34 protein-coding genes and 2 tRNA genes (1 of these 36 running past the window's edge) are annotated in these 48052 nt (G+C 62.5%); 17 read left to right on the top strand and 19 right to left on the bottom strand.

Annotated features, from left to right (window positions below; genetic code table 11):
* Window positions 1-357: 357 nt before the first annotated feature.
* Window positions 358-531 carry a hypothetical protein gene (locus tag KIH76_RS08385; protein ID WP_163230901.1) on the top strand — a complete coding sequence of 58 codons (174 nt, stop codon included), beginning with the start codon at window positions 358-360 and terminating at the stop codon, window positions 529-531.
* Window positions 532-589: 58 nt separating this feature from the next.
* Here KIH76_RS08385 and KIH76_RS08380 read toward each other — a convergent pair whose 3' ends face one another.
* On the bottom strand, window positions 590-2215 hold the full coding sequence (locus tag KIH76_RS08380; RefSeq protein ID WP_214374875.1) for an MFS transporter: 1626 nt from the start codon (window positions 2213-2215) through the stop codon (window positions 590-592).
* Window positions 2216-2642: 427 nt separating this feature from the next.
* Here KIH76_RS08380 and KIH76_RS08375 point away from each other — a divergent pair, with 427 nt between their 5' ends.
* The 3 genes from KIH76_RS08375 (at window position 2643) to KIH76_RS08370 (ending at window position 9870) form a co-directional block, all read left to right on the top strand.
* Window positions 2643-7625, top strand: coding sequence for an Ig-like domain-containing protein (locus tag KIH76_RS08375; protein ID WP_214374874.1), 4983 nt, complete (start codon window positions 2643-2645; stop codon window positions 7623-7625).
* Between the two features lie 428 nt (window positions 7626-8053).
* Complete coding sequence (locus KIH76_RS11690; protein ID WP_274608031.1) at window positions 8054-8179, top strand: hypothetical protein; 126 nt, start codon at window positions 8054-8056, stop codon at window positions 8177-8179.
* 428 nt (window positions 8180-8607) lie between these two features.
* On the top strand, window positions 8608-9870 hold the full coding sequence (locus tag KIH76_RS08370) for an OFA family MFS transporter (RefSeq protein WP_214374873.1): 1263 nt from the start codon (window positions 8608-8610) through the stop codon (window positions 9868-9870).
* Between the two features lie 199 nt (window positions 9871-10069).
* Here KIH76_RS08370 and KIH76_RS08365 read toward each other — a convergent pair whose 3' ends face one another.
* Both KIH76_RS08365 and ahpC read right to left on the bottom strand, forming a co-directional pair.
* On the bottom strand, window positions 10070-11968 hold the full coding sequence (locus tag KIH76_RS08365; RefSeq protein ID WP_219070296.1) for an FAD-dependent oxidoreductase: 1899 nt from the start codon (window positions 11966-11968) through the stop codon (window positions 10070-10072).
* Between the two features lie 392 nt (window positions 11969-12360).
* Entirely contained in the window at window positions 12361-12924 is a 564-nt protein-coding gene (gene ahpC / locus KIH76_RS08360) for an alkyl hydroperoxide reductase subunit C (RefSeq protein ID WP_214374871.1), read from the bottom strand.
* 287 nt (window positions 12925-13211) lie between these two features.
* Here ahpC and KIH76_RS08355 point away from each other — a divergent pair, with 287 nt between their 5' ends.
* The 3 genes from KIH76_RS08355 (at window position 13212) to KIH76_RS08345 (ending at window position 16183) form a co-directional block, all read left to right on the top strand.
* Window positions 13212-13841, top strand: a complete 630-nt coding sequence (locus tag KIH76_RS08355; protein WP_214374892.1) for a carbonic anhydrase — start codon at window positions 13212-13214, stop codon at window positions 13839-13841.
* Between the two features lie 180 nt (window positions 13842-14021).
* Entirely contained in the window at window positions 14022-15323 is a 1302-nt protein-coding gene (locus KIH76_RS08350; protein ID WP_214374870.1) for a hemolysin family protein, read from the top strand.
* A gap of 380 nt (window positions 15324-15703) precedes the next feature.
* The gene (locus KIH76_RS08345) at window positions 15704-16183 is read left to right on the top strand and encodes a Dps family protein (protein ID WP_214374869.1); all 480 of its coding nucleotides are present in this window, start codon (window positions 15704-15706) and stop codon (window positions 16181-16183) included.
* A 450-nt stretch (window positions 16184-16633) separates the two neighbouring features.
* Here KIH76_RS08345 and KIH76_RS08340 read toward each other — a convergent pair whose 3' ends face one another.
* The 3 genes from KIH76_RS08340 to KIH76_RS08330 all read right to left on the bottom strand — a co-directional run bounded on the left by KIH76_RS08340 (window position 16634) and on the right by KIH76_RS08330 (window position 21016).
* Window positions 16634-17257 carry a M48 family metallopeptidase gene (locus KIH76_RS08340; RefSeq protein WP_236036925.1) on the bottom strand — a complete coding sequence of 208 codons (624 nt, stop codon included), beginning with the start codon at window positions 17255-17257 and terminating at the stop codon, window positions 16634-16636.
* A gap of 266 nt (window positions 17258-17523) precedes the next feature.
* Window positions 17524-18366: an acyltransferase domain-containing protein gene (locus tag KIH76_RS08335; RefSeq protein WP_219070294.1), complete on the bottom strand. Its 843-nt coding sequence runs from the start codon at window positions 18364-18366 to the stop codon at window positions 17524-17526.
* Window positions 18367-18634: 268 nt separating this feature from the next.
* Window positions 18635-21016, bottom strand: coding sequence for a beta-N-acetylhexosaminidase (locus KIH76_RS08330; protein ID WP_219070292.1), 2382 nt, complete (start codon window positions 21014-21016; stop codon window positions 18635-18637).
* 386 nt (window positions 21017-21402) lie between these two features.
* Here KIH76_RS08330 and KIH76_RS08325 point away from each other — a divergent pair.
* The 3 genes from KIH76_RS08325 to KIH76_RS08315 all read left to right on the top strand — a co-directional run bounded on the left by KIH76_RS08325 (window position 21403) and on the right by KIH76_RS08315 (window position 23353).
* A tRNA-Ile gene (locus KIH76_RS08325) sits at window positions 21403-21476 on the top strand.
* Between the two features lie 53 nt (window positions 21477-21529).
* A tRNA-Ala gene (locus tag KIH76_RS08320) sits at window positions 21530-21602 on the top strand.
* A 797-nt stretch (window positions 21603-22399) separates the two neighbouring features.
* Entirely contained in the window at window positions 22400-23353 is a 954-nt protein-coding gene (locus KIH76_RS08315) for an aldo/keto reductase (RefSeq protein ID WP_219070290.1), read from the top strand.
* 248 nt (window positions 23354-23601) lie between these two features.
* Here the strand turns inward: KIH76_RS08315 and mscL are convergent, their stop codons facing one another.
* Both mscL and KIH76_RS08305 read right to left on the bottom strand, forming a co-directional pair.
* A complete protein-coding gene (gene mscL, locus KIH76_RS08310) occupies window positions 23602-24048 on the bottom strand; it encodes a large conductance mechanosensitive channel protein MscL (RefSeq protein ID WP_219070288.1) in 447 nt (148 codons plus the stop codon).
* 86 nt (window positions 24049-24134) lie between these two features.
* Entirely contained in the window at window positions 24135-24431 is a 297-nt protein-coding gene (locus KIH76_RS08305; protein ID WP_219070287.1) for a hypothetical protein, read from the bottom strand.
* A gap of 336 nt (window positions 24432-24767) precedes the next feature.
* Here KIH76_RS08305 and gdhA point away from each other — a divergent pair, with 336 nt between their 5' ends.
* A complete protein-coding gene (gene gdhA / locus KIH76_RS08300) occupies window positions 24768-26114 on the top strand; it encodes an NADP-specific glutamate dehydrogenase (protein ID WP_219070285.1) in 1347 nt (448 codons plus the stop codon).
* A 208-nt stretch (window positions 26115-26322) separates the two neighbouring features.
* On the opposite strand, the gene KIH76_RS08295 is transcribed toward gdhA, so the two are convergent.
* Complete coding sequence (locus KIH76_RS08295) at window positions 26323-27669, bottom strand: ABC transporter substrate-binding protein (RefSeq protein WP_219070318.1); 1347 nt, start codon at window positions 27667-27669, stop codon at window positions 26323-26325.
* A 111-nt stretch (window positions 27670-27780) separates the two neighbouring features.
* Complete coding sequence (locus tag KIH76_RS08290; RefSeq protein WP_219070283.1) at window positions 27781-29136, bottom strand: ABC transporter substrate-binding protein; 1356 nt, start codon at window positions 29134-29136, stop codon at window positions 27781-27783.
* 218 nt (window positions 29137-29354) lie between these two features.
* On the opposite strand from KIH76_RS08290, the gene KIH76_RS08285 reads away from it, so the two are divergent.
* Both KIH76_RS08285 and KIH76_RS08280 read left to right on the top strand, forming a co-directional pair.
* Entirely contained in the window at window positions 29355-30401 is a 1047-nt protein-coding gene (locus KIH76_RS08285; protein ID WP_236036924.1) for a LacI family DNA-binding transcriptional regulator, read from the top strand.
* A 158-nt stretch (window positions 30402-30559) separates the two neighbouring features.
* The gene (locus KIH76_RS08280; RefSeq protein ID WP_219070281.1) at window positions 30560-31543 is read left to right on the top strand and encodes a family 43 glycosylhydrolase; all 984 of its coding nucleotides are present in this window, start codon (window positions 30560-30562) and stop codon (window positions 31541-31543) included.
* A gap of 224 nt (window positions 31544-31767) precedes the next feature.
* Here the strand turns inward: KIH76_RS08280 and KIH76_RS08275 are convergent, their stop codons facing one another.
* Complete coding sequence (locus tag KIH76_RS08275; protein WP_219070279.1) at window positions 31768-32760, bottom strand: carbohydrate ABC transporter permease; 993 nt, start codon at window positions 32758-32760, stop codon at window positions 31768-31770.
* 43 nt (window positions 32761-32803) lie between these two features.
* Window positions 32804-33754 (bottom strand): carbohydrate ABC transporter permease, encoded by a 951-nt coding sequence (locus KIH76_RS08270; protein ID WP_236036923.1) that lies wholly within the window; start codon window positions 33752-33754, stop codon window positions 32804-32806.
* Window positions 33755-34265: 511 nt separating this feature from the next.
* Between KIH76_RS08270 and KIH76_RS08265 the strand changes: the two genes are divergently transcribed.
* The gene (locus tag KIH76_RS08265; protein WP_219070277.1) at window positions 34266-35639 is read left to right on the top strand and encodes an ATP-binding protein; all 1374 of its coding nucleotides are present in this window, start codon (window positions 34266-34268) and stop codon (window positions 35637-35639) included.
* Window positions 35640-35713: 74 nt separating this feature from the next.
* Here the strand turns inward: KIH76_RS08265 and KIH76_RS08260 are convergent, their stop codons facing one another.
* The 7 genes from KIH76_RS08260 to dnaA all read right to left on the bottom strand — a co-directional run bounded on the left by KIH76_RS08260 (window position 35714) and on the right by dnaA (window position 47165).
* Window positions 35714-36286 (bottom strand): DUF3566 domain-containing protein, encoded by a 573-nt coding sequence (locus KIH76_RS08260; RefSeq protein ID WP_219070275.1) that lies wholly within the window; start codon window positions 36284-36286, stop codon window positions 35714-35716.
* A 56-nt stretch (window positions 36287-36342) separates the two neighbouring features.
* Entirely contained in the window at window positions 36343-39003 is a 2661-nt protein-coding gene (gene gyrA, locus KIH76_RS08255) for a DNA gyrase subunit A (protein WP_219070273.1), read from the bottom strand.
* 163 nt (window positions 39004-39166) lie between these two features.
* Window positions 39167-41245, bottom strand: a complete 2079-nt coding sequence (gene gyrB / locus KIH76_RS08250; RefSeq protein ID WP_219070313.1) for a DNA topoisomerase (ATP-hydrolyzing) subunit B — start codon at window positions 41243-41245, stop codon at window positions 39167-39169.
* Window positions 41246-41491: 246 nt separating this feature from the next.
* Window positions 41492-41992 (bottom strand): DciA family protein, encoded by a 501-nt coding sequence (locus KIH76_RS08245; RefSeq protein ID WP_219070271.1) that lies wholly within the window; start codon window positions 41990-41992, stop codon window positions 41492-41494.
* Complete coding sequence (recF, locus tag KIH76_RS08240; RefSeq protein ID WP_219070269.1) at window positions 41989-43215, bottom strand: DNA replication/repair protein RecF; 1227 nt, start codon at window positions 43213-43215, stop codon at window positions 41989-41991. Before recF ends, KIH76_RS08245 begins: the two co-directional genes overlap by 4 nt.
* A 143-nt stretch (window positions 43216-43358) precedes the next feature.
* Entirely contained in the window at window positions 43359-44480 is a 1122-nt protein-coding gene (dnaN, locus tag KIH76_RS08235; RefSeq protein WP_214374472.1) for a DNA polymerase III subunit beta, read from the bottom strand.
* A 1095-nt stretch (window positions 44481-45575) separates the two neighbouring features.
* Entirely contained in the window at window positions 45576-47165 is a 1590-nt protein-coding gene (gene dnaA, locus KIH76_RS08230) for a chromosomal replication initiator protein DnaA (protein ID WP_219070266.1), read from the bottom strand.
* Between the two features lie 311 nt (window positions 47166-47476).
* Between dnaA and rpmH the strand changes: the two genes are divergently transcribed.
* The 3 genes in view from rpmH to yidD are tightly spaced (at most 26 nt apart) and all read left to right on the top strand, a layout consistent with a single transcriptional unit that may run on beyond the window.
* Window positions 47477-47611, top strand: a complete 135-nt coding sequence (gene rpmH, locus KIH76_RS08225; protein ID WP_163232700.1) for a 50S ribosomal protein L34 — start codon at window positions 47477-47479, stop codon at window positions 47609-47611.
* Between the two features lie 26 nt (window positions 47612-47637).
* On the top strand, window positions 47638-48018 hold the full coding sequence (gene rnpA, locus KIH76_RS08220) for a ribonuclease P protein component (protein WP_219070264.1): 381 nt from the start codon (window positions 47638-47640) through the stop codon (window positions 48016-48018).
* 4 nt (window positions 48019-48022) lie between these two features.
* Window positions 48023-48052, top strand: partial view of a membrane protein insertion efficiency factor YidD gene (gene yidD, locus KIH76_RS08215; protein WP_219070310.1) — the 5' portion only. Its footprint extends 294 nt past the window's final position; only the first 30 of its 324 coding nucleotides appear in the window; its start codon is at window positions 48023-48025; its stop codon lies beyond the right edge, outside the window.

Raw genomic sequence — 48052 nt, 5'->3', positions numbered from 1 at the left:
AATACCAGCTCAAACCCCCGCTGACCGCCACGCAAGCCAACCGCCTGCACGACGGCAACGGCACGACCGGCAAACAGGCACGCGTCGCCACGGCCGGCAACCGCAAACGAGCCATCCGACGAGGCACGCGCTAACACGCCACGTCCGCTCCCACGCGTAGGTTTTCAAACAACACCACGCATGGTGCGAGCGTCAGCGTCGCCACTCAACCCATCAAACAACCAAACACGGTGACCGACCGCAACCGCACATTCCAGTATTCTGAGACACATCTCTTCGACTCCGTTGGTACCGGACGAGAGGAGAACGGTGCACACCGAAAACCATCAAAAATCAATAGTGATAAGGAGGAATCCCATGGGTTCCAAAGAACGCAAGCCGAATAACGGCAATTCCGAAATGTTCCCCGTCATTGCGGCGGCATCGTCTGTCGCCTTGGCCGGTCAAATATCGCCGACGCTGGCATGGGTCACGTACGTGGCCGTTCTGGTATACGCTGCGGTAACTGATCGAAGCAACAAGCGGAAGTAGCCGTCACGGTTTCTTTACGTTCCCCAGCCTCCGCTGGGGAACGTTCCTTATCCACGTCTCACCCGCGCCGGGCGACGTTGATCACGTTGTTGTGGCCCCAGCACCGCTCGTACGGCATGCCGGTCAGGCTTTCGACCAGTGCGCGCGTCTCGTCCGTCACGTCGGCCATGGATCCGCCCTCGCGCAACCGCGCGATCTCGGCCAGCAGCAGCTCATGATTCTCCCGGTTGAGCCTCAGCCGGTACGTGAACACGATGCCGACGATGCAGATCACGATCGGCACGAACGAGAACAGGCACGCGAGCGCGAACACGGTCTGCGGCGGCTGCGACTGCGCGCCCTCCACGAATCCGGTCGCCTCCAGCACGAGTCCGATCACGATCGTCTCGGCGGAGGAGAAGATGTCGTCGATGGTCGAGTTGATGGCCGCGTACTGCCCCTCGCGCCGCTTGGACGTGATGATCTCGTCCACGTCGGGAATGAACGTGTACGTGTACTGCGTAGCGTTCACCACGCCGGTGATGCCGAAGTTCATGAACAGGCCGAGGCCGATGTACAGCACGGCGCGCGTGCCGGTCGGCAGACTCCCGGCGTTCATCGCGAGCGCGAACATCGCGAGGAACACGAAGATCACCTCGATGCCGCCGAGACGGTACGCCCGCGGGCCGCCGATGCGCGCGGTGACCCACATGAAGAATCCGACGCACGCGATGCCGAACAGCAGGTTCACGCCGGTGGCGAGCGAGACGGTCTGCGGGTCGAGCAGCAGCACGAAGATCACGAAGTACGTGTTGAGCGTGCCGCGCACGGTGCGGAACATCTCCTCGGACAGGTACAGGCCGAGATAGTTGCGGAATTCCTTGACCTTGAGCACGGACAGGAAGTTCCAGACGACCGAGACGAGCCGCTGGCCGAAGCCGAGTCTGCCGTTTGCAGCAACGTTGTCGCCGCTGCCAGCGTTCGCAGCCGGATCGACATCCGCATCGGACACGTTGGTCGATTCGTCGAACGGCCGCTCCTGGATCGACAGGAACCCGAGCAGCAGCACGGCAGTGCCGATGATGCCGTACAGCAGGGCCATGTTGAAGTACGATTCCCAGTTGTCCTTGCCCCAGATGGTGAACAGGTAGACGTTGAGCACGGACAGGAACGTGCCGCCGATCGCGCCGGCGATCTGGTTGACGCCGACGAGCTGTGCGCGCTGGGTCGGGTTCTCGGTCATTTCGCTCGGCAGGCCGTACTGCACGGTGGTGATGCCGGCGAAGAACGCCCAGTACAGCAGGTTCGCGAAGAAGTAGACCGCGATCGGCAGGTTGGGGATCCACAGCAGCAGGTAGAAGACGAAGTTCGCGGGGATCGCGAAGATCAGGATGGACCGGCGGCGGCCGAACCTGCGGCCGAGCGCGTTGCGGTACATGCGGTCGGAGATGTATCCCCAGACCGGCCCGATGACGGACGCGACGATCTTGCCGGTGGCGATGAGCACGGCGGTGACGGCCATCGGCACGTTCAGGAACGTGGTGAAGTAGAACATCTGCCACGTGACGATCATGGTCTGCATGACGTACGACAGCGAGAACGTGGAGTAGCCGAGCTTGGCCTTCCACGACAGCGGTTTGATGGTGGCCTCGGCGGCCGATTGGCGGCCGTGCGGCGCGCGCGACCCTGACGATTGCATAGACATCGTCGTCCTATCCTTCCTGCTTCCGTGCGTCCGACTGCGGCACTCCTTGTCGCGACCTCGCGACACGCCGTCGACGCACATTCGTTTGACCTGGTTCAAAACTATATCATCGTTAAGATTTTCGCGCCATCAGCGGCGTTTTGACAACCCATTAAATCAACATTTTTCAACAATCTCATCGTTGAGATGATATGCTGGTTCATGTCACAACAAAGTAGTCAACCGACTCCCGTTCCCGTCCGTCTCCATGTCATCTCGACCGAGGCGAAGCCGAGCGGAGAGATCTTTCCGATGCCAGGCCATTGAAAGATCTCTCCGCTCGCTATCGCTCGGTCGAGATGACATGAGGCGACGAAGGGGAGGGAGCCGACACCACACGCAATGCTGCACCAAAGCTCGCTCATCACAAGTCAATGGAGGTCTTACGATGACGACAGACACCAACCCGACCGACGCGTTCTCTCAGCGCGCCAATGATTTCAACCACGGATGGCGCTTCTTCCGCGGCACGCCGAACGGCGCGGAGAAGCCGGCCTACGACGACGCCGACTGGCGCCCCGTCACCCTGCCGCACGACTACGGCGTGGAAGGCAAGTTCTCGCGCAACGCCCGCGCCACCGTCGGCTACCTCAAGGTCGGCGAAGGCTGGTACCGCAAGACCTTCGTCGCCCCGACCGCACTGGAAGGCAAGCGCGTCACCCTCGACTTCGACGGCGTGATGGACCGTGCCGAGATCTGGCTCAACGGCGTCAAGATCGCCGAACACCACTACGGCTACACCGCCTTCAGCATCGACCTGACCGGCAAGCTCAAGCTCGGCGAGAAGAACGTCATCACCGTGCGCTCCAACAACGAGGAGCCGAGCTCGCGCTGGTACGCCGGCGCCGGCATCTACCGCGACGTGACGCTCACCGTCACCGAGCCGGTCCACGTCGCCCGCTTCGGCACGCAGGTCACCACGCCGACGCTCGAGGCCGACGTCAAGCAGGGCGTCGCGAACGTGCACGTCGCCACGATCGTCGCCAACGAAACTGCCGAGGACCAGCCGATCGTCCTGCTGACGGAAGTCGTGGACGCCGACGGCACCGTCGTCGCGTCCGTCTCCGACCATGTCACCGTCCCCGCAAACACGCCGGACACCACGCACGCCGCCGCCCACTACGACGACGCGGACGCCGCCAACCGCTACGAGCAGACCGTCGCCGTGCCGAACCCGCGCCTGTGGAGCACGTCCGACCCGTACCGCTACACGCTGCGCACCACCGTACTGTCCGGCGAAAGCGGCGAGGCCATCGACGAGACCGAATCGAAGATCGGCCTGCGCTGGATCACGCTCGACCCGGCGTCTGGCCTGTACCTCAACGGCGTGAACATGCGCGCGCTCGGCATGTGCATGCACCACGATCTCGGCGCGCTGGGCGCGGCCACCTACCGCCGCGCCGTCGTGCGCCAGCTCGAAATCCTCAAGGACGCGGGCGTCAACGCGATCCGCACCAGCCACAACCCGTGCTCCAAGGTGTGGGCCGAGGAGTGCAGCCGCATGGGCTTCCTGCTGCTCGAAGAGCTCACCGACATGTGGACTGCGCCGAAGAACCGCAACGACTACTCCAACTACTTCGCCCAGGACTACCCGGAGGATCTCGCCACGATGATCCTGCGCGACCGCAACGAGCCGTGCGTGTTCATGTGGGGCATGGGCAACGAGGTCGCCTGGCAGGAGGCCGAAATCCCGATCGCCGCCGACCTGACCCGTCGCTGCCACCTGCTCGACCCGACCCGCCCGAACTCCGTCAACGACGCATCCTACCTGTCCAAGGGCATCGACGGCATCGGCAACAAGATCCACGAGCAGATGGACGTGCGCGGCTACTCCTACATCAACCGCGACCAGATGGAAAAGGTGCACGAGAAGCACCCGAACGACGTGATCCTCAACTCCGAATCCGGCAACTGCACGCCGTGCCGCGGCTTCTACGTGCACCCGACGATCCTCACGGACGAATGGCAGCTGCGCGGCCGCGACTATCCTTTCGCCAAGGGCCGCCGGCCGTGGACGGAGAACACGTACGAGATCTCCGACTACAACGTCACCACGAACCGCGGCTACCCGCTCGACATCGCGTTCGACCGTCTCGTGAACCTGCCGTTCAACGTCGGCGAGTTCGCGTGGACCGGCTTCGACTACATCGGCGAGCCGGCGCCGTACATCTCGAACTTCTACTGGAACAAGCCGGAGATGCCGGAGTCCGACGGCACCGTGCTCGCGCCGTTGCGCTCCTACTACGGCATGGTCGACACGGCCGGCTTCCCGAAGAACCCGTGGTGGCTGTACAAGGCGCTGTGGACCGACCCGGAGGATGCGCCGATGGTGCATCTGCTGCCGCACTGGAACTGGGACGAGGGCGAGTCGGTGGCCGTGTGGGCCTACACGAACGCCGCGAGCGCGGAGCTGTTCGTCAACGGCCGTTCGCTCGGCAAGCGCGAGTTCGAGTCGCACGAGGCGACGTTCCACCTGAGCAACAAGTACGCCGACAAGCCGTTCGAGTACCGCTACCAGAAGAACGGCAACGAGCCGAAGCAGCTGACCCTGCAGTGGGAGGTGCCGTTCGAGCCGGGTACGGTCGAGGTCGTCGCGTACGACAAGTCCGGCAAGGTCGTCGCGCGTGATTCGATCACGACCGCGGGCGCGCCGGCTGGGATCAAACTGATTCCGGACCGTCATGTGATCGACGGCGACGGTCACGACCTGAGCTTCGTCGAGGCCGACGTGATCGATGACGCCGGCGTGATCGTGCCGCGCGCGAACAACGAGATCGTGTTTCACGTGGAACACGGGCGTCTGCTGGGCACCGACAACGGCTATCAGGCGAACACCGAGCCGCTGCAGTCGCCGGTGCACTCCGCGTACTCTGGCAAGGTGCTGGCGATCGTCGCGTCCGACGGCTCCGGCAAGCCGATCCGCGTGACCGCGACGGCCAAGGGCCTGCGTTCCGACTCCGTCGAGGTGTTCCTGACCGAGTCCGTGGCCGGGGGAGTGTCCGCACCCGAGGCGTCCCAAAGCGCCGGACTACCCCTCAGTCCGACTTCGTCGGCCAGCTCCCCTGACAAGGGGAGCCGAGGAGATAAGGTCCTCGCCGTGCGCGACGCCGCGGTGCGCGTGCGTGCCGGTGAGACGCCGGCGCTGCCGCAGACCGTGACCGCGCTGCTCGCGGACAACTCCCGCGCCGAAGTCCCGGTCGTCTGGGCCGCCGCCGACCTGCTTGACCAGACCGCCGCAGCCAAGTCCGGCGCGCAGTCCTTCGTCGTCAACGGCGAGGCAGCCGGTCTGCCGGTACACGCGACCGTCACCGTCGCGCATCCGCTCGCCGCACGTCCGGTCACGCTGGCCGCCGCGGCCGGCACCGATCCGGCGCTCCCGGCCCGCGCGATGGTCGTCTTCGACGACGGCAGCGAAACCGACGCTCCGGTCGCGTGGCCCGTCGCAACCAGCGCCTCCGGCGACACCGCAACGTTCAGCGGCACCGTCGAAGGCTACGATCTGCCGGTCACCGCAACCGTGCGCACGCTGACCGCATCCGACGACACCGCGCACGACACGACCGATCTCGCGTCGATCACCGTGGACGGCAAGCCGCTCGCCGACTTCGCCGCCGGCACGCACCGCTACACGCTGCATCGCGCGTACATCGATCCCGCGCCGGTCATCGAGGCCACCGCGGCCGACAACGCGACCGCGGTCGTCGTGCCGCCGCTGCACTATCCATACGGCTCGTACGTCGTGCGCGTCACGTCCGAGGACGGCGAGCAGCACGGCTCATACGCGCTCGATCTCGACGTGCCGCCGGCACCGGTCGCCGAAGTGACGATCGTACCGCCGACGCACACGCTGGCCGAGGACGAGACGGCTGCGCTGTCGGTCCGCGCGACCGACGAGGTCGGACGTCCGATCGAACTGGCGATGAACGACGATGCGACGGTCACGTTCGCATCCAGCGACGAGTCGGTTGCCGGCGTTGCACACGATGGCACCGTCGAGGCGCGACTGAGCGGCACGGCAAACGTTACTGCAACCGTCACGTACGGCGGCGTGATCAAGACCAGCGCCCCGGCGATCGTCACCGTCACGGCCGGCAGCGAACCGAAGACCCCGGTCAAGACGACCGTTGCCAACGTGCGCACCGTCGCCGGCACCACGCCGGAACTGCCCGCCACCGCGATCGTCTCGTTCGGCCACGGCGTCGACGCGCCGCTGCCGATCGCTTGGGAACCGGTGTCCGACGCGGTTTTCGCCACCGCCGGTACGGTCACGCTGCGCGGCAAGATCGCACGTTTCGATCGTGACGTGACGACCAGCGTGCAGGTGGTCGAGGTCGCCGCAGTGCAAACGGTGTCGCTCGCGACGATCACCGGCATCGAGCCGCTCATCCAGGAGAACGTGCCCGAGGTCACCGTCTACTGGTCCGACGGCGCGAAGGAACAGCGCCCGGTCACGTGGGATGTTCCGGAAGCGGCCACGTACCGTCATCCGGGCACGTTCTCGCTGCTCGGTACGGTCGAGGGCATCGAGGAGCAGGCCGTTGCACACGTTCGCGTGACCGACGACCACGTGCAGAACCGCGATCTGTTCTCGTACCGCAACGACGTGTACCCGCAGGTGCGCGCCTCCTACACCAACCCCGATCCGAAGGCGCAGGAGGACAGCTCGCTGCTCATGGACGGCATCGTCTCGTACACGCCGCGCGTGGGCTACAACCTGAAGAACCGCTGGTCCACCACCGGCGACCCGTCACGCACCGCATGGCTCGAGTACCGCTTCGGCTACGGCGAGGAGACGCCGTTCATCCTCGGCGCGTTCACCGTGTACTACTGCCTGGACGGCGAGAACGTGGCGCTGCCGGAGCACGTCGGCGTCGAATATCTCGACGCGAACGGCGACTGGCAGCCGGTGCGTAACCTGACCGTCACGCCGCATCCGGTCGAGCAGACCAACGACGCCGCGTGGGTGTACGCGACCGTCGGCGACAAGCCGGGTTCGTCGATGTCGTCGAAGGGCGACGAGACGACCTACTCGTTCGACATGGTGCGCACGTCACGCATTCGCATCACGTTCGAGTCGGCCGAAGACGCGGTCGTGGCGATCACCGAGGTGCGTGGCGACGCGCAGATTCCGGCGCTCAACTCCGATGCGACGATCGCGGGCCTGACCGTGGACGGCGAGGCGCTGGCCGGATTCGATCCGGCTGCCGAAACCGTGCACGTCGCGGCCGGTCATGAGTCGAGCCTCGCGGTGTTGCCCGCCGGCAACAACGCGGCCGTGACCGTCGTGCCCGGCGACGCCGAAACGCAGGTGGTCGTCACCTCCGAGGACGGCACCGCCACCCGCACCTACCACGTCGTCTTCGACAAGTAGGACACGCCCCACCCGCGTCATTCCGACCGAACGGAGATCCCCACATACATATCATTCCGACCAAACGAAGATCTCCATACCCCATGTCATTTCGACCGAGCGAAGCGAGCGGAGAAATCCTTCGACGCACCGACATCATCGCAAGATTTCTCGACTCGGCTTCGCCGCGCTCGAAATGACAGCATGAACCCACCACAAATCGAGGTGATGCCTATACGACCATACTGATGTTGTGCTGATCCGGCCGTCTCTTGTTTCCATCCTGCTTCAGACGGCCTCGCAAAGCCTCCGCCCAACCCCGCGGAGGCTTTGCCATATCCAGCCATATGTCAGTCAACCGTCATCGTCCCGTAACCCGACCGCAATTATCTCAACGATGAGATACGCTATGCTGGATGTCAGCCAAGCAGGGGAGGAGGTGACGCACGATGGATATGCTCAAGTACGTGAAGCGCGGACTGGTCATGACCGGATTCGCCAACATGAAGCACATGAACGACGACATGGCCAAGACCATGATCACGATCGCCCGCGAATACGATCAGGACAGGTAACCCAACCATCAACGAAGCTGATTATCCAGGACAATGGCGTCCGTTTTTTTCATCGCGTTTATGCACATTCCGTACACCGCACCGCCGCTCTGTTCGCGCGATCGCGACATAGACTCGCACATAGCGACGATTGCCGTTCAGCACACAACCAATGTGAACTATCTCACGCACACTTGCGGCGCAGGGCGCGTGTCGTACAACAAGAACGGCGGTATAGTGCTGATTGTCGGCGTCGACAGGGGACAGCAACGCCGATAAACGCACACCAAGGATGTTCGGTCAGGGCACGCCGGCCGCGCGAGATGATCGCGCGACGCGAGCGGCACGGACCGCCAAGCACATTCGCGGCGACGTGCGCGGCAGGCAGTCTCTTGCGGCACCGGCTGATATGACACCACTATCGCCAGCCACGAAAGGACCCAGCCCGCATGGCACGTCTCGCCACGAACCGTTGGATCAGCGCCATCCTTCCCGCACTGCTGATCCATATCCCGATCGGCACCGTCTACTGTTGGAGCGTGTTCAAGCAGCTGATCGCCGACCAGCTCAACGCCAGCCCGTCCTCGGTGGAATGGGCGTTCTCGCTCGCCATCTTCTTCCTCGGCATGTCCGCCGCGTTCGCCGGGCCGATGGTGGAGAAGAACATCAAACGGTCCGCGCTCGTGTCGATGATCTGCTTCGTGGTCGGGTTCGCCGGCACGGGCGTGAGCATCGCGCTGCACTTCCTGCCGGGCGTGTTCATCTGCTACGGCGCGATCATGGGCGTCGGATTGGGCGTCGGCTATCTGACGCCGGTCAAGAACCTCATGCTGTGGTTCGCGGACAACAAGGGGCTCGCGACCGGCATCGCGGTGGCCGGATTCGGCTTGGCCAAGGCCATCGCCAGTCCGGTGATGGAAGGGCTGATCGGCACGGTCGGATTGGTCGCCATGTTCTACGTGCTCGCCGCGATCTACGCGGTGATGATGTTCGTCGGATTCCTGCTGATCCGCCGGCCGGCCGGCTGGGTCTACGATCCGGCCGTCTCGCACGTCAGCCGCCGCGAGATTCTCAAGAAACCCGTGTTCTGGGGCATCTGGATCGCATTCTATCTCAACATCACCTGCGGTCTGGCCCTCATCAGCCAGGAGAAGGACATCCTGCACGACGTTCTGCAGTCGTTCCCGCAGTACGTGGGGCTGAACCAGAGCGAGCTGGCCGCTGCGATCGCGGGCGTCATCGGACTCGTGCTCGCGGTCGACGCCGTGTTCAACGCGGCCGGCCGCATCGGCTTCTCCACGATCTCCGACCATCTCACGCGTCGCGAAAGCGTGTATCAGATCATCTTCGTCATGTCGATCGCGGTATGCGTGCTGCAGGTGGCGCTCAACAGCATCGATAACGCCCTGCTGTGGGCGGTGCTGGCCATGCTGTTCCTTGTCAATGCGGGCTACGGCGGCGGCTTCTCCACGCTGCCGGTGCTGCTCGACCAGCATTTCGGCACGAAAACCGTGTCGACCACGCACGGCCTGACGCTGAGCGCGTGGGCGTTCGCGGGGCTGAGCGGTAACCAGCTCGCGTCGTTCGTGGTCACGCATGCGCCCGATCAGGCGCACCGGTACGCCGCACTGATTCCCGTGATCACGGCGCTGTATGTGGTGGCGCTGGCGAGCGTGACGCTGGTCAAGAAGCGGGCCGGGCGGCAGCGCTGAGTGGGTGGCCCCGGTTTCCGGGATCGGGCGCCAACATCCCGGGAACCGGCAATCGCACATTATGCAACAACCGCACAAACGCAATTGGCGGAATGGCGCGGATTACGCCTGAAAAACGCACATGGCCGGTTCCCGGGATTATTGAGAGAAAATCCCGGGAACCGGCCACATTCATATATCCAATCAGGGCCGTTCAGACTCACGCCCCGATCAGGCTCAGCATCTGCGGCACGCTCTTCTTGCCGAACTCGACCTTCTGCTCGCCGCCCTGATTGATGACGATGCACGGCACACTCATCGCGCCGTACTGGTCCTTGAGCTCGGGGAAGTGCGAGATGTCGTACGCCTCCGCCCGCACGGCCGGGTTGAGCGAGGCGATGCGCTGCGAGGCGAGCACCGTCTCCGGGCACATCGTACAGGTGAGCGACACGAGGATCATGATGTCGGTCGGGCTGGCCGCCGTCGCACGCTCGCGCAGGTCGTCGTCCAACGGCTGGCCCGGGCCGGCGGCGTTGTACAGTCCCAGCACGAACGAGTTGAACTCGTGACCGCTCGGCACGCCGTGGAACGCAAGTCCGGTTGCCGTCAGTCGGCCGGCGGACTCGTCCCACACGCACAACCGCACGGCAGGACGCGCGACTGGCAGCAGTCCGGCCGGATCGAACTCGGCGCGACCGTTGTCATCCAGCGAACCGTAGACTGGCAGTTCGGTGCCGTCCGGCAGTGCGATCGTCGCGGGCTCACCGACGACCAGTTCGGTCGGCGCGTTCTCGCCGTCAACAGCCGAGACCAAGCCGGCCGCATCGATCACGACCGAGTTCAGCTTGCCGCCGGACAGTGCGACCATCTCTCCGATGAATCCTTGCAATTCCGCGGACAGCGGGGTGTCGTCCAATTCCAGCGCGAGTGTGACCGGCCGGGTCATACGGCCGAAGACGACGTCGAGCTGCTGCTTGATCGCGGCGGAGAACAGTTCGCCGGGTTTCTTCGCGGTCTGTGCGGCGGCCGCGGCGGCATCCGCGCTGCGCTTGACCGGCGCGGGGGCGGGCGTGGTGCCAGCGTTCGCAGCGGTGTTCGCGTTTGCGGCTGCACTTGCTTCGGCCTGTTCGTACGCGGACGCGGTCGGCCGCGGCGGCACGAGTCCAGTCTTCTCGCTCATCGACTTCGCGTACCGTTCGAGTTCGACGGCCGCGATCGCACCGTCGGCGGTCGCCGTGACGACCTGACGCAGGTTCTTGACGCGCAGATCACCGGCCGCGTACACGCCCGGCACCGACGTCTCGAGATAGCCGTGCGTGACCACGTATCCGTGATCGTCAAGTTCGACGATGCCGCGCACAAGATCGGTCGCGGGCACGTATCCGGCGAACACGAACACGCCGAACGTGCCGTCATCAGCCGGTTTCCATGTCTCGCTCTCGCCGGTGGAAACGTTGCGGATCGTCGCCTCGCGCAGGCCGCCCTGACCGGCCGTCACGCCGTCGAGCACCGTGTTGTAGCGCACCTCGATCTTCGGATTGCGCTTCGTCTCCGCCGCGACGGACGCGTCGCAGGTGAAGTCCGGCTCGCGCACGAGCACGGTGACTTTGGAAGCGTACTTGGTGAGGAACACGGATTCCTCGGCCGCCGCGAATCCGCCGCCGATGACCAGGACCTCGCGGCCGGTGAAGAACTCGCCGTCGCAGGTGGCACAGTAGGCCACACCGCGTCCCGCGTATTCGGCCTCACCCTCGAAGCCAAGCTTGCGCGGGGATGCGCCGGTGGCGAGCACGATGCCGAAGGTGCGCAGGTCACCGCGCGAGGTGTGCACGGTCTTGATGTCGCCGTCGACGTCGAGCCCGGTGGCTTCCGCGGACAGGAATTCCGCGCCGAAGTCCTTGGCCTGCTGGCGCATGGTCTGCGTGAGCGCGCGGCCGGTGGTGCGGCCGACGCCCGGGTAGTTCACGACTTCGTTGGTGATGGTGATCTGTCCGCCGAAATCGTCCTTCTCAAGCACGAGCACGCGGTAGCGAGCGCGCGCGAGGTACAGGCCCGCGGTGAGGCCCGCCGGCCCGCCGCCGATCACCACCACGTCGTAGAGATTGCTGGTATCAGTCATGAAAAAAGCTCCTTACATATAACTTGGCCCCCTCGGCTGAGGGACATTGCCGTTAAGCAAACAGCAGAGTTGTTTGTAGGCAATGTGCGAACCGACAGGGAGCCAATATAAAACAGCAGACAGGCTGTCCTTACTTGCAGGACGCGGTCAACAAAAGCTGACTGGGGGTGTCATAAATACGCCTTGGCCCCCTCGGCTGAGGGGGCTGTCAGCGAAGCTGACTGGGGGAGCGTACACCCCTTACGTTCCATAGCTACAAAGACCGTAACCGTGTACGCTCCCTCAGTCACGGCCTATCGGCCGCGACAGCTCCCTCAGCCGAGGGAGCCGAGGCTCCGCCAGCATCACTCGCATCGAGTCCATGCAGGAAGAGCCGCATCAATCACACAAGATCAGAGCAGGCCGACCAGATCGAGGCTCGGCTCGATGGTGTCCTCACCCGGCTGCCACTTGGCCGGGCAGACCTGATCGCCGTGCTCGTACACGAACTGCGAGGCCTGCACGCGGCGCAGCAGCTCGTCCGCATTACGGCCGACGTTGGAGGAGATGACCTCGTACGCCACGACCTTGCCTTCGGGATTCACGATGAAGTCGCCGCGCTCGGCCATGCCGTCGGCCTCGTTGTAGGTGTCGAGGTCGCGCGCGAGCAGTGCGGTCGGATCGGCCAGCATCGGGTACTGGATCTTCGCGATCTTCTCGTTCGCGTCGTGCCACGCCTTGTGCACGAAGTGTGTGTCGGTCGAGACGGAGTAGATCTCGCAGCCGATCTTCTTGAAGTCCTCGTACTTCGCGGCGAGGTCCTCAAGCTCGGTCGGGCACACGAACGTGAAGTCGGCCGGGTAGAAGAAGAACACGGACCAGTGGCCGAGCACATCAGCCTTGGTCACCTCGTGGAATTCGTTGTTCTGGAAGGCCTGCACCTTGAAATCGGTGAGCTCGTGCTGCAGCAGGGTCATCGTCGTTCCTTTCGTGAAAAATCTCGGCTCGGGACATGCGTTTCCCGCGCACCGTCTTCTATGGTATCCCGGCCGTCCGCGCCGCGCCGAACCCTGCGCTGGCAGCGCACATGAGAATAATCACACCGCGGCTCGGCATGCGCTTGCCTTACTATGGACTCGTTTGGACCACGTCGAAGAGGAGCATCATGGCAGCAGACCAGTTCGAACAGGACCGTGACGACATCAACCCGGACGCCGGCGACGACGCGCAGCGCGAGTCGACCGCGAACTCAACGTGGAGCCGTATGCTGGCCGGCAACCGGCGGTTCGCGGAAGGCAAGCCGGAGCATCCGTGGCAGGACACGACCACGCGCGAGTCGCTGATCGACCGGCAGAATCCGGATGCGGCCGTGCTCGCATGCTCGGATTCGCGGGTGCCTCCGGAGATCGTGTTCGATGCCGGACTAGGTGACCTGTTCACCGTGCGCACAGCCGGGCAGGTGCTCGACGATGCGGTGATCGCGTCACTTGAATACGCTGTCAGCAAGCTGCACGTCAGCCTGCTGGTGATCCTCGGCCACGAGGGTTGCGGTGCGATCGACCTGGCCGCGCGCGAACTGGACAAGATGATCGCGGCGACGACGCACGATCCGGCCAGCTCGCTGGAGGCCGCTGCGGCGATCGACGATTTGGACGAGCAGATCGCGCAGGCCGAGTCGATCATGCTGCGCACGGTCGGCATGTCGGTGTGGCAGGCGCGGCAGGCCGAACTGGATGCGCACGAGGATTTCGAACGCGTGCACGTGGCACACACGATCGAGGAGCTCGTCACGCGTTCCGAGGTGATTCAGGACGCGCTCGCGCACGACAAGCTCATGATCGTCGGCGCGCGCTACCAGCTCACCACGGGCAAGGTCGAGGTGCTCAGCTTCTGATCTCGCATCAATCGCGTCATTTCGACCGAGCGAAAGCGAGCGGAGAAATCTTTCAGAATCATCGCACGGCAAGAGATTTCTCCACTCACTGCGTTCGGTCGAAATGACACATATCATTGCACCTCATCATCAGTCATCAATCATCCCCGATTGACGTGCCACACCTCTAGAGTGGAGGGCATGTCACTTGGTATGAACATCCTCCTGATCTTCGTCTTCCTGCTGCTCGGTTCCGTGTTCTCCGGCACCGAACTCGCGCTCGTTTCGCTGCGCGGCTCGCAGATCGACCAGATGGAACAGGAGGATGCCCGCGGCGCCCGCGTGGCGAAGATCGCCCGCGACCCGAACACGTTCCTGTCCACCGTGCAGATCGGCGTGACGCTGTGCGGCTTCCTGTCCGCATCGTTCGGCGAATCGTCGATCTCCCCATACATCGTGCCCGTCGTCGAGAGCTGGGGCGTGCCCGCGCACATCGCCGCGCCGCTGACCACCATCAGTCTCACGCTCATCATCTCGTACTGCTCGATCGTCATCTCGGAAATGGTCCCGAAGCGCATCGCCATGCAGCGCACCGAGCAGATCGCGCGCGCCGTCGTGCCCGCGATCGATATCTTTGCAACCGTATGCCGTCCGATCATCTGGTTGATCGGCAAGAACACGAACGGCATCGTCCGTCTGCTCGGCTTCGATCCGAACGAAACGGAAAGCGAGGTCTCCGACGACGAGTTGCGCGTGCTGGTCAATACGAACACGTCGCTGAGCAAGGACGAGCGCACGATCCTGGACGATGTGTTCGACGCGTCCGAGACGATCGTGGCCGAGGTCATGCGCCCGCGCGCGGACGTCGTGTTTTTGGACGGCTCGCAGTCGATCGCTGATGCCGCTGCATACGTTCGCGAGATGCCGTACTCGCGTTACCCGGTCACCGGCAAGGATTTCGACGACGTGATCGGTTTCGTGCACGTGCGTGACCTGCTCGACGTGCGCGATCCGAACGCGAAGACCGTGGCCGATGTGACGCGCGAGGGGATCTCGCTGCCGGGCACGTCGAAGCTGCTGCCGAGCCTGTCGCTGCTGCGCAAACGCGGCATTCATCTGGCCGTGGTGATCGACGAATACGGCGGCACCGACGGCATCGTCACGCTCGAGGACATGACCGAGGAGCTGGTGGGCGACATCCGCGACGAATACGATCTGCCGGAAGAGGCGGGCAAGACCGGGAAGAACGGGCGCAGCGCGTTCGTGAACGGCGTGGCGACGATCGACGGCGGCATGACGATCGAGGACTTCGACGACCTGACCGGCATCGAGCTGGAGGATGGCCCGTACGAGACGGTGGCCGGGTACTTCCTTGCGCACACCGGCAAGATGGGCGAGGAGGGCGACGTGCTGCATTCCGATGATGGCTACGACATGGTCGTCACCAAGGTCGACGGACGCCGCATCGAAACGCTCGAGGTGCGCAAGGCTGCCGAGGCGTGAAGCGGACAGTCCAGTGGACTGTCCGTAGCCAAGGCCTGAGCGAAACGATAGTTGAGCGAGGGCAGCACTGAGTCTCGCCAACGGCGAGTCCATAATTGCCGATACCCGATCACGCACCGGTCGCATAATCACGCGGAGCGTGACCGGGAGCGCCCCCACTCCAGCGCTCCCATCGCAAAAACCTTGATATTTCAACGTTTTGCGATACCGCCATCACAGGTACGGCGCTCCCGGTCACGCTCCCGCGACGCCAAGGGAATGGGCAGCGGGCCGGCAGTGTGAGGTAGGCCACTGCCGGCCCGCGCACGGCGTGTGATTGCGGCGCGTAGAGTGGACATACATGGTTCCCACAAGGAGCCGCTGATCGAAAGGAGCGAGCTATGACGCTTGCATTCGTTGTTCCCGGACTCGACGAGGCCACGTCCGAAAAGGCCATCGCCATCCTGCAGAACCGCCTCAGCCAGGAGCAGGAGGCCGCGCTGGTGCTCAAGCACGCGCACTGGAACGTGACCGGACCGAACTTCATCGCCGTGCACGAGATGCTCGACCCGGAGGTCGAATCCGTGCTGGCTCAGGCCGACGAGACGGCCGAGCGCATCGCCACGCTGGGCGGCACCCCGGACGGCCGTGCGGATGCGATCGTGCGCAACCGCACGTGGAAGCCGTTCGACACGGAAGGCCGCGCCGGCACCACTGCGTACCTCGAGGCGCTGATCGAATACTACGATGCGTTCATCGCGGAGGATCGCCGCGCGGTGGCAGAGCTGGACGAGCTCGACTTCGTCAGCTCCAACATCATCCAGGATCATGTGCAGCAGCTTGAGAAGTTTCACTGGTTCATGCGTTCGCACCTTGCGTGAGCGGATGCTCCGGATTATCCCGCAGCAACGGCCGTAACCGAGTCCCGGTCCAGATGATCGGGCACGGTTACGGCCGTTGTTCATATCAAGGAACAATCCCGTCCAGCTCCTGGTGCCTAGGTTCTCCCCGGGTATATGGCCGCAACCATTCCGGTCATGGTCACAAACGACGTGGCCGGCTGTGGCCGGCTAGGTTCCCGGGCATACGGCCGCAAAGACAGTCCAAACCGGCAGTATGCCCGGGAACATAACCGTCAATACTCCAACCTCCCGGGCATACGGCCGAAACAACATACCCAAACGGCCGTATGCCCGGGAACACCACCTCTCATCCGGCTTCCTCCCGGGCATACGGTCGGAAAGACGGCCTGAACCGGCCGTATGCCCGGGAGACGATGTGCGGGTCGTGAGCCACAGCCAAGAGAGGTCGGCGCATGGCGCGGTATGGGCTCACGGCCGCTGCATCACCGGATGACGATCAAGTTCGCGCTTGAGCTGCCGCCAGTTCGGCTGGTACAGGTCCATGCGCCGCTGGAACTCGGAGCCGTGGCCTCGCGTATTCCACAGATGCGTCATCTCATGCACGAGCACGGATTCAAGAAATTTCGGGTCCAACAGCCCCAGTTGCAGGTTCAGCCGGATTCTCCCGGTTTTGGGCGTGCAGGACCCCCAGCGCGAAGTCATGATGCGCAACGAAATATGCGAAGGCGCACGCCCGATGATCGGCTCCCATTTCGCCAGCAATCCTGGAAGCGCCGCTTTGATCGCCTCTTCCGCCTGCCGTGCAAGATCATCCGTCCACACTGCGTCGGCCGCACCCGCAGATTGTTGCCGCTCGCGCAACTCACTCAACCGAGCCTGCGCTCGTGCGATCCACTCGCGCCTCCCGCGCACGAAATCAACGATCTGCCGCTCACTCATGCGCAACGGGGCGGAAACCTCCACGCCACCATCCGCCGGCCGCACGCGCAGATACATATTCTTGATCGCCTTACGCGTCACCGTCACGGCCATCCCGTCAATGGTCATGATCTGGGGCGGGCGCGGCGAAGCGGTTGAACGGCGAACAGGCATACGACCCATTGTCACGGCGTCGCGGACAGCCCTGCCGACGGCATGTTGATCCCCTTTTTGCAAACCTTGAGGCAGATTCTCACCGTCGCAGAGGTCTTTTCGCAAAGTCTGAGGCAACCGCACATGAAGAACCCCGAGATAGGGGGTGCTTAACGGTCAAGAAAAGCCTCTTCCTCGACAAGTATCATCCGACGGCTGCCTCAGACTTTGCGAAAAGACCTCTGCAGCGCACGGATCTGCCTCAGAGTTGAGAGAAAGCCACAGTCTCAGCGCAACCGGCCAATGCCGATGCCGACCTTGCCGCCGCCGAGCAAGAACTGCTTCATGTTGCGCTGCAGCGACGTGTTCTCCGGCAGTTCCTCAACCGGCGCAGCACACCGCTGAAACACCCATTCACGCCAATCCTGCGCTTCAAGATCGGTCGCCAGAATCTCGAACCGACGCTGGAATGCGAGGATGTGCGAGTTCTCCGGCAACAGCTGTTCCAAAACGGGGGAGAGCAGCCACGATTCGCACATGTACGGCAGCCGCGCCCAATTGGGGAAGAACCGCGCGAAGAACGACCGCGAACGCGCGATCGACATGTCGCAATGATCAGGGTCGAGCCGTGCATCGGAGGGGATATGCATGTTGATGATGCGCGGGGTGCCCGCTACGGACGGCACATCCTTCGTGTCATACGCCAGTTCAAATTCGAGATCGCCGAGGCGGAACAGGCGCGCGCTCAGCTGGCGGTACGTCCAGAAGTCACGGTCGAAGCCGTACGTGCCGTAGCTGACGCGATGCTCGTTGATGAACCGCGTAAAGCAGGCCATCGTATTGTCGAAGACATTGTCGGGGATACCGAGACGGCAGTATTCCGGGAACGTGTATTCACCGGCCGCGTAGAGCATCCAATACAGCATGCGCCATCCGTTCGGATCATCGCCGAGCACGGATTTCAGCGTGTTCCATGATTCGACCCGTCGCTCGGGGTTGGCAAGGCCTCGCACCGCGTCCATGCCTTCCGTAGACAGTGATTCGCCGTCTGCTTCCAGCTCGCGCAGCACATTCCGAACCTCTTCGGGCAAGTCGATACGTTCCATCATCTCTTCGACAGGAACGGTCATGGTTATGCCAGTATTTCCGATGCAGTTACGCATCCCATTCATTACATCTCTCTTCCTCATGGGATTTGCGCGACCGACTTTACCAGCGGCGCGAGGAATGCGCGAGACACCGACCGAAACGCAGACAGAACCCATGGATGCGGGCACTCGCCCACGGCGCGGCCCCTCTCGCCCATGATGCGGCAGTCATCCGGGACAACGAACCCCGTATCCCTAGAGACCGCATCATGAGCGAGTCACACATGATGCACGCGCGTCAGGCACCGGATTACGCACGCAGCAGATCGGCGCAGCGCCAGACCACGTCGGCAATGCGTCGGAGTTCCGATTCGGCGCTGACCGCGCGCCATGCATCCGCATATGCCTCGAACCAACGTTCCAGACCACGCGCCACAGCCTGGCATGCGGCGTGCAGGTCCGCTTGGTCTGCCACGCATGCCCATGAACCGGTTCCGGGCAACCGCACGTCGTCCGCCGCGATCACACCGAAACGGAGCGCAAGACACAGTCCAAGCTCGTTGAACAGCCGCTGACCCTCGCATGCAATGCGCACAGCCCGCAACGTCCGACCACGCGAACCGGCCGCACTGGCAGTGCCCGCCGCGCCGCGCACGCCCGAACCGGCAGTCTCGCCTGCTAGAACCGCACCCATCCGCGCTTCCGCCGCATGCAGCGCCGCGTTCGCCGCGCAGGTACGGCGAATTCCGCCATCGGCGCCGTCCTGCGCCGCATCGACCAGCCACGCGAGCAACTGCCGCCGCGCCTCACCCACAGTCGCGCTCGCGTGAATCCGATCCGCGGCCTCGGTATCCGAACCTGTCCAAATCGAGTCGCGCACGTCCTCGTTCAGCGAGCCGTCGCCAAGGTCGAGTTCCACATACCGCACGACGTTCATCCAACTGAACGTCACCTGCCGTGAAGCGTCGCGCAGCGCGGCGACGAATGTGCCGCTACGGTCGCCGTACTCGACGATCGAGATGCGCCGGGCGAGTTCGACGTGCGCGGATTCGCCGGTGTCCCGCGCGACGCACCGGTCGTCGTCGATGCACGCGTCGCAGGACAGATCGCCGCTGTCGTACTCGTCGTCGTCCAACGCGAGTCCGGAGTTGTCGGAATCACGATCGGCGCAACCACAGCCGTCACAGCCGTTGTCCACCGCCCAGTCGGGGTTCCACGCGCACTGCGCGCCGTAGATCATGCCGGGGATCGCCATGCGCGGGTCGTTGACGTGCCCGAAGTCGCCCCAGTCGGTCACGAGGAAGCCGGCCGCGCCGTATCGCAGGCCGTACCGCGCGAGCCGCGCGATGTTGTTCCACGACCAGTCGAGCCGCGGCAACAGCGCGTTCCAGCACCACACGGCCGGGCACACGTACTGCGCGGCGCCCGACTGCGCTACGAGTCTCACTTTGTCGTCGTTGATGTCGGGCGCGTACAGCCAGTTGAGCAGGGTCACGTCGTGCGGCAGCCGGTCGAGGATTTCGGGATGTTCGATCGCGATGTCGCCCCAGAACAGCGGTTCGCGGCCTTGCTTGGACAGGTGATTGCACAGGCACGTCACGTAGTCGGCGTACATGGCTGCGACGCCGCGACGGTCGGCTTCCGGCTTGGAACGGCCTTTGCCGAGGTCGAAGGTTTCGTCGCCACAGATGTTGAATTTGCGGGTGCGGAACAGGCCGAGATAGTCGTCGATGAGTTTGTACGAGAACGCGAGCGCGTCCGGTTCGGTGATGTTGAGCGTGTGGTGTTCCATGCGTTCGATGAGGCTGAACGGGCGGTCTGCCTGGTCGGGGAATTCGCCGAGCCGGCGCAGTTCGCGCGTGCGCAGGGCGGTGTAGTGGTGGCCGAAGGTGGAGACGGAGGGAACAAGTTCGATGCCGCGGGCCGCGCAGTAGTCGTCGAAGGCGATGATGTCGGCGGGCTTGAGCGGGCTGGCGCCGCGCCAGGTTTCGCTCAGTCCGTCGAATGCGAACGTATGCTCGATGTAGAGCTGGAGTTGGTTGTATTTGTACAGGCAGAGTTTGTCCGCCCACGTTTTCAGCCAGTCGAGCGTAGGGACGCGGCCGCGCGTCGTGTCGAGATAGTAGCCGCGCACTGCATACGCTGGCTGGTCTGCGATCGTAATCACCGGCAGTGCGGGCGCGCATTGACGGATGATCTGGCGCAGTGTCTGTACGCCGTCGCGCAGGCCGGCCGCACCGCCGCCGATAACCGTGATGCCGTCCGGCGCGATCGTGAGCCGGTATGCGGTTGGTACGAGCGGAGACGACGTGACGGCTGCGGGACAACCGTTTCGTTCCGAGACATCGTTCGACGGGCGGGCGCTGTCGGCATGATCCGCCGTGCCAACGATCGCATCGTCCGACGCTTGTCCGATCGCGGCACCGTCGGCCGTGTTGCCGTGGTCGATCGACAGCGTGATGAACGACTGCCAACGATCGCTGTTCGCCACGTCCCAGCGCAGTCCGGTCGCAGCTTCGATGTCGTCGGCAAGCTGGTTGGCAAGTACGCAGGCAGCATCGGCGTCTGCGGCGATCTCGACGATCCGGTCGACGTACGGCAACATCGCGTACGCGTCCGGTTCGATCGATATATCCCGCGGTTGCGGGATCAGTTCGAAGTTTTTGGATACTCCCTCGACGGAATACTGCATGACGTTCCTTTCTGCCATCCGCCGCATCGAAGCCGCACACAAACGGACACCACGTCATGCCCGTTGCCGCGTCACGGTTCGCAGGCCCGGCGAAAGGCCTTGTTTGACAAGGTACCAGTCTAATGGCTGGTCGGGCTGAACGGGACGAGAAGGAAATAGATCCGCCGCGAGATTTCCGCAGCGGCCGCGTTACGGCAGTCGAGCGCTCGCGCGCTTCTCCAAATTCGGAGTCACGGGTATGGAGCAACGCATCCACTGCGACGACAGGGAATCCGGGTACAACGAACCGCATCACTCCACGCGACACGCCGATGACACGCCACAGCTTGACGTTCGAACGGACTCTGGTATTCTAGTCGATTGTGCGCTTTTGAAGCGTATGGATCGGGCCCGTAGCTCAGGTGGTTAGAGCGCATCCCTGATAAGGATGAGGTCGGAGGTTCAAGTCCTCCCGGGCCCACAGGAAAAATGAAGCGGCCATGTGCCGCTCTTTTTTTCTAACCACCCACATTTGGGGCATTGGCGCAGCTGGTAGCGCATCTGCTTTGCAAGCAGAGGGTCGCCGGTTCGAACCCGGCATGCTCCACTTACAAAACCCTTGGAATTTCAACGATTCCGAGGGTTTTTCTGTTTTCATTTCTTGCTTATTTTCTGAGGGTTTTTGCGTTCTGCGGCAATTCACTCCCGGGCTTACGGCCGGTTCCGCCCCTCCAAACGGCCGTAAGCCCGGGAATCCCCCGAAAGGCAACGTTCCCGGGCATACGGCCGGATCGGGGCGCAAAAACGGGCGTAAGCCCGGGAAGGAAAGGAGAAGGAGCACAGGAAGAACCGCGAGAGAAGTCGTGGATAACTGCCGCCCCACCACACACGCAACCCGCCCACGCACACAGCCCGCCACATACAGTCACCACACACCACACGTCACACACCCCACACCCCACACCACACACAACCGTCGCACGACTCCCACGCAATTCACAGAGTCCTCGCACGCAGCGCCATGAGTCGGGTGGTTATATGTAATCAACGGCCGAAAGGCCGCACAACATAACTGAAAAACCTTTTTCCTTCTTCTCCTTTCTCTCTCTGGAAGCCCGGCCCAACCGCCGGGCTTTTTGGGTTACGAACAGTTCGGCGGAACGGGGCTCGAGAGCGGAACGCCATGGTCGTCGGTCGCCCTATTACCCCTAAAAACAGCCAATTTGCGTTCAAGCGCGGTTGAAGCAGTAGGGTTGAACGATTGCGGTACCAGCGGTACCAGTGCGGTTGATGACTGCCGGATACCGTCGGATACCGCAGCGCAGCAGATACCGATCGACGATACCGGCCGACAGATATCGATCGGCAAATATCGATCGACAACATCAGCACAGGGGAGTGGCTATGAAAACTCAGGAAATCGGACAGTCCGGCATGATCGCATCGCGCGTCGCGCTCGGCGTGATGCGCATGGACGCACTGGATCGCGACGCTGCGGCGAAAACGGTCGCCACGGCGGCCGAGTCCGGCATCGACTATTTCGACACTGCTGACATCTACGGATTCCACGCGCACGAACTGCACGCCAGCTCGCGCATATTCGGTCAGGCGTGGCAGGACGCCGGCCTCGACCGCGGCAAGATCTTCATCCAGACCAAGTTCGGCATCGACTACCGTTTCGATGACGGCGGCGCGCGCGGCTACGACTTCACCGCCAAGCATCTGCTCGACTCGCTCGACGCGGAACTCGAGGCCCTCAACACCGATTACGTCGACGCCGTGCTGCTGCACCGCATCGACACGCTGTTCGAGCTGGACGAGGTGGCCGAGGCGTTCGACAAGCTCGAGTCGAGTGGCAAGGTACGTCACTTCGGCGTGAGCAACATGGGACCGTGGCAGATCGAACTGCTGCAGAGCGGACTCAAGCAGAAGCTGGAGATCGACCAGCTGCAGTTCGGCCTAATGCACACGCAGCCGCTCGACGCGGAGATCCACTTCAACGTGAACGACGACGAGGCGGCCGATCGCACGGGCGGCATCCTGCCGTACTCGCGACTCAAGCACATGACGATCCAGGCGTGGTGCCCGTTCCAGTCCGACACCGAGTTCGGCCCGTTCGTCGGCAACGCGCACTTCCCGGAACTCAACGCCGAACTCGACAAGCTGGCCGCGAAGTACGATTCGACACCGAACGGCATCGCGGTGGCGTGGATGCTGCGTCATCCGGCCGGCATCCAGCCGCTGCTCGGTTCGATGAACACCGAGCGCATCGCGCAGATGGCCGCTGGCGCCGACATCGATCTCAGCCGCGAGGATTGGTGGGACCTCTACCGCTCCGCCGGCAACAAGCTGATCTGACAGCGGACGTCACCTCGGAAAATGCTCCGCCCGTGTCATTTCGACCGAGCGCCGCAACATCCCTGTCATTTCGACCGAGCGCAGCGAGCGGAGAAATCCTCTACTGCCAAAGACTCCGAAAGATTTCTCGACCCGGCTTCGCCTCGCTCGAAATGACAAAGTGGTGCGGCCCGCATCACCCGACATGACAGGGGTGATCTGTTTGCACCCAACATGACGGAGATAGATCGCGCCGTTATCGCCGGCCGTCATGCGTTGCGCTTGGAGAGTTCGTCGCGGATCTCCTTGAGCAACGCGACGGTCTGTTCCTCGGGTGTCGGTTCCGGCTCGGGCTGTTCGGCGGCTGCGGCCGCGGCATCGGCGGCTTCCTTGAGCTTGGCCTTGACCAGCAGCGCCTCCGACATGTCGCGGAACTTGTTGATCGGCACGAGGATGAAGAAATACACGGCCACCGCGATGATGAAGAAATTGAGGATTGCTCCGAGCACCGCGCCGATCGACACGGTCGCGCCGTTGAACGTGAACGCCAGCAGACCGTCCATGTTCGGTTTGCCGAAGATCATCGCGATGAGCGGATTGATCAGACTGTTGACGATCGCGTTGACCACTGACGTCACCGCGCTGCCCATCACGACACCGACCGCCATGTCGATCATGTTGCCGCGGGAAATGAACTTCTTGAATCCGTCGATCATCGAACAATGCCTCCCTGCGTCATGCCGCAATCGTTCCGATATGAATAATCGCAAGCCTAACGCAAGGAGGCATCAACTCTGTCGTATCACGCAGCCGCAGGAGTTTCTCCAGCCGCTTCGCCGGACTCGGCCGCGCGCTTGGCCGCGACTTCCTTCCAGCGGGCGATGCACCGTTCGATGCGCTTGTATCCGATGATTTCCGGGCCGAGTCCGGCCTCACGGAACATCTTCACCGGGGATTCGCCGCGCGCATACCGCTCCATGCAGTCACGCTGGAAATCCTCGGCGTATTCGATACGGTTCGCCGTCGCCGATCGCACGGCCGGCAATCCGATCAGGTATGCCACCCGATCGGCATCAAACACCACTTTCTTGCTGACCATCGTTACGCCTCATCCACCATTTCCACACTCGTCCATCACGAGTAGCTTACTTTTGCAATTGCACGCCAAGGTTACGCGAACCTTCGCATATACGCTACAAGGCAAGCCCCCCCCCGCGATAAATTTTCACTCTAATTCTACTCAAAGAATGGTAAAAAACGGCCGAAAATCAAGGGAAAAACACCTTATTTATCGTTCAATAAATTACTTGCAGCAAATGTTGCAAACGTCCAACAATACGAGACGCAAGCCAAATCTTGGAAAAATCCTTGTGTACACCTGCGCCCGAACCATACAATGAAGCCGTCTTACTGATGACTGAACCAAGGGAGATCCATGTTCACCAACGATTACATCAAGCGCGTCTATGCCCAGGTCGAGCAGCGCGACGGCGACCAGCCCGAGTTCCTGCAGGCGGTGCGCGAAGTGTTCGAAACCCTCGAACCCGTGATCGAAAAGCACCCCGAGTATGAGAAGGCGGGCGTGCTCGAGCGCATCGTCGAGCCGGAACGTGTGGTCAAGTTCCGCGTTGCGTGGACCGACGACGAGGGCAAGGTGCAGGTCAACCGCGGCTACCGTGTGCAGTTCAACTCCGCGATCGGCCCGTACAAGGGCGGTCTGCGCTTCCACCCGACCGTCAACGAGGGCGTCATCAAGTTCCTCGGCTTCGAGCAGATCCTCAAGAACTCGCTGACCACGCTGCCGATGGGCGGCGGCAAGGGCGGCTCCGACTTCGACCCGAAGGGCAAGTCCGACGCCGAGGTCATGCGCTTCTGTCAGGCGTTCATGACCGAGCTGTGCCGTCACATCGGCCAGTTCACCGACGTTCCGGCCGGCGACATCAACGTGGGCGGCCGCGAGATCGGCTACCTGTTCGGCCAGTACAAGCGCATCCGCGACGAGTACTCCGGCGTGCTCACCGGCAAGGGCCTCGAGTTCGGCGGCTCGCTCGCCCGCACCGAGGCGACCGGCTACGGCGTCTGCTACTACACCGCCGAGGCGCTGCGCGTGCTGAAGAACGACTCGTTCGAAGGCAAGACCGTCGTGATCTCCGGTTCCGGCAATGTGGCGATCTACGCCGCGCAGAAGGCCGAGCAGCTGGGTGCGAAGGTTGTCACCGTGTCCGATTCCAACGGCTACGTCTACGACCCGAACGGCATCGACGTGGCCGTCGTCAAGCAGATCAAGGAGGTCGAGCGCGGCCGCATCAAGGAGTACGCCGAGCGCGTGCCGTCCGCCGAGTACCACGAGGGTTGCTCGGGCGTGTGGACCGTGCCGTGCGACATCGCGCTGCCGTGTGCCACGCAGAACGAGATCAACGAGGAGTCCGCGAAGGCGCTCGTTGCCAACGGTTGCAAGGTTGTGTGCGAGGGCGCAAACATGCCGTCCACCCCGGAGGCCATCGCCGTGTACCAGAACGCCGGTCTGCTGTACGGCCCGGCCAAGGCCGCGAACGCGGGCGGCGTGGCCGTCTCCGGCCTCGAGATGAGCCAGAACAGTTACCGTCTGAGCTGGACCTTCGAGGAGGTCGACGCCAAGCTCAAGAACATCATGGAGACCATCGTGGCCGAGTCGCTCAAGGCCGCGAAGGAGTACGGCCACGAGGGCGACCTGATGCTGGGCGCGAACGCCGCCGGCTTCGTCAAGGTCGCCAACGCGATGGTCGCCCAGGGCATCCTGTAAGCCGTCGTCTCGGTCACTGCAAACAAACGGCCGCAGCGAGTCCGCATATTCCATCCGGACTCGCTGCGGCCGTTGTGTATGCCCCGTTCGCTCCCCGAAGGAGAAGCGTTCGTACGACACAGGCCGGAGCATCCTGAAATGTAGGATGCTCCGGCCTGTGAGAACAGTCCAGCAGATGATGTGATGCTAGACTGCCGTTGCCTGCTTATTACTTCTCGACCGTGAAGCCCTGACCCTCAGCGTAGTCGATGAGCGACTTCTGGAAGTCTTCCATCGACTTGGAGAGCTTCTCCTCCTTGCGGTACGCCTTGCCGGCGTAGTCGCCGAAGGTGTTCTGCACCTGGCTCCAGAAGGGCAGGAACTCGAAGTCGCCGACTTCCTGCTCGGCCGCCTGGGCGAGCACCTCGGTGTACTTCTGGCCACCGAAGTACTTGTTCAGATCATCGGTGCCGTTGAGGTAGTAGTCGGACTTGAAGGATTCGGAGTCGGCCGGGAAGGCGCCGGAGGAGACGCGGTTCTTGATGCCTTCCTTGCTGTGGCAGACGTACTCCATGAACTTGAAGGCCGCGTCGGCGTTCTTGGTGCCCTTGATGAGGGTCAGCGAGGAGCCGCCGTTGAAGGAGTTGACGTTCTCGCCCTCGTTCCACTGCGGCACGGTGGCCACGCGGAAGTTGCCGGACGCCTGAGCGGCGCCGGAGAGCAGGTTGCCCGGCATCCACGCGCCGGTGACGAGCGAGGCGATGGTGCCGTCGCCGAGGCCCTTGTTCCATTCGTCGGACCAGCTGGTGACCTTGGTGTTGATGAGGTCCTCGTCGATCATGCGCTGCCAGTATTCGACGGCCTTCTTGGTGCCTTCGTCGTTGACGAGGTCGATGGAGACCTTGTCGCCGTCGACCTTGAACGGGGCGCCACCGGCCTGCGCGATGAGCGACATGAACACGGTGGACTGGTTGTTGTCGCCGGCGTCGGAGGTGATGTAGTAGTCGTCGCCGAGGGCGCGGATCTTCTTGGCGTCCTGGTAATACTCCTCCCACGTCTTCGGGGCCTCGGTGATGCCGGCCTTGTCGAAGACGGCCTTGTTGTAGAACAGCGCGTTCGGGCCGGAATCGACCGGCAGGCCGTAGACCTTGCCGTTGACCTGCACGCCCTTCCAGATGCCGGCGGGGTAGTCGGCGTCGAAGCCGGAGGTCTTGTCGGTGAGGTCCTCGAGAGCGTCGGACAGCGCGAACTGGGCGATGGAGTGGTATTCCATCAGGGAGATGTCCGGGGCGCCCTTGCCGGCGGCGATCGCGTTGTTCAACGCGACCTGGGTCTGGGCGGAGGTGCCGACGTTGGTGACCTTGATGGTGACGTTCGGGTTCTCCTCCATGTACTTCTTCGCGGCGTCCTCGATGGTGGTATCCCAGCTCCACACGGTGATGGTGGACTTGCCGTCGGCGGAAGTGCCGGAATTGTCAGACTTTGCGCCGGTGTCGCCCGAGCCGCAGGCCGCCACGGATACCATCATGGCTGCAGCGCCGAGCACCGCCACGGACTTCTTGATCGAAAACGTCATCATATGCTCCTTTGATTGTTGACAGACGTTCTGTTGATTACGTTGATTACTGGTTATGTCTGGTTGTATTGGTCGCGTCGATTACCGGATGGACACCGGCTTGCGCGACGATCACTTGACTTCGAAGCCCTGGCCCTCGGCGTAGGACTTCAGGTCCTGCTGCCATGCGGCCACGCCGTCGGACAGCTTCTGGTCGCCGGTGTACGACTTGCCGACGAAGTCGCCGAACTTGCCGCGGGCGTAGACCTCGAACGGCAGGAACTGGTAGTCGGTGGACACGTTCTCAGCCGCCTGCGCGAGGACCTCGTTGTACTTCTGGCCACCGAAGTAGTCGACGTCCTCGCCGTCGGCGTTCTTCACGGTGGTGGCATTGATGAAGCTGTCGGATTTCAGCGACTCGGTGTCGGCCGGGAATGCGCCGCCGGCCACACGGGTGGCCACACCGTCGCCGTGGTTCGCGTATTCGATGAACTTGAGGGCCGCGTCCTGCTTCTTGGAGGAGGCGAGGACAGCAAGCGAGGAACCGCCGTTCTCGGAGTTGGTGGCCGAACCGTCGGCGGTCGGGGTCGGGGCGACGCGCCACTTGCCGGCGCCGCCGGGGGCGGAGTTGGCCAGGTTGGCCGGCATCCAGGCGCCGGTGATCAGCGAGGCGATCGTGCCGTCGGCCATGCCCTTGAACCAGTCCTCGGACCAGCCGGCGGTCTTAGTGTCGAGCAGGCCCTCGTCGAGCAGCTTCTGCCAGAATTCGTTGAATTCCTTGACCTTCTCGTCGCCGGTGAGGTTGATGGTGACGGTCTTGCCGTCCGCGGAGGTTTCGAACGGTTTCGCGCCGGCCAGCCACGTCATCGAATCGTAGAAGCCGGCGTCGCCGGTGTCGGATGTGATGTAGTAGTTATCGCCGAGCGCGTGGATCTTCTTGGCGTCCTGGTAGAACTCGTCCCACGTCTTCGGGGCCTCGGTGATGCCGGCCTTGTCGAAGACCTCCTTGTTGTAGAAGAAGGCCATCGGACCTGAGTCCATCGGCAGCGCATAGACCTTGCCGCCCCACTGCACGGAGGACCAGGTGCCCGGCGTGTAGAAGCTGTCGTAGCCGGAGGTCTTGTCGGTGATGTCCTGCAGGGCACCGTCGATCGCGTAGTTCGGCAGGGCGTAGTATTCGATCTGGGCCACGTCCGGCGCGCCGTTGCCGGCGTTGAGCGCGTTGGTCAGCGCGGTGTAGGTCTTGTTTCCCTGACCGGAGTTGACGAGCTTGACCTTGATATCGGGGTTGGCTTTTTCGAAGTCCTTGACCACCTGGGTCAGGGTCGTCTCCCACGCCCACACGGTGATTTCGGTGGTGCCGCCCGTGGAGATGTCGCCGCCGCCCTGCTGCGCGTTGTTGGTGGAGTTGCCACCGCATGCCGCGACGCTGACCAGCATGGCCGCGGCACCCGCAACGGCGATTATCTTGTTTATCGAGCCGTTCATGTTATCCGCCTCTCCTCTTCGAGGTTTGTATCACACAACACACTGTGTGACCGGTTACATGAAAATACTATACACTGATATGTGACCGGTTACAAATCGTGTGTCGCCGATCATCGCGATCACGGATCAGACAAGTCGCGAGGAACGCGCATGGCCGCGTGATCCGCAAGCCGGAACGGTAGTGAACGACACTGCGTGAAACACAAGGGAGCGGGGAGATGTCAGAACCGAATACCATGGTGTTCATGACCACGGCGCATAAGAAAGTGACCATCCGAGACGTAGCACGCTACGCGGAGGTGTCCTACGGAACGGTATCCCGCTACCTCAACGGCAACGACCACGTCTCCAGGGACGCCGCGGAGCGCATCGCCAACGCCATCGAAACCCTGCAGTATGTGCCAAACAACGCCGCCCGGTCACTCGCGCAGCAGCGCACACAGACCGTCTGCCTGATCCTGCAGGTCGAATCCGCCGCAACGATCATGCAGGCCAGCGTCGCCGAGGCCATGGCCGCTGCAAACCAGACACTGGGAGATGCCGGCTACCAGATGGTCACCGTCATCGCCAACTCCGACGAGGCCGTCCATCGCATCACCAAGCTCATCAAAAGCGACTACGCCGACGGCTACCTACTGTTTTCACTGAGCGAGGACGACTCGCTGGCCTTGGCATGCAAGGAGATCAAGCGGCCGGTCGTGCGCTCGGAAGCCAGCAACCGCGGCGATCTGCCCTATCCGGCGGTTGATTTCGCCAACGCGGAAGGCCAGCGCGACATCACCCGGTTCCTGCTCAACAAAGGTCGCTCGCGCCTTGCCTACGTGTGCGGACCCGGATATTCGACGTCCGCCATCAACCGCATGAACGGCTTCCGTGAGGCCATGGGCAAGTTCTACGACGATTCGCACGTGTACTACGCCGACGATTGGGAGATCGGCAGCGGTGAGATGGCCGCGGTGGCGTTCCAGCCGTTCCTCGACCAGATCGACGGTATCGTATGCGCGAATGACAATATCGCCATCGGAGTGATCAACCAGCTCGACCGCTTCGGCTACCGGGTCCCGGACGACATCGCCGTCACCGGATTCGACGATTCGCCGTTCGCGCAGATGGCCAACCCGAAGCTCACCACCATGCGGCAGGACTCGTATCTGCACGGCGAGACCGTGGCGAAGCTGCTGCTGAGCATCATGCGCGGCGAGCCGGTAGAGCAGCATTTCGTGAAGTTGCTGCCCACCACGATCATCGAGCGGCAGTCAGCGTAAACGACACGCAGCGAGACGGCGAGGCATCAGACGCAACACCAAAGATGCAGACAATGGCGTGACCGGTTACATATATTGATATACTAACATATGTAACCGGTCACACAATGAGGATGCGGCCGGCGAATCATATTTCACCCCACAGGGAAGGATCTCTCATGCCAACCAGATTCGGCTCATTCCTGCCGACCGACACCGCCGGCAGCGTCGCCCAACTCCACGGCATCGGTGTGCAACGCTTCGGCGACACGTGGTGCGCGTACGGCGAGAACAAGGCCAACGGCAACCTGTTCCAAGGCGTCTGCTGCTACACCACCCAGGATTTCGTCCACTGGATGAGCCACGGCATCGTGTTCGAAGTGCAGGAAGACGGCTCCGCGCTGGCGGCCGATCGCATCGGAGAACGCCCGAAGGTGCTGCATTGCCCGACGACCGGCAAATACGTCATGTACATCCACGCCGAAACGCCGGACTACATGTACGCGCATATCGGCGTCGCCGTCGCGGACAACCCGCTCGGACCGTTCACGTTCCAGACCACCATCACATGGCGCGGCTACCTCAGCCGCGACATCGGCGTGTTCCAGGACGATGACGGCAGCGGCTACATCATGAGCGAGGACCGCGATCACGGCACGCATATCTACCGTCTGTCCGACGACTACCTGACCATCGTCGAAGACGTCGCCTGCGAGCGCGCCAACGACTATCCGTACGGACTGGAGTCGCCGACGATCGTCAAGAAAGACGGCCTGTACTACTGGTTCGGCTCGAAGCTGACCGGCTGGTTCACCAACGACAACATGTACTCGACCGCACCCGACCTGCACGGCCCGTGGAGCGAGTGGCGCACGTTCGCACCGTTGGGCACGCAGACGTTCGACTCGCAGGTCGACATCGTGATCCCGCTCGACGACGACCAGTACCACAGCGACCGGTTCCTGTTCATCGGCGACCGTTGGTACAAGAACGATCTCGGCAATTCGCCGATCGTGCAGCTGCCGATCACCATCGCGGACGGAACGGCGAGCATGGTCTGGGACGAGTCCTACGAGGGGTCCACGCATCGCGAGGTCCCCGACGATCATGAACCGATCACCGACCCGAACGCGTACATCTCGGCGCAGGACATGGACGACTGAGCGCCGGACACATTCCGCCGGTTATGGTGAAGCCCGCGATCCTAGACAAGATCACGGGCTTCACCATAACCGGCGTTGTTGAGTGACGGCCGTTTCTGACGCAAAAAACGACCGTAACTCAACGGTATCGGAGACCTCACGTTGAGTTACGGTCGTTTCAGGCATGGTTCCCGACCGTAACTCAACAACAGACAACCGCCGATGCTGAGTTACGGCCGGACTCGCTACTCCTTGACGGCGCCGGCGGCGAGGCCGGACTGCCAGTACTTCTGCAGACACAGGAACGCGATCACCAGCGGGATGATTGTGATCAGCGAACCTGTGATCACCAGATTCTGGATCGCGGTGCCGCCGGCGGTGGACGCCTGATCCTTCCACTGGTTCAGACCGATCGTCAGCGGATACCAGCTGTCTTCCTTCAACATGATCAACGGCAGGAAGTAGTTGTTCCACGTCGCCACGATCGTAAACAGGGCGGTGGTGACGATGCCCGGAGCGAGCAGCGGCAGGCTGATCGTCCAGAACGTACGCCATTCGCTCGCGCCGTCCACGCGGGCCGCCTCGAGCAGCTCAGTAGGCACTGCCTGCTCGGAGAAAATCCACATCAGATACAGACCGAACGGGGAGATCAGCGACGGGATGATCATGGCCCACGGGGTGTTCGTCAGGTTCAGCTTCGCGAACAGCAGGAACTGCGGCACGGCCAGCGCGATGCCCGGCACCGAGATCGCTCCAATGATCACCGCAAACACGGCCTTGCGGCCCGGGAAGCGGAACTTCGCCAACGCATAGCCGCCCATGATCGCCAGCAGCGTCGCACCGCCCGCGCCAACCACCACATACAGCAGCGTGTTCAGCAGCCAACGGCCGAAGATGCCGTCCTGGTAGGTGAACACGGTCACGATGTTGTCCCACAGGGCGAACGTATGGCCGAAACCGAGACCGAACGTCGACGTGAAGTCCGCCTGCGTCTTCGTTGCGTTGATGACCAGATACACGAACGGGAACAGGCAGTACACCGCAAACACCGCGCAGATCACCGTCAACGTCACGGACCGGCGCGGGTTGTTCACGTTCGCGAAGCCGGACTTCTCTGCGCGCTTGCGTTCCGCCGCCTCGTCCTTGGCGATGCGCTTCTGGCGCTCCTTTTCGGCGCGTTTCGCGGCTTTCTCCTGCTCGCGCAACGACTGCGCCGTCATGGTTGCACTGCTCATCATCCACGCTCCTTCAACGAAACCTGCATTGCCGTCATCATCGACATCACTTCATCTGCTCCTTCATGCTCTTGAGCTGCACCGCATACGCGATCGCCATCGTGATCACGGCCATCGTGATCGCCAGCGCGGCCGCATAGTTCGACTGGTTACCGGTGAAGCTCAGGTTGTACGCGTACATGTTCGGCGTATAGTACGTCGTGATCGCGTTGCCCGGCACCATGTTCTGCAGGATGCTCGGTTCGTTGAACAGCTGGAACGAGCCGATGATCGAGAAGATCACCGTGATCGCGAGGCTGCCGCGCAGTTCGGGCAGCTTGATCGACCTGACGATCTGCCATTCGCTCGCGCCGTCGATCGAGGCGGCCTCGTACAGGCTGTGTGGGATGGTCGACAGCGAGCTGTAGAAGATCAGCATGTTGTAGCCGGTGAACTCCCACGTGTTGATGTTGCCGATCGCGGCCAGCAGGACGGACGGCTTGAGGACGTCGATGTTCGTGCCGAAGAAGTCGTTGAACGAGCCGACGAGACCGTATTTCGCACCGTAGACGAAGCCCCAGATCATGGTCGAGACGACGGCGGGCACCGCGTACGGCAGGAACGTGGAGATGCGGAAGAACTTCGTGCCATGCAACTTCATGCTGTCGATCGCGAGCGCCATCGCGGCGGCGAGGAACAGCATGATCGGCACCTGCACGACCGTGAACAACGCCACACGGCCGACCGACTGCCAGAAGTTCTGATCACCGAACAGACGCGTGTAGTTCGCAAGGCCCACGAACACGGTGCCGCCGATCATCTTCTTCTGGAAGAAGCTGATGTAGATCGCGTACACGATCGGGACGATGAACACGAAGACGAACACCACGGCGAACGGCCACATGAACTTCCAGCCACGCCAGTCTGCCTTGTGCTTGTTGACTCTTGCCGTTGACGTATGCGCCGTAGCCGTACTCGCCGCTTGCGCGGCAACGGCCTGCACCTGAGCTGAAGCCATCTTACGACTCCTCTCCTTTGAAAGAGCTCTATCGCTAATCTCTGCCGGCCACTCTCACCACAGTGTTGTAACCGGTCACATGAAGTACTATACACCATCGTGTGACCGGTTACAAAATCAAATCGGCGCGTTATGTGACAGAAAGAAACATTTTCCACTCAAAAGACACCATAAACATGTCGATATGTATCATCCTTAGCATCCATCGACCAACGGCAAACCCCAACACTCCATTCATCTGTTAATCTGCAATCCCGCCGTCCCTGACACGATACGCGCGACATCCACCCTGACCAACCCTAACTGGATACACGTCACGACATCACGACTCAACTCGAGTCGCCTCCAAACGAATAACGACCGTGGCGAGCTCCGATAGCGCGACCGAGACTCAGTCACGTCCGTTCTTTTGGAATCCCAAAATTATACACAAAATAATATGTTTTCCTGTATTATATGTACATAAAAATATGTTATTTTATGTACACAAGGACGTAGGGAGACAACCGGCATGACATACATGCGACGCAAGTTAGCTGACGACATCCGCCGGTGGAAGGATGTCGGCGACACGAAACCCCTGCTCATCCGAGGAGCGCGTCGCATCGGCAAGACGTTTCTGATCGAGCAGATCGCACACGACCTGTTCGACGACGACATGGTCAAACTGGATTTTCAGACCGATCTGGCCACCATCGAAAAGATCTTCGACGTTCCGACCAACGACACGGAAGCCATCATCAACCGCATTCGGGAATATACCGGCAAACCATGCGAGCCGCAGTCCACGCTGCTGTTCTTCGACGAAATACAGCTCAGCGACAAGGCATTGAATTCATTGCGATTCTTCTCCGGAACCCAGTGGCGGGTCATCGCAACCGGCAGCCTACTCGGAGTCACCGTGAAGAAACGACGGCTGCCATTCCCGTCGGGCGTACGCCAGCTTGACATGTTCCCGATGGATTTCGAGGAATTCCTCTGGGCCGTGGACGAGCAGCCACTCGCCAAGTCGATCAGGGATCATGCCGCCGACCCACGCTCGTTCATGCTGCACGATAGGGCGCTCGACTGGTATCACCGGTATCTCGTCATCGGCGGCATGCCCAAGGCCGTGGACGCATACCGCACTACGCGATCGTTTGCATCGGTCATGCAGGAACAGCACGAGATCAACGACACGTACGTCAACGACATGACTGATCCGGACAACGGCATCAGCGGCATCTCCGCGAAACGCATCTGGGACAGTCTGCAGAAGCAGCTCCTGCGATCGTCCACGAAAAAATTCAAATACGCCGACGTCATCCGCGGAGGACGTCGCGAACGTTTGCTGGAACCATTGGAATGGCTGGAAGCCGCCGGCATCGTCAGTCGGAACGACATGACCAAGGACAGCGAAGCGCCGTTGACCCCGTACTGCGACGAGGAAGGCAGTTTCTTCAAGATCTACGTGGCCGATACCGGCATCATGTTCTCCAAGTTCGGCATCGATGCGGAACTGTTGCTGCGTCCCGACGTCGCACAGATCCTGTCATCCGACTTCCGCGGCGCACTGGCCGAAAACTATGCCATGCAATCGCTGAAGGCCGCGGGATTGCATACGTTCTACTGGACGCCCGCCGGCAACGGCCAGGGGGAACTGGACTTCGTATTCCAGAACCGGCAAGCGCAGGTCATTCCGGTGGAGATCAAATCCGCCCGCAACGTCACGGCCAAAAACCTGCGCAGATTCGTGGAGGAAGGACATTCCCCGCGCGCATACCGGCTGTCCGAACGCGACTTCGGCATAGATACCGTGGCCGGCACCGATGTGCCGCTCATCAGTCTGCCGTTGTACGCCGCGTTCGCGCTCGATCAAGAGGCAGGGGAGCGAAACGACAGGTAATACAGAAAGTGGCTCCCCGCGGAGAGTGCGGGGAGCCACTTGCATACGGTTGCGAAACGGTCGATCGAAGTCGGTCAGTCGTCGCCGAGGGTGACGTGGACGCCGCCGACGAGCGCGGTGACCACGTTGTACAGCAGCGTGAGGATGGTCACGAGCAGCGTGAAGATCACGACCTCGACGATCGCGAAGATCGTCGTGGCGCTCAGCACCGTGGGCAGACTGATGATGCTGGCCAGATCGAAGCTGCCGGTGTCCAGACCGGTGGACTTGACGATCGTGGTGATCTTCTCGAACACGCCGGCCGCGTTGAGCAGCAGCCACACGATCAGCACGGAGACGATCTGGATGATGCCGCCCGCGATGCCCAGCAGGAACGACACCTTGGCCGCCGACCACGCGCTGATGTGCGTGATCGACAGGTTCATGCGGCGGGCACGCGGCGTACCGCGACGCTTCTTCTTCGGACGATCCGCAGGCGGCACCGAGGCGGGCGCGTGCGCGTTGCCGCCGCTTTCGCCGACCACGGAACGGGCCACACGGCCGATATGCGCGGACTGGGCGGGCGCGGCCGATTCCTCGGCCTGATCGGCTGCGAAGCTGACGGGCTGGCCCATGTTCTCGCCGTCGTCCTCAAAGTTCTCGCTCATCGTTGCTCCTTGTCTGAGCCGTTATCTTATGCGAGACTACCAGTCTCAGCAGACGGTTACTGCTCGTTGGCTTCGGCCGGAGCGGCGGTTTCCGCGGACTCGGCCGGAGCGGTCACGGCGGACTCAACCGCGGAATCATCCGCGTCGTCGTCCTTCTCCTCGTTGCGCGCGATGGAGATGATCTCGTCGCCCTTGTCCGGCTTGGCCAGCGTCACGCCCTGCGTATTGCGGCCGGTGCGCTTGACCTCGGCCACGTCGGAGCGGATCACCTTGCCGGACTTCATGATCGCGAGCACCTGATCGTCCTCGGCCACGATCACCGCGCCGACGAGTGAACCGCGTCCCTCCGCAAGCTGCAGCGCCTTCACGCCGAAGCCGTTGCGGCCCTGCAGTCGGTACTCGGAGATCGCCGTGCGCTTGGCGAAGCCCTCGTTCGTCACCACGAGCAGATCCTGATCGGAGTCGTCCGGCACGACGTCCATCGCGAGCAGGCTGTCGCCGTCGCGGAACTTCATGCCCTGCACGCCGGCGGTCTGGCGGCCCATCGGACGCAGCTGATCGTCGTCGGCCGCGAACTTCAGGCTCATGCCGAGTCGCGACACCAGAATGATGTCGTCCTCGGCGTTGCACAGCGCGGCACCGACCAGCTCGTCGGCCGTCTCGCCGTTCTCGTCCTCGATCAGACGCACGGCGATCAGGCCGCCCTGTCGCGGCGAATCGTACTCGGCGAGCGCGGTCTTCTTGACCTTGCCGGAACGGGTCGCGAGCACCAGGTACTTGGCGACCTCGTAGTTCGGGATCGACAGCACTGTCTGGATCGTCTCGTCGGGGCCGAACTGCAGCAGGTTCGCCACGTGCTGGCCCTTGGAGTCGCGCGAGCCTTCGGGCAGCTCGTACGCCTTGATGCGGTACACGCGGCCCTTGTTCGTGAAGAACAGCAGCCAGTTGTGCGTGGACGTGAGGAAGAAGTGGTCCACCACGTCGTCCTCGCGCAGCTTGGCGCCCTTGATGCCCTTGCCGCCGCGGTGCTGTGCGCGGTATTCGTCGGCCTTGGTGCGCTTGATGAAGCCGGAGTGCGTGACCGTTACGACCACGTTCTCCTCGGCGATCAGGTCTTCGACGTTCATCTCGCCGGAGTACGGCAGGATCTTGGTGCGGCGTTCGTCGCCGTACTTGGCGACGATTTCGTCGAGTTCGTCGCCGACGATCTTGCGCTGGCGTTCCGGCTTGGCGAGGATGTCGTTGTAGTCGGCGATCTTGCGCTGCAGTTCCTCGTGCTCGTCGATGATCTTCTGGCGCTCCATGTTGGCGAGGCGCACGAGCTGCATCGACAGGATCGCGTCGGCCTGGACCTGGTCGATGTCGAGGAACTCCATGAGCTTCGGTCGGGCGTCGTCGCGGCCCTGGCTGGAGCGAATCAGCCTGATGACCTCGTCGATCGCGTCCATCGCCTTGAGCAGGCCCTGCAGGATGTGGTCGCGTTCCTCGGCCTCGCGCTTGAGGTAGCGGGTACGGCGTTCGATGACTTCGAGCTGGTGGTTCACCCAGTGGCGGATGAACGCGTCGAGCGACAGCGTGCGCGGCACTCCGTCGACCAGCGCGAGCATGTTCGCGCCGAATGTCTGCTGCAGCTGCGAGTGCTTGTACAGGTTGTTGAGCACGACCTTCGGCACGGCGTCGCGCTTGAGCACGAGCACGAGGCGCTGGCCGGTGCGGCCGGACGTCTCGTCGCGCATGTCGGCGATGCCCTGGATCTTGCCGTCGCGCACGCCTTCGCGGATGGATGCGGCCAGGCGGTCCGGGTTGACCTGATACGGCAGCTCGGTGACCACGAGGCACATGCGGCCCTTGATCTCCTCGGTGTTGACGACCGCGCGCATGGTGATCAGGCCTCGTCCGGTACGGTACGCCTGTTCGATGCCCTTGTGTCCGAGGATGGTCGCGCCGGTCGGGAAATCGGGTCCCTTGATGATGCCGATGAGGGCGTCGAGCAGCTCCTCGCGGGAGGCTTCGGGATGGTCGAGTGTCCAGTGGACGGCGGTGGCCAGCTCGCGCATGTTGTGCGGCGGGATGTTGGTCGCCATGCCGACGGCGATGCCGGACGAACCGTTCGCGAGCAGGTTCGGGAAGCGTGCGGGCAGCACGGTCGGCTCCTGCGTACGGCCGTCGTAGTTCGGCACGAAGTCGACGGTGTCCTTGTCGATGTCGCGCACCATCTCCATCGCGAGCGGCATCATGCGGCACTCGGTGTAACGCATGGCGGCGGGCGGATCGTCACCGGCCGAACCGAAGTTGCCCTGGCCGTCGACGAGCGTGTAGCGCATCGACCACGGCTGAGCCATACGCACGAGGGTGTCGTAGATCGCCGCGTCGCCGTGCGGGTGGTAGTTGCCCATCACGTCCGCGACCGGGCGGGCGCACTTGGAGTAGCCGCGGTCCGGACGGTAGCCGCCGTCGTACATCGCGTACACGATGCGGCGATGGACCGGCTTCATGCCGTCGCGCACGTCCGGCAGGGCGCGTTCGACGATGACGGAGATCGCGTAGTCGAGGTACGACTGGCGCATCTCCTTCTGGATATCGGTGTGGGCCACGCGGTGCTCGTCGAGGACCAGGTTTTCGCTGGCCTGCGGGCTCGTGGGCTCGAGCGAGTGCTCGGCCCGCTCGTCGTTCTGCTCCGGCAGGTCGTTGCCACCGGTGCTGTTTTCGTCTGCCACTTATTGGTTCCTTTGTGCTGATGTTGACAAGAAAGTCAGGCGGATCATGTCATTTCGACCGAGCGAAGCGAGTGGAGAAATCTCTTACCGGATACCGGTTTCGGAAGATTTCTCGACTTCGCTGCGCTCTGCTCGAAATGACACGTTCTTGGCGTGGTGATGCTCACGCATCAATGAAGCGCACGTCCTTAGCGTTGCGCTGGATGAAGAGCCTGCGCGGCTCCACGTCGTCGCCCATGAGCATCGAGAACGTCTCGTCCGCGGCCGCCGCGTCCTCGATGTGGATCTGCTTCAAGATGCGCCGCTCCGGGTCCATGGTCGTCTCCCACAGCTCCTGGTACGTCATCTCGCCCAGACCCTTGTAGCGCTGGATGCCTTCGCCCTTGGGCAGCTGGCGTCCGGCAGCCTTGCCCTCGGCGAGCTTCTCGTCACGCTCGCGGTCGGTGTACACGTAGTCGTGGTCGCCGCGCGTCCACTTGAGGCGGTACAGCGGCGGCATGGCCACGTACACGTAGCCGGCAGTGATCATCGGGCGCATGTAGCGGAAGAACAGCGTGAGGTTCAGCGTGGCGATGTGCGCGCCGTCGACATCGGCATCGGCCATGATGATGACCTTGTGGTAGCGCACCTTGCTCACGTCGAAGTCCTCGCCGTAGCCGCCGCCGACGGCCGTGATGAGCGACTCGATGGTGTCGGACTTCATCATGCGGTCGATGGACGCGCGCTCGGTGTTCAGAATCTTGCCTCTAAGCGGCAGGATCGCCTGCGTCTCCGGATTGCGGCCCTGGATCGCGGAGCCGCCTGCCGAATCGCCCTCGACGATGAACAGCTCGCACTCTTCGGGGTTGTTGGACTGGCAGTCCTTGAGCTTGTCGGGCATGCCGGCCGATTCGAAGATCGACTTGCGGCGCGTGTTCTCGCGGGCCTTCTTGGCGGCGATGCGCGCGCGGGACGCCTCAATGGCCTTCTGGATGATGTTCTTGGCCTCGCTCGGGTGCGCGTCGAACCAGTCGCCGAGCTTGTCGGTCATCACGCGCTGCACGAAGGTCTTCGCCTCGGAGTTGCCGAGCTTGGTCTTGGTCTGGCCTTCGAACTGCGGGGTGGTGAGCTTGACGGAGATCACGGCCGTGAGTCCCTCGCGCACGTCGTCGCCGGAGAGGTTGTCGTCCTTGTCCTTGAGGATGTTCTTCTCGCGGGCGTAGCGGTTCACGAGCGAAGTGAGCGCGGCGCGGAAGCCTTCCTCGTGGGTGCCGCCTTCGGTCGTGGAGATCGTGTTCGCGAACGTATGCACGGCCTCGGAGTATGCGGTCGTCCACTGCATCGCGATCTCGGCAGAGATGCCGATCTTGAGGTCCTCGGCCTCGAAGTCGATCACGTCGTCCTCGACCGGCGTCGCCTTGCGGGACTTGACGAGATAGTCGACGTAGTCCTTGATGCCGTTCGCGTACTGGTACGTGACGCTCTGGTGCTTCGTCTCGCCGTCGTCGTCCTGGCCGGCGACCTCGTCGCCGGCCATGTCCGGCTCGCGCAGGTCCGTCAGGCTGATCTTGAGGCCCTTGTTCAGGAACGCCATCTGCTGGAAACGGGCGCGCAGCGTCTCGAAGTCGTAGACGGTCGTTTCGAAGATCTTGCCGTCCGGCCAGAACGTGACCGACGTGCCGGTGGACTCGTTCTCGTCCATCGGACGGCCCTTGGCCAGTCGTGCGGTCGGATGCTGGTTGATGTACGTCTGCGTCCAGTGGAAGCCCTGACGGCGCACCTCGATGTCGACGCGCGTGGACAGCGCGTTGACGACGGAGATGCCGACGCCGTGCAGGCCGCCGGAGACCGCGTATCCGCCGCCGCCGAACTTGCCGCCGGCGTGCAGCTTGGTCATGACCGTCTCGACGCCGGAGACGCCCTCGCCGGGCACCTCGTCGACCGGGATGCCTCGACCGTCGTCCACGACGCGGATGCCGTTGTCCGGCAGGATCGTGACCTCGATGTGCGTCGCATAGCCGGCGAGCGCCTCGTCGACGGAGTTGTCGACGATCTCGTAGACGAGGTGGTGCAGGCCGCGCGGGCCGGTGGAGCCGATGTACATGCCCGGGCGGATGCGCACGGCCTCAAGGCCTTCGAGGACCTTCAGATCACTCGCGTCGTAGTGGTCGGGGGACATGCTGTCGTCAAGCTGCGCGTCGACCAGTTCGTCGTTGTTGATCTGTTCGGCGGCCGCGTTGAGTTCGGCCTGTTTGTCGGTGATGGGATCGGTGATGTGCTGATCCGTGTTGTCAGTGGAACCTTCAAGCGAATCTGCTTCGTCTGCCACAGGATTCCTTTCTGCGTTGTAACCCCCGCTTGAGAGGCCATTCGCAAGGGCGATATGCCCTAGAACGCAAATAATGGGCTCTTCCAGCCTTTTACATGTTGTGCACGTAAGTCTACTCGTCTAGCCCGACACCGCCCACAGCGGCGAAAATCGCGATCCTGCCCGACTTCTGCGGGACCGTCAGTATTCGCGGCGGCCACGGTAGGCGCCCCGACGGTAGCCGCCGCGTCCGCTGGCCGGCCCGGTCACGCGGATCTCCTGGATGTCCAGTCCGGCCAGCCGCTCGCGGATCGTGGCGGTCAGCTGCGGAATCATATAGGTCAGCTGCGTCGCCCAGACCGCGGATTCGGTGCGGATCGTCAGCACGCCGTCGCGCAAGCTCGCCACGGACGAATGCATGGCGATGCCGGGGCCGACGACCTGATCCCAGTGTTCGCGCAGTTGCGCGAGTTTGAGCTGCGGCACCCAATGCCGCCCGTTCGCGATGCCGGCCATCACGCTGCCCAGCGTGTTCGGATCGCGCCCGGGCTTGCCGAAGCTCTCCCATGCCTTCTCACGGTTGGCTTCGCGGGTTTTGCGGTCGCGCATGATGTATCCGCCGCGCTGGGCGAGCCGTTCGAAGACCTGCGCCGGCAGCTTGCGCTCGTCGAGTTTGAGCGTGCGTTCGATCGGCGGTTTCACGAGTCGACCTCGATGCCGAACGCGGACAAATCGGGGTGCAGGTACGCGTCCTGCTCGCGTTTGAGCGCGGCCACGTCGATGACGTGCGCGGGATGGCCGCCGATCACGTCGAGATCGGGGATGTCGCTGGCCGCGGCGACCGTGATGAGCACCTGGTCCTGACGTGCGGCGAAGTCGAGGATCTGACGGCGGCGCGACTCGTCGAGCTGGGCGAACACATCGTCGAGGATGACGATCGGCTTGACGCCGCGGTCGGCCGCGACGGCCTCGTACAGCGCCATCTTGAGCGCCAGCGCCATCGTCCACATCTCGCCGTTCGACGCGAACTCGCGCGCGGGCATGCCGTTGAGCAGCAGCGACAGGTCGTCGCGGTGCGGGCCGATCAGGTTCTGCCCACGTGCCACCTCGCCCGGGTAGATGCGCTGGAAGTGCTCGCTGATATGCGGCAGCGGGTCGGGGTAGAGGAAGATCTCCTCGAACGAAGGTTCGTAGACGAGTTCCGCATGCTCGTCGGCGCCGGCCAGTTCGCGGTAGATCTCGGTGAAGGGAGCGGCGAGACGGTCGACCAGCCGCCGGCGGTCGCGGGTGATGGCGACGCCGGTCTCGATGAACTGGCCGGTCCAGATCTCGAGGCCGTTGAGCGCGGCCTCGGCGGGGGAGGGCAGGCCGTAGCCGGGGTCGAGCCGTCCGTTCGCCGCGGTGCGACCGTCGCCGAGCTGCTTGAGCAGCGCGGCACGCTGCCGGGCGATCTTCGTGATCGTCTGCAGCCGGTCGGGGTAGCCGGGGACGAGGAGGGCACCGGCCTGATTGAGCAGGGTGCGCCGGGAGGCCGGATCTCCGGCCACGAGACGCTGGTCTTCGGGGGTGAACGAGACGCTGGGGACCTGTCCGATCACGTCGCGCAGGTAGGCGGATCTGCCGCCGTTGACGCGGGCGCGGTTCGCGCCGCGGGCCGTGACGGTCAGCTCGTAGGTAGTCGTCTCGGACGGGGACGAATCGTTCACATTTGCGCGGATGACGGCCGAGGCCTGACCGCGTTCGATCAGCGGCAGGGAACCGGAGGCACGGTGGCTGGAACCGGTGGAGAGCACTTCGACGGCCTCCACGAGGTTGGTCTTGCCGAGGCCGTTCGAGCCCTGCAGGATGTTCACGCCGGGCGTGAAGTCGACCACGAGATGCTCCCACGAGCGGAAGTGGTCAAGCGCGAGGCGCGACACGTACATGCGAGATTCTCCAGCCACAGAAAACGGAAAGCGTTTACCGTTTGTCTTCCCCAAACTTTGGTAAGCGCTTTCCGTATTGTCTTTCCAACGATTTTGTTGAGTTATTTCGATCGGCCGCACACCACGCGTACGCCGATCGAACGTCAGTTGAATCGCACCGGCACCAGCAGGTAACGATAGTCCATCGACTCGTCCGAATCGGATTCCTGCTGACCATTGAACTCGACCGGCTTGACAGCGGTCGTCATCTTCATGCGCACGAACGGTTCAGTGATCGCCGACAGACCCTCGATCAGGTAGGACGGGTTGAACGCGACGGTGATGTCTTCGCCGTCAAGATCGATGTCGAGGATTTCCTGAGCCTGGGCCTCGTCGGCGGCGCCGGCCGACAGCGTCAGTTCCTGTCCGGAGAACGTCATGCGGATCGACGCGTTGCGTTCGGCGACCAGTGCGACTCGCTTGATTGCACCGATCAGTTGCAGGCGATCGATCACCGCTTGGATCGGATAGTCGTCGGCGAACAGGCGATCGGTCGCCGGGAACTCGCCGTCGATCAGCTGCGAGGTCGAGACTCGGCCGGCATTCTCAAAACCGAGCAAAGACGACGAATCCTGATCAAAATCGATCACAACATTCTGGTGCTCGTCGAGCGAACGGGCGATATCGCGCAGCAACGAGCCGCGAACCAGTGTCGTGGCGTCGATGTCTTGGTCGACCGGGGTCCACGTGAAGGTCGCGCGGGCCAGACGGAAGCGGTCGGTCGCGGTCATGATCACTTTGTCGCCATGGAACTGGACGCGTACGCCGGTCAGCACCGGGCGATTCTCCTCGCGGGACACCGCGACGCACGCCTGGGACACTGCCTGGGCGAAAGTCGGCGCGTCGACCTGACCGATTTTCGCTGGAACGACGGGCATATCGGGGTATTCGGTCTCCGGCATGAGCTGCAACGTGAACTTCGACTTGCCCGAAGTGATCGTCAGCGTCGAGTCGTCGGTCGACAGGTAGGTACGTTCGGCGGGCAACGACTTGGTGATATCGGCGAGCAGTTTGCCGAGCACGAGCACGCTTCCGGATTCGTCGACTCCGGCCTCGATGTGGTGACGCGCGGAGATCTTGTAGTTGTACGCGGAAAGCTGCAGCGTTCCGTCAATGGCCTCGAGGCGGATGCCGACGAGAATGGGATTGGCCGGACGAGCCTCGATCACGCGGGTCGTCCATGCGACCGCGTCGGCCAACGCGGCGGAATCGATTTCGACTTTCATGTAAATCCTACTTTCATCGCTTGCTGTCTTGATCGTCATTCTAACCAAGAGCCGTGGGATTGCGAATCGTGAAGGTGGGATGCGTTATCGTGACGGCGACGACCGTACGTAAGTGGGTAGATAGTCGTAGTAATAAGCGCTGTGGAAACTGTGGATAACTCTCGTGACGGTAATGGCGAGTAGCGCTGACGAGATGGAGATCAATGTGGATAACTTCTGCATTTCTGTGGATAAAACGGCAAGTTATCCACATGAAAAATCGAGATTGAAAGTTATCCACATTCGACGACGAGTATTCCACGAGTTATCCACATTGGAGCGGCGGGTTATCCACCGGTTATCCGCAGGGTTTACCCACATTTGTGCATAACTGTGTGGATAACTTTTTCTGTTCGCGCGTCACAACCCGGGCGTGTCGAGGTATGTCGCGGACGCTTCCGACACCGCCCGTCCACCACAATCGCGCTCACAGACCAAAATCGGGTGTTTTCCCAAACGAGCCGAAAAAGTGCCGAAATCGTTCGCTCAGCGCCCTTGTGCTGAATGGCATGAGCTGTCGTGGCAGGACACGTGGCATGCGTGCCGTAATTCGGATGATATTCGTTCGTCGATCCGATGCCGGGAGGGCGGTTGTTGCCTGAAATGGACGCCGGAACGCGTGGCCGGTTCCGTCCAGTACAACCGCTCTCACAGACGAAAAACGCATGGTTTTTATATCGCTTGGAAAAAACGCTGAAAACGTTCGCTCAGCGTGATCGTGCTGGACGGTGGGTTCGGTCGATAATCAAGAAATATACGAACATATTGCGGGAAATAGTGCAGGGCATATCGATCGGAATATCCCGTCATGTGTCGTACGGCGTCGAGAACGATTATTCGGCCGCTGGACGAGGGAGTCCCGTGCCTGGTGATCGCGAATCGCGCGCGGAGTGGGGTGCAGCGTCGCTCGGTCGCCGTCCGTCACAGCCGCGCTCACAGACGAAAAACGGCACTTTTCCGCGAAGCCGCGAAAAAGTGCCGAAAACGGTCTGTCAGAACGATTCTGCTGGACGGCGCAATACGTCCGTCCGGCGAAAAAAACACGTGGAAAACGGTCTACTTGTCGTTCGACTGCTGCTTGAGACGCAGCGTCAGTTCCACAACGTAATTGTAGATCTCCTGTTTCTGCTGCATTTTCTGGTTGATCTGCTTCACCGCATGCATCACCGTGGTGTGGTCACGCCCGTGGAACACCTCGCCAATGTCGACCAGGCTCATGCCGGTATTCTCTCGGCACAGATACATCGCGATTTGACGTGCGATCGACACGTTTTTGGTACGGCCCTTGCCAACGATGTCATCGAATGACAGGTGGAAATACTTCGCGACCTGACTGATGATGTCGGTCGGCTTGATTTCGACGTCCGCCGTGAAAAAGTCCTGCAATGTCTGCTCGGCCAGCGCGCGCGTGACCGGCTGGTTGCTCAGCGAGGCGACCGCGGTGACGCGGGTGAGCGCGCCTTCGAGTTCGCGGATGTTCTCGGTGAACCGTTCCGCGATCAGATCGAGCACCTCCGGCGGGATATTCGCATGGTTGATCGAGGCCATCATGCGCAGGATCGCGATGCGCGTCTCCAGATCGGGCGGCGTCACGTCGACGACGAGGCCGGACTCGAAGCGCGAGATCAGTCGCGCCTCGAAGCCTTTGAGGTTCTTCGGCGGCACATCGGATGCGATCACGATGCGCTTGTTCGCCTGATACAACGTGTTGAACGTATGGAAGAACTGGTCGAGTGTCGCGTCCTTGCCACCGAGGAACTGGATGTCGTCGATCAGCAGCACGTCGACCGCTCGGTAGCGGCGGTTGAACGCGGCGATCTGGCCCTGACTCTGGTTCGGGGTCTGCAGCGCCTCGATGAATTCGTTCGTGAATTCCTCGCTGGTGACGTACCGCACCTTGAGGTTCGGGTCCTTGACCAGCGCATAGTTGCCGATGGCGTTCAGCAGGTGGGTCTTGCCCAGACCTGACCCGCCGTAGATACACAACGGGTTGTAGTCGCGCCCGGTTCCCTCGGCCACGGCCTGCGCCACGGTCCATGCGAATCGGTTCGACTCGCCCGGGACGAACGTGTCGAACGTCGCGTTTTTGTTCAGATGCGTTTCGGGATCGCGCGCCACCTGCGTGCGATTGAACGTCGGATGTGTGGGTTGTTGCGCGATGTCCGTTGCATTCGCCGGCTGGGTCGGTGCGATCGGCTGTGACGTTGCGATCGGCTGGGGCGCGGGGGCCACCGGTTCCATGCCATCCGGACGATACGATTCCTGACCGAGATCGGCGACGGTCGGCGCGTTGAGCGCCTCGATCTCGTCGTCGGCGTGTCGGGATTCGGGATATTCCGAGGCCGGCGCCGGCTGCGGCTTGGTCTTCGGACGCGGCTCCACCTTGAACGCGGGGAACATGTCGACGCCCGAGGCGATGTTCAACGCCTGGAGCATCGGTTCGCTCAGATCCTTCTGCAGCGCCTGCTGCGTGGCGAGGTTCTCGACGCACAGCACGATCGTCGTGCCGAACACCGCCTCGGGAACCACGCCTTCAAGCCACGCCTTGTCGCGGACGGTCAGCTTGGAATTATGCTTGAGCAGTGCCAGCGCATCCGCCCAGATCCGGGTCGCCTGCGCTGCGGGGTCCTGCGGCGTGTGCGCCATGCGGGCCTCCTCCACTCGAGCGAATAATATGACAACAGATCATTTTTACTCCAAAACCTAGAAGTTATCCACAGGCTTGCGTGTTGAAAACATTGGAATGTGAATAACATTCGTGTAATTTGTGGATAACTCGCCGCCGTGAGGGCTTGATTTTTCAACGGTTATATGCAAATGAACCGTTATGGAACAACGACCGAAATGTGAAAATACGCTCGGCGTTTTGACTTGTGGGCAGGGGTAAGAGTACTTTGGTATAGCTTGACTCATGAGGAGCCGTGCCTTGGCGCGGCTAAAACACCGGGAGCTAAATTATGAAGAGGACATTCCAGCCGAACAACCGCCGCCGTCACATGAAGCACGGCTTCCGCCTGCGCATGCGCACCCGTTCCGGCCGCGCGACCATCAACCGTCGCCGTGCCAAGGGCCGCAAGTCCCTGGCCGCCTGACCTATACGCTCGGCGGCAACATCGACGTGGAGCGGCTGAAGAGTCATCGTGACTTCGTCACCGTGCTCAAGCGCCGTCGTAAAGTCAGTGACAAGGATATCGTCGTGCACTATCTGGTGCGCGACGATTCCTCAGTTTTGGGCGAAACGACGGCGAATGGCCGGCGGCTTGGCCTTGCCGTATCCAAATCGGTGGGGCATGCGGTCACGCGCAACACCGTCAAGCGGCGGTTCCGCGTATTGGCCCGCGCCTACGAATCGCGGCTTCCCGAATCCGTGGACGTCGTGATGCGGGCGAAGCCGAGCGCCGCACATGCCGATTTCCAGTCGTTGGACCGGCAGGTGGCGTCGCTGTTCGACGCTGTTTCACGTAAAACAGCGAAGCGTGTCGCCGATGCACGCGGCTGACGGCATGATCCGCGCGATCCGCTGGTATCAGCGA

The organism is Bifidobacterium simiiventris, from assembly GCF_019331715.1.
GTDB lineage: Bacteria > Actinomycetota > Actinomycetes > Actinomycetales > Bifidobacteriaceae > Bifidobacterium > Bifidobacterium simiiventris.
The sequence above is the reverse complement of the archived record's forward strand: the minus strand, read 5'-3'. Positions and strand labels throughout refer to the sequence as shown.

Excerpts from the sequence above, each read along its gene's own strand:
- KIH76_RS08335 (WP_219070294.1), bottom strand. The coding sequence starts at position 18,366 with ATGACCGTTCCTGTCGAAGAGATGATGGAACGTATCGACTTGCCCGAA.
- KIH76_RS08370 (WP_214374873.1), top strand. The coding sequence starts at position 8,608 with ATGGCACGTCTCGCCACGAACCGTTGGATCAGCGCCATCCTTCCCGCA.
- KIH76_RS08275 (WP_219070279.1), bottom strand. The coding sequence starts at position 32,760 with ATGATGAGCAGTGCAACCATGACGGCGCAGTCGTTGCGCGAGCAGGAG.
- KIH76_RS08270 (WP_236036923.1), bottom strand. The coding sequence starts at position 33,754 with ATGGCTTCAGCTCAGGTGCAGGCCGTTGCCGCGCAAGCGGCGAGTACG.
- KIH76_RS08265 (WP_219070277.1), top strand. The coding sequence starts at position 34,266 with ATGACATACATGCGACGCAAGTTAGCTGACGACATCCGCCGGTGGAAG.
- KIH76_RS11690 (WP_274608031.1), top strand. The coding sequence starts at position 8,054 with ATGGATATGCTCAAGTACGTGAAGCGCGGACTGGTCATGACCGGATTC.
- KIH76_RS08375 (WP_214374874.1), top strand. The coding sequence starts at position 2,643 with ATGACGACAGACACCAACCCGACCGACGCGTTCTCTCAGCGCGCCAAT.
- KIH76_RS08315 (WP_219070290.1), top strand. The coding sequence starts at position 22,400 with ATGAAAACTCAGGAAATCGGACAGTCCGGCATGATCGCATCGCGCGTC.
- mscL (WP_219070288.1), bottom strand. The coding sequence starts at position 24,048 with ATGATCGACGGATTCAAGAAGTTCATTTCCCGCGGCAACATGATCGAC.
- KIH76_RS08340 (WP_236036925.1), bottom strand. The coding sequence starts at position 17,257 with ATGCCTGTTCGCCGTTCAACCGCTTCGCCGCGCCCGCCCCAGATCATG.
- KIH76_RS08355 (WP_214374892.1), top strand. The coding sequence starts at position 13,212 with ATGCTGGCCGGCAACCGGCGGTTCGCGGAAGGCAAGCCGGAGCATCCG.
- KIH76_RS08345 (WP_214374869.1), top strand. The coding sequence starts at position 15,704 with ATGACGCTTGCATTCGTTGTTCCCGGACTCGACGAGGCCACGTCCGAA.
- rpmH (WP_163232700.1), top strand. The coding sequence starts at position 47,477 with ATGAAGAGGACATTCCAGCCGAACAACCGCCGCCGTCACATGAAGCAC.
- KIH76_RS08305 (WP_219070287.1), bottom strand. The coding sequence starts at position 24,431 with ATGGTCAGCAAGAAAGTGGTGTTTGATGCCGATCGGGTGGCATACCTG.
- gdhA (WP_219070285.1), top strand. The coding sequence starts at position 24,768 with ATGTTCACCAACGATTACATCAAGCGCGTCTATGCCCAGGTCGAGCAG.
- KIH76_RS08280 (WP_219070281.1), top strand. The coding sequence starts at position 30,560 with ATGCCAACCAGATTCGGCTCATTCCTGCCGACCGACACCGCCGGCAGC.
- dnaN (WP_214374472.1), bottom strand. The coding sequence starts at position 44,480 with ATGAAAGTCGAAATCGATTCCGCCGCGTTGGCCGACGCGGTCGCATGG.
- KIH76_RS08330 (WP_219070292.1), bottom strand. The coding sequence starts at position 21,016 with ATGCAGTATTCCGTCGAGGGAGTATCCAAAAACTTCGAACTGATCCCG.
- KIH76_RS08380 (WP_214374875.1), bottom strand. The coding sequence starts at position 2,215 with ATGTCTATGCAATCGTCAGGGTCGCGCGCGCCGCACGGCCGCCAATCG.
- KIH76_RS08385 (WP_163230901.1), top strand. The coding sequence starts at position 358 with ATGGGTTCCAAAGAACGCAAGCCGAATAACGGCAATTCCGAAATGTTC.
- KIH76_RS08295 (WP_219070318.1), bottom strand. The coding sequence starts at position 27,669 with ATGACGTTTTCGATCAAGAAGTCCGTGGCGGTGCTCGGCGCTGCAGCC.
- dnaA (WP_219070266.1), bottom strand. The coding sequence starts at position 47,165 with ATGGCGCACACGCCGCAGGACCCCGCAGCGCAGGCGACCCGGATCTGG.
- KIH76_RS08285 (WP_236036924.1), top strand. The coding sequence starts at position 29,355 with ATGTCAGAACCGAATACCATGGTGTTCATGACCACGGCGCATAAGAAA.
- KIH76_RS08260 (WP_219070275.1), bottom strand. The coding sequence starts at position 36,286 with ATGAGCGAGAACTTTGAGGACGACGGCGAGAACATGGGCCAGCCCGTC.
- ahpC (WP_214374871.1), bottom strand. The coding sequence starts at position 12,924 with ATGACCCTGCTGCAGCACGAGCTCACCGATTTCAAGGTGCAGGCCTTC.
- KIH76_RS08365 (WP_219070296.1), bottom strand. The coding sequence starts at position 11,968 with ATGACTGATACCAGCAATCTCTACGACGTGGTGGTGATCGGCGGCGGG.
- KIH76_RS08290 (WP_219070283.1), bottom strand. The coding sequence starts at position 29,136 with ATGAACGGCTCGATAAACAAGATAATCGCCGTTGCGGGTGCCGCGGCC.
- recF (WP_219070269.1), bottom strand. The coding sequence starts at position 43,215 with ATGTACGTGTCGCGCCTCGCGCTTGACCACTTCCGCTCGTGGGAGCAT.
- KIH76_RS08350 (WP_214374870.1), top strand. The coding sequence starts at position 14,022 with ATGTCACTTGGTATGAACATCCTCCTGATCTTCGTCTTCCTGCTGCTC.